43 protein-coding genes are annotated in these 57,671 nt (G+C 47.0%); 29 read left to right on the forward strand and 14 right to left on the reverse strand.

Going from position 1 to position 57,671, the window contains the following annotated elements; all coding sequences use genetic code 11:
• Window positions 1-243 precede the first annotated feature (243 nt).
• The 3 genes from BACPLE_RS18685 (at window position 244) to BACPLE_RS01220 (ending at window position 2,979) form a co-directional block, all read left to right on the forward strand.
• Window positions 244-759, forward strand: coding sequence for a DDE-type integrase/transposase/recombinase (locus BACPLE_RS18685; RefSeq protein ID WP_081458088.1), 516 nt, complete (start codon window positions 244-246; stop codon window positions 757-759).
• A gap of 38 nt (window positions 760-797) precedes the next feature.
• Window positions 798-1,043, forward strand: a complete 246-nt coding sequence (locus BACPLE_RS18690; protein ID WP_262501077.1) for an integrase core domain-containing protein — start codon at window positions 798-800, stop codon at window positions 1,041-1,043.
• 430 nt (window positions 1,044-1,473) lie between these two features.
• The gene (locus BACPLE_RS01220; protein ID WP_007558135.1) at window positions 1,474-2,979 is read left to right on the forward strand and encodes a TrkH family potassium uptake protein; all 1,506 of its coding nucleotides are present in this window, start codon (window positions 1,474-1,476) and stop codon (window positions 2,977-2,979) included.
• A gap of 67 nt (window positions 2,980-3,046) precedes the next feature.
• Here the strand turns inward: BACPLE_RS01220 and BACPLE_RS01225 are convergent, their stop codons facing one another.
• Genes BACPLE_RS01225 through BACPLE_RS01235 form a run of 3 tightly spaced genes read right to left on the reverse strand, consistent with a single transcriptional unit; the run spans window position 3,047 to window position 9,546 of the window.
• Window positions 3,047-3,934 carry a carbon-nitrogen hydrolase gene (locus BACPLE_RS01225; protein ID WP_007558137.1) on the reverse strand — a complete coding sequence of 296 codons (888 nt, stop codon included), beginning with the start codon at window positions 3,932-3,934 and terminating at the stop codon, window positions 3,047-3,049.
• A complete protein-coding gene (locus BACPLE_RS01230; protein WP_007558138.1) occupies window positions 3,931-4,968 on the reverse strand; it encodes an agmatine deiminase family protein in 1,038 nt (345 codons plus the stop codon). Before BACPLE_RS01230 ends, BACPLE_RS01225 begins: the two co-directional genes overlap by 4 nt.
• 12 nt (window positions 4,969-4,980) lie before the next feature.
• Window positions 4,981-9,546 (reverse strand): translocation/assembly module TamB domain-containing protein, encoded by a 4,566-nt coding sequence (locus BACPLE_RS01235; RefSeq protein WP_007558140.1) that lies wholly within the window; start codon window positions 9,544-9,546, stop codon window positions 4,981-4,983.
• Window positions 9,547-9,803: 257 nt separating this feature from the next.
• Here BACPLE_RS01235 and BACPLE_RS01240 point away from each other — a divergent pair, with 257 nt between their 5' ends.
• From BACPLE_RS01240 to BACPLE_RS01295, 12 genes are all read left to right on the forward strand, one after another.
• Window positions 9,804-11,249 carry a Na+/H+ antiporter NhaC family protein gene (locus tag BACPLE_RS01240; protein WP_007558142.1) on the forward strand — a complete coding sequence of 482 codons (1,446 nt, stop codon included), beginning with the start codon at window positions 9,804-9,806 and terminating at the stop codon, window positions 11,247-11,249.
• A 29-nt stretch (window positions 11,250-11,278) separates the two neighbouring features.
• Entirely contained in the window at window positions 11,279-12,673 is a 1,395-nt protein-coding gene (locus tag BACPLE_RS01245) for a C1 family peptidase (protein ID WP_007558143.1), read from the forward strand.
• A gap of 195 nt (window positions 12,674-12,868) precedes the next feature.
• Entirely contained in the window at window positions 12,869-15,562 is a 2,694-nt protein-coding gene (locus BACPLE_RS01250; RefSeq protein ID WP_050792046.1) for a SusC/RagA family TonB-linked outer membrane protein, read from the forward strand.
• A gap of 10 nt (window positions 15,563-15,572) precedes the next feature.
• Window positions 15,573-17,204 (forward strand): RagB/SusD family nutrient uptake outer membrane protein, encoded by a 1,632-nt coding sequence (locus BACPLE_RS01255; RefSeq protein ID WP_007558147.1) that lies wholly within the window; start codon window positions 15,573-15,575, stop codon window positions 17,202-17,204.
• A 173-nt stretch (window positions 17,205-17,377) separates the two neighbouring features.
• A complete protein-coding gene (locus BACPLE_RS01260; protein ID WP_007558149.1) occupies window positions 17,378-18,730 on the forward strand; it encodes a Na(+)-translocating NADH-quinone reductase subunit A in 1,353 nt (450 codons plus the stop codon).
• Between the two features lie 25 nt (window positions 18,731-18,755).
• On the forward strand, window positions 18,756-19,931 hold the full coding sequence (locus tag BACPLE_RS01265; RefSeq protein ID WP_007558151.1) for an NADH:ubiquinone reductase (Na(+)-transporting) subunit B: 1,176 nt from the start codon (window positions 18,756-18,758) through the stop codon (window positions 19,929-19,931).
• 14 nt (window positions 19,932-19,945) lie between these two features.
• A complete protein-coding gene (locus BACPLE_RS01270) occupies window positions 19,946-20,626 on the forward strand; it encodes a Na(+)-translocating NADH-quinone reductase subunit C (protein WP_007558153.1) in 681 nt (226 codons plus the stop codon).
• A gap of 14 nt (window positions 20,627-20,640) precedes the next feature.
• The gene (locus BACPLE_RS01275; protein ID WP_007558155.1) at window positions 20,641-21,279 is read left to right on the forward strand and encodes an NADH:ubiquinone reductase (Na(+)-transporting) subunit D; all 639 of its coding nucleotides are present in this window, start codon (window positions 20,641-20,643) and stop codon (window positions 21,277-21,279) included.
• Window positions 21,280-21,315: 36 nt separating this feature from the next.
• On the forward strand, window positions 21,316-21,939 hold the full coding sequence (gene nqrE / locus BACPLE_RS01280) for an NADH:ubiquinone reductase (Na(+)-transporting) subunit E (RefSeq protein ID WP_007558157.1): 624 nt from the start codon (window positions 21,316-21,318) through the stop codon (window positions 21,937-21,939).
• Between the two features lie 18 nt (window positions 21,940-21,957).
• Window positions 21,958-23,226 (forward strand): NADH:ubiquinone reductase (Na(+)-transporting) subunit F, encoded by a 1,269-nt coding sequence (gene nqrF / locus BACPLE_RS01285; RefSeq protein WP_007558158.1) that lies wholly within the window; start codon window positions 21,958-21,960, stop codon window positions 23,224-23,226.
• Between the two features lie 325 nt (window positions 23,227-23,551).
• Complete coding sequence (locus BACPLE_RS01290) at window positions 23,552-23,917, forward strand: hypothetical protein (RefSeq protein WP_007558159.1); 366 nt, start codon at window positions 23,552-23,554, stop codon at window positions 23,915-23,917.
• 394 nt (window positions 23,918-24,311) lie between these two features.
• Window positions 24,312-25,223, forward strand: coding sequence for a D-isomer specific 2-hydroxyacid dehydrogenase family protein (locus tag BACPLE_RS01295; RefSeq protein WP_040312354.1), 912 nt, complete (start codon window positions 24,312-24,314; stop codon window positions 25,221-25,223).
• Here BACPLE_RS01295 and uvrB read toward each other — a convergent pair.
• Complete coding sequence (gene uvrB, locus BACPLE_RS01300; protein WP_007558161.1) at window positions 25,189-27,231, reverse strand: excinuclease ABC subunit UvrB; 2,043 nt, start codon at window positions 27,229-27,231, stop codon at window positions 25,189-25,191. The two genes, BACPLE_RS01295 and uvrB, sit on opposite strands and share 35 nt — an antisense overlap.
• A gap of 153 nt (window positions 27,232-27,384) precedes the next feature.
• Between uvrB and BACPLE_RS01305 the strand changes: the two genes are divergently transcribed.
• The 3 genes from BACPLE_RS01305 to BACPLE_RS01315 all read left to right on the forward strand — a co-directional run bounded on the left by BACPLE_RS01305 (window position 27,385) and on the right by BACPLE_RS01315 (window position 29,166).
• Window positions 27,385-28,221, forward strand: a complete 837-nt coding sequence (locus BACPLE_RS01305) for an outer membrane protein assembly factor BamD (RefSeq protein WP_007558162.1) — start codon at window positions 27,385-27,387, stop codon at window positions 28,219-28,221.
• Between the two features lie 28 nt (window positions 28,222-28,249).
• Entirely contained in the window at window positions 28,250-28,585 is a 336-nt protein-coding gene (locus BACPLE_RS01310; RefSeq protein ID WP_007558163.1) for a DNA-directed RNA polymerase subunit omega, read from the forward strand.
• Window positions 28,586-28,710: 125 nt separating this feature from the next.
• Complete coding sequence (locus BACPLE_RS01315; protein ID WP_040312316.1) at window positions 28,711-29,166, forward strand: DUF4293 domain-containing protein; 456 nt, start codon at window positions 28,711-28,713, stop codon at window positions 29,164-29,166.
• Between the two features lie 84 nt (window positions 29,167-29,250).
• Here the strand turns inward: BACPLE_RS01315 and BACPLE_RS01320 are convergent, their stop codons facing one another.
• Complete coding sequence (locus tag BACPLE_RS01320; protein WP_007558167.1) at window positions 29,251-30,057, reverse strand: MBL fold metallo-hydrolase; 807 nt, start codon at window positions 30,055-30,057, stop codon at window positions 29,251-29,253.
• 238 nt (window positions 30,058-30,295) lie between these two features.
• Window positions 30,296-31,702, reverse strand: a complete 1,407-nt coding sequence (gene uxaC, locus BACPLE_RS01330) for a glucuronate isomerase (protein WP_007558171.1) — start codon at window positions 31,700-31,702, stop codon at window positions 30,296-30,298.
• A 312-nt stretch (window positions 31,703-32,014) separates the two neighbouring features.
• Here uxaC and BACPLE_RS01335 point away from each other — a divergent pair, with 312 nt between their 5' ends.
• Both BACPLE_RS01335 and BACPLE_RS01340 read left to right on the forward strand, forming a co-directional pair.
• Window positions 32,015-33,454 (forward strand): tagaturonate reductase, encoded by a 1,440-nt coding sequence (locus tag BACPLE_RS01335; RefSeq protein WP_007558172.1) that lies wholly within the window; start codon window positions 32,015-32,017, stop codon window positions 33,452-33,454.
• A 135-nt stretch (window positions 33,455-33,589) separates the two neighbouring features.
• A complete protein-coding gene (locus tag BACPLE_RS01340) occupies window positions 33,590-34,378 on the forward strand; it encodes an exodeoxyribonuclease X C-terminal domain-containing protein (RefSeq protein ID WP_007558173.1) in 789 nt (262 codons plus the stop codon).
• Here the strand turns inward: BACPLE_RS01340 and BACPLE_RS01345 are convergent.
• From BACPLE_RS01345 to BACPLE_RS01355, 3 genes are all read right to left on the reverse strand, one after another.
• Complete coding sequence (locus BACPLE_RS01345; RefSeq protein ID WP_040312317.1) at window positions 34,360-34,752, reverse strand: 2-amino-4-hydroxy-6-hydroxymethyldihydropteridine diphosphokinase; 393 nt, start codon at window positions 34,750-34,752, stop codon at window positions 34,360-34,362. The two genes, BACPLE_RS01340 and BACPLE_RS01345, sit on opposite strands and share 19 nt — an antisense overlap.
• Window positions 34,745-35,572, reverse strand: a complete 828-nt coding sequence (lgt, locus tag BACPLE_RS01350; protein WP_007558175.1) for a prolipoprotein diacylglyceryl transferase — start codon at window positions 35,570-35,572, stop codon at window positions 34,745-34,747. The genes BACPLE_RS01345 and lgt overlap by 8 nt, the downstream gene beginning before the upstream one ends.
• A gap of 126 nt (window positions 35,573-35,698) precedes the next feature.
• Window positions 35,699-36,640: a DMT family transporter gene (locus BACPLE_RS01355; RefSeq protein ID WP_040312318.1), complete on the reverse strand. Its 942-nt coding sequence runs from the start codon at window positions 36,638-36,640 to the stop codon at window positions 35,699-35,701.
• An 84-nt stretch (window positions 36,641-36,724) separates the two neighbouring features.
• On the opposite strand from BACPLE_RS01355, the gene BACPLE_RS01360 reads away from it, so the two are divergent.
• The gene (locus BACPLE_RS01360; protein ID WP_007558180.1) at window positions 36,725-37,573 is read left to right on the forward strand and encodes a helix-turn-helix domain-containing protein; all 849 of its coding nucleotides are present in this window, start codon (window positions 36,725-36,727) and stop codon (window positions 37,571-37,573) included.
• 390 nt (window positions 37,574-37,963) lie between these two features.
• The gene (locus BACPLE_RS01365) at window positions 37,964-40,189 is read left to right on the forward strand and encodes a TlpA family protein disulfide reductase (protein ID WP_007558182.1); all 2,226 of its coding nucleotides are present in this window, start codon (window positions 37,964-37,966) and stop codon (window positions 40,187-40,189) included.
• A 144-nt stretch (window positions 40,190-40,333) separates the two neighbouring features.
• Here BACPLE_RS01365 and BACPLE_RS01370 read toward each other — a convergent pair whose 3' ends face one another.
• The 4 genes from BACPLE_RS01370 to BACPLE_RS01385 form a co-directional block, all read right to left on the reverse strand.
• The gene (locus BACPLE_RS01370) at window positions 40,334-41,608 is read right to left on the reverse strand and encodes a DEAD/DEAH box helicase (protein WP_007558184.1); all 1,275 of its coding nucleotides are present in this window, start codon (window positions 41,606-41,608) and stop codon (window positions 40,334-40,336) included.
• 20 nt (window positions 41,609-41,628) lie between these two features.
• Entirely contained in the window at window positions 41,629-42,861 is a 1,233-nt protein-coding gene (serB, locus tag BACPLE_RS01375; RefSeq protein WP_040312320.1) for a phosphoserine phosphatase SerB, read from the reverse strand.
• Between the two features lie 125 nt (window positions 42,862-42,986).
• Window positions 42,987-45,038 carry a molecular chaperone HtpG gene (htpG, locus tag BACPLE_RS01380; RefSeq protein WP_007558188.1) on the reverse strand — a complete coding sequence of 684 codons (2,052 nt, stop codon included), beginning with the start codon at window positions 45,036-45,038 and terminating at the stop codon, window positions 42,987-42,989.
• A gap of 119 nt (window positions 45,039-45,157) precedes the next feature.
• The gene (locus BACPLE_RS01385) at window positions 45,158-47,695 is read right to left on the reverse strand and encodes an ATP-dependent Clp protease ATP-binding subunit (protein WP_040312356.1); all 2,538 of its coding nucleotides are present in this window, start codon (window positions 47,693-47,695) and stop codon (window positions 45,158-45,160) included.
• 245 nt (window positions 47,696-47,940) lie between these two features.
• Here BACPLE_RS01385 and gyrA point away from each other — a divergent pair, with 245 nt between their 5' ends.
• The 4 genes from gyrA (at window position 47,941) to BACPLE_RS01410 (ending at window position 54,178) form a co-directional block, all read left to right on the forward strand.
• Complete coding sequence (gene gyrA / locus BACPLE_RS01395) at window positions 47,941-50,487, forward strand: DNA gyrase subunit A (RefSeq protein WP_007558201.1); 2,547 nt, start codon at window positions 47,941-47,943, stop codon at window positions 50,485-50,487.
• Between the two features lie 48 nt (window positions 50,488-50,535).
• Window positions 50,536-51,753, forward strand: coding sequence for a tetratricopeptide repeat protein (locus BACPLE_RS01400; protein WP_007558203.1), 1,218 nt, complete (start codon window positions 50,536-50,538; stop codon window positions 51,751-51,753).
• A 430-nt stretch (window positions 51,754-52,183) separates the two neighbouring features.
• On the forward strand, window positions 52,184-53,011 hold the full coding sequence (locus BACPLE_RS01405) for a helix-turn-helix domain-containing protein (RefSeq protein ID WP_007558204.1): 828 nt from the start codon (window positions 52,184-52,186) through the stop codon (window positions 53,009-53,011).
• A 93-nt stretch (window positions 53,012-53,104) separates the two neighbouring features.
• Window positions 53,105-54,178, forward strand: a complete 1,074-nt coding sequence (locus BACPLE_RS01410) for an alpha/beta hydrolase (RefSeq protein ID WP_007558206.1) — start codon at window positions 53,105-53,107, stop codon at window positions 54,176-54,178.
• Window positions 54,179-54,222: 44 nt separating this feature from the next.
• Here the strand turns inward: BACPLE_RS01410 and BACPLE_RS01415 are convergent, their stop codons facing one another.
• Window positions 54,223-55,134, reverse strand: a complete 912-nt coding sequence (locus BACPLE_RS01415; protein ID WP_040312321.1) for a helix-turn-helix domain-containing protein — start codon at window positions 55,132-55,134, stop codon at window positions 54,223-54,225.
• A gap of 170 nt (window positions 55,135-55,304) precedes the next feature.
• Here BACPLE_RS01415 and BACPLE_RS01420 point away from each other — a divergent pair, with 170 nt between their 5' ends.
• From BACPLE_RS01420 to BACPLE_RS01430, 3 genes are read left to right on the forward strand one after another with little or no spacing between them, the layout of a single operon-like run.
• Entirely contained in the window at window positions 55,305-55,520 is a 216-nt protein-coding gene (locus BACPLE_RS01420) for a hypothetical protein (RefSeq protein WP_007558211.1), read from the forward strand.
• 13 nt (window positions 55,521-55,533) lie between these two features.
• A complete protein-coding gene (locus tag BACPLE_RS01425) occupies window positions 55,534-56,640 on the forward strand; it encodes an aldo/keto reductase (RefSeq protein ID WP_040312357.1) in 1,107 nt (368 codons plus the stop codon).
• Window positions 56,641-56,659: 19 nt separating this feature from the next.
• Window positions 56,660-57,655: a flavin reductase gene (locus BACPLE_RS01430; protein ID WP_040312358.1), complete on the forward strand. Its 996-nt coding sequence runs from the start codon at window positions 56,660-56,662 to the stop codon at window positions 57,653-57,655.
• Window positions 57,656-57,671 lie beyond the last annotated feature (16 nt).

Raw genomic sequence — 57,671 nt, forward strand, 5'->3', positions numbered from 1 at the left:
TGAGCTCGAGGCGGAAATCAAGTTCCTGGAAGTAGAGTTGAAGCAGTCCACAATGACACCGGACAGCCTACCGCTGCATGATTGACCTTGCGGAAAAGGACTATAACATTCAGGTAAGAAAAACTCCGTTACAAGTAATCCTAGTCCTATCTCAAGGCGGACGCCGTTGCCGCGTGCGTCCGCTTTGCAGATTGCTTGGCATATCAGCACAGGGATACTACAAGCATGACTATGCATCAAACGATGACTGACATACTCTCTGCCAGCACTGTATTGTACGGCCTGTACGTCCGGCAGAAGGAATGTCTTCCCAAGGCGGGCTGTCGGGAACTCTACACACTCTGCCGTGAATACTTCAGGGAAAAGTTCTCCATAGGACGGGACAGGTTTTACAATGTGATCCGTTTCAACTCGCTCATGCTCAGGCGGACAAGGTACCGTCCTCGTACCACGGACTCCAGACACGGTTACCGTCTTTACAGCGATCTTGTAAACACTTCTCCCAAGTGCACGCCTGTGGGCAATGGCCGGCTTGTGGTGGCGGACATCACCTATATCTATACCAGAGAAGGTTTTGCCTATCTTTCAATGGTGACTGACGCCTACAGCAGATACATAGTCGGATACTGCCTGAGCAGGAGTCTGGATGCGGAGGGACCGCTGAAAGCCATGTACATGGCTCTGGAGACCGACCGTGCATACGGAATCAGTACGGAAGGCATGATACACCACTCTGACCGTGGCGTGCAGTATGCCTAGAAGCAGAACACGAACCTGCTGCTTTCCAAGGCATCAGAATCAGCATGACCCAGACGGGAGACCCGCTTCACAATGCCCTGGCCGAGAGGATGAACAACACCCTGAAGAACGGGTGGCTCTTCAATGAAGGTGATATGGACTTCAGACAGGCAGAGGAAGCCGTAAGTAAATCCGTAGCGATGTACAACAATGCCAGACCACACAGGGCACTGGGTATGAAGACCCCTATGGAAGTCTTTTCAGGCAGAGGAGGAAACCCTCTTATGGAATATCGGTATAACTGAAAGATGTGCTCGTCGGGACGGGTGCTCCCGCCCCTTGCCGCACGGCGCTCCCCGAGCGATGAGTTTTTAGAGAGAAAATATACGGATATTGAGTTTTTGTTGTAGTTTTGCAGAACTGACAACCTTTTTAGGAATATAATGTTTAACCTGTCAACTTAGTCAGGAATTAATCTTCAAACTGACAACTATTTTTAGTACACTTCAAACTCTTTGACGTTTTACTTAAAATGCACTTGCGTTTGGAACAAAACTCTTTGGTGTTTTGGATAAAACGTAAGTACGTTTTTAGATGTCTTTTAAGTTGTTGAAAATCAGTGCTGAATTATTCCATGGTGTGTGATAACTCACAACCTTCGTACACTTTTCTATGACACAAATGTGAAAAACACAGAATTTTATGTAAGTTTGCAAGATAAACACATAAAGATACATGGAAGATTTTTTATCGACGGCGGTCAATGTAACTGCTACGCGAGGCAACAGCTTGATTAACAGAAAGATGATACTCCGAATCCTGGGCATCCTGCTCTTTATGGAGGCAATGATGTTTCTGGCATGTGCAGGCGTTTCCTTGTGCTATGGGGAAGAAGACTATATTTATTTTATTTACACGACATTGATTAATATGGCTGTGGGGAGTGGGCTGATTCTGCTAGGGAGAGGAGCCGAAAACCGGGTGACACGGCGCGATGGATATTGTATCGTGGCGTTTACGTGGCTGCTTTTCACAGGATTCGGAATGCTGCCTTTTTATATAAGCGGAAGTATCCCGTCGGTGGCAGACGCATTCTTTGAGACCATGTCGGGTTTTACAACTACAGGGGCAACCATCCTGGATGATATTGAATCGCTTTCGCACGGTATGTTGTTCTGGCGAAGCTTTTCGCAATGGATTGGAGGATTGGGTATTGTGTTCTTTACGATTGCTGTGTTGCCTATCTTTGGGGTAGGTAATCAGGTCCTTTTTTCGGCAGAAGCTACGGGGGTGACACATGATAAGATTCATCCGAAAATCAGTGTCATGGCCAAATGGCTATGGACAGTATATCTCATGCTGACCTTAGCGGAGATGGTGCTGTTGTTGATAGGAGGAATGGACTTGTTTGATGCTGCATGTCATGCTTTTTCCACGACTGCTACTGGAGGATATTCTACCAAGCAGGCCAGTGTGGCTTATTGGAATTCTCCTTTTATAGAATATGTAATTGCCATCTTTATGATTCTTTCGGGTATTAACTTCTCGCTTTATTTCATGTGCATGAAGGGGCGTTGCGGACAGTTGTTCAAGGATGGTGAGCTCCGGTTGTATCTTATCTCCATTGGGGCGGTGACGCTGATAATTACCGGGGCCTTATACTGGCATAATAATTATGGGTTGGAGGAAGCTTTCCGGAAATCGCTTTTCCAGGTAGCGTCTATTCATACTTCGTGTGGTTTTGCTACGGACGATTATAATATGTGGCCTCCTTTCACATGGTTGCTGCTCATTTATACAATGATTGCAGGAGGTTGTGCCGGTTCTACGGCGGGCGGGGTTAAGAATGTGCGTCTGCTGATTCTGTTGCGCAACGTAAAGAATGAGTTCCACCGGCTGATGCATCCCAGGGCTGTACTTCCGGTAAAGGTGAACCGGATGGCGGTTTCACAGCGTACCATTGCTACGGTGATGACGTTCGTAGTATTTTATTTTGTCTGCATCTTCTTATGCTGGCTGGCATTGATGTGTATGGGCATTGGATTGGAAGAGGCATTCGGACTGTCTGTATCGAGTATAGGAAACGTGGGACCGGGGCTAGGAGCATTTGGTCCGGCCTTTTCGTGGAGTGCGCTTCCCGACCTGGCAAAATGGCTGTTGTCATTCATGATGCTGATAGGGCGTCTGGAGTTGTTCGGGGTACTTCTGCTGCTGACTCCCAGTTTCTGGGATAGACGATAAGAAAAAATAAGAGCCACTACATTGAAGTCGTGGCTCTTATTTTTATAATTAATAGAGAAGTTGCTTATTAATCGATAAACCGGCGTGTGAGCTGTTCGAACTCATCGATGCGGCGGTCGCGCAGGAAGGGCCACCAGCGGCGGACGTTTTCACTGCGGTTCATGTCAATTTCTACTACCATGTTTTCTTCTTTCAGGTTGCTGGCCTGGGCGATGATTTCGCCTTGTGGACCGGCTACAAAGCTGTTGCCCCAGAACTGGATGCCGTTGGTCTGGCCGGAAGGGTCGGGTTCAAGACCTACACGGTTTACGGCAATGACGGGCAGACCGTTGGCTACGGCGTGACCGCGCTGTACAGTTACCCATGCCCCCAGCTGGCGCATCTTTTCTTCCTGAGTGTCGGTACTTTCCCAACCGATGGCAGTAGGGTAAATCAACAGTTCAGCACCTTTCAGGGCCATGATGCGCGCACCTTCCGGATACCACTGGTCCCAGCATACTTGTACGCCGAGTTTACCGATAGAGGTCTGGATGGGTTCGAATCCTAAGTCGCCGGGAGTGAAATAGAATTTCTCGTAGTAGGCAGGATCATCGGGAATGTGCATCTTGCGATACTTGCCGGCAATGCTTCCGTCGGTGTCGAATACTACGGCGGTGTTGTGATACAGTCCAGCAGCACGGCGTTCGAACAGCGAAGTGACCAGCACGATGTGGTAGGCAGCGGCTATCTCACTGTAGAAACCGGTGGAAGGGCCGGGAATGGGTTCGGCCAGGTCGAACAGGTTGGTATCTTCTGTCTGGCAGAAATAAGGGGTGTTATGGAGTTCCTGAAGAACTACTAACTGCGCACCGGCTTGTGCCACGGAGGCAATGTTGCGGTGCAGCTTTTCAAGATTCAGTTTGAGGTCGTTCGTACAAGCCTGCTGTACGATGCCGACACGGATAGTTCGTTTCATTGTGCTATTTGGTTTTTTATAGATTCAGGATATTGCATGGTGACGCAGTGGAGAGAACCATGCTGCTTGATAAGGGCACGGCAGTCCACGCCTACGATTTCACGTCCGGGGAAAGCCTCAGCCAGTACCTGAGCGGCACGGGCGTCGTTTTCAGGCTGGGCGTAGGTGGGGTAGAGTACTGCCTCGTTCATAATCAGGAAGTTGGCGTAAGTGGCCGGAAGGCGTTCGCCGTCTTCGTCATAGATGGCTTCGGGCATGGGGAGCGGAAGCAGGCGGTAAGGGTCTCCGTCGAGGGTACGGAAGGTCTTGAGCTGGTCTTCCATGGAGCGGAGGGCACCGTAGTGCTCGTCATCCTTGTCCACGCACTGCACGTAAGTAATGGTGTGGTCGGGGCAGAGACGGGCCAGGGTGTCTACGTGGCTGTCGGTGTCGTCACCAGCCAGATAGCCGTAGTCCAGCCAGAGCACCTGACGCAGGTTGAAGCGTTCCATCAGGTAGGCTTCGATGTCTTTGCGTGAGAGTGTGTCATTGCGGTTGGGAGCCAACAGGCAGGGCGAAGTCGTGAGTAGGGTGCCTTCTCCGTCGCTTTCAATGGAACCTCCTTCGAGTACGAAATTGCGGCAGTTGATGTAATCGCCGTTAAGTACGCCGGTCTTGAACAGATGACTGTTGATGAGATTATCCTTATGGGCAGCAAACTTCATCCCCCAGCCGTTGAAGCAGAAGTCGAGCAACTGTGGGTCAGAGTGTTTCTCCAATAAAGTGATGAAAGCATGGTCGCGGGCCCAGGTGTCATTCGTAGGACATTTCACAAAAGTAATTTGGTCGCGATAGGGGAAGTCGGCCAGGGCTGCCGGAAATTCGGGAGCCACGAGCAGCAGGGGCTGGCGGCTGGCTATTTCGGTAGCGAGGCGGACAAAGCAGGCTTCTACTTCATCGAGCATATAGGCCCAGTCGGTATCGGCATGAGGCCAGGTAAGCTGTATGTAGCTTTGTTTGTGCCATTCGGCGGGCAGGTAATAGGTCTTTTCCATATTCTTGTATAATTATTTTTCGTTTGATTCTCTTTTTTCTCTTGCGGCAGGGAGGGCTTCCTGTGGAAGGTATTTCTGGTCTTCTTTTTCTTTCTGCTTGCTGCTGCGGTTTTTACGGCGGCGGAGGAACCAGTCAACGAGTTCTTGCCAGTTCATGAAGTCTTTTTTGTACATGATACCGATACCCTGGGTGGTAAGGGTGGACTTCGTGAAGTAACGGTCGTTGGTCTGGTTGTATCCGCGCAGACGGAATTCCCCGTTCTTGGTGAGCAGCCAGATAGCTTCGAAGTCACCTACAAAGTTGGTGTTACGCATGGTATTTTCGCGGTAGCCGAAGTTACCGTTGATTATCAGTCGGTTGTTCAGCAGACGGCCGGACAGGATGGCTTCGGCTTCTACATCGCTCCAGCCTTTTTCTCCGGTAGTAAGGTTGGTACCTACGTTCCAGTTCTGGTTGTCGATGACTTGCGAAAGCATATTGTTCAACTGGCCCGACAGAGTGCTGAAGGCCAGCGAGCTGGTAGCATCGGTCTGACCGGTATTATTGGCATAGTCGTAGGTGTAGAATTTGCCGACTCCCAGCAAGTAAATAATCTGGGTGTTCATCTGTTCTTCGGTGCTGGTGAGACTACGTACCAGTTCGCGGTCTTCTTCACTTACTGTGGGCAGTTCGAGGCCAAACGTCAGGTTGGGTGAAGTGAGGCTGCCGCTCAAGTTCAACAAACAGTTTACGCGGACATTTCCACGTGAAGAGGAAGCGTCGGCTATCAGGTCATTCAGTGAAGCAGAGTTTACCGTGTAGACTGCCTGTACGTTCAGGTTAGCAGCTTTGGGGTCGCCATTGAAGGATACCACACCTCCTGGTTGCAGGGTAAAGTCTTTTCGGATGACGTTTTGCATGCTCATCTTGTAGATACCTTCGCTGATGTTATAGTTACCGAACATCTGGAAGTTGCCCTGATTGAAGAAGTTGATACGCAGGTTTCCGGTTCCGTAAGCAGATATGTAATCTCCGGCCGAGGGATCCATGATGATTTTCATATTGGCACGTTCGGCTGGTTCTATCTGTAGATTAATGTGGATGGCGGTGGGTGTATCATCGTCTTCCTGCTTGTCGGGCTGGTTGAGCGGGTGGTACACTTCGGCCTTTACGGCTTCCTGCTTACGGCGGGGAGTACGGTCTACGAAGGTGATAAAGCCAGAGTTGGTGGCCTCGGCTGCCGTACCCAGTACGTAAACAAACTCTGTCTGGTTGTCGGCACGTACTTCTCCGTCGACGTTCAGTTGTCCGTCGCCTCCTCGAAGAAATACATTTCCGGTAGCATAGATGTGGCCATAGAAAGGAAATTCAGGAGTTTCTTTTTCTGAATGGAATACCAGCATGCGGTTTGTATTGAAGCGGAACTGATAGCTCAGATTCTTTAACTTGGTGTGCCGTAATTCTCCGTCGGCAAGTCCTGTGTGCCCTTCAGTATCTTGTAAACGTACATTCTGGAAACGGAACAAGCCGGAAGCGATGTGTACGGAATCGGCCGAGGCCCGGAAGGTGGTGTTCAGGATGTTGACCTTCATTTGCATCTGCGCTTTGACATTTCCTTCCAGGTCAAGTTGAGAGAAAGGCCCGAACAGACGCACGTCCCCATGTACGTTTCCGTTGACATTGCTGAAGATGTTTTCTACAAAAGGTTGCAGGAAAGAGAGTGGAGTTCCTCCGGCTTGGATTTGAAGATCAAGTCCTTTCATCTTAGGAGAAACATAGCCGGTTACCCGAGTGGTGCAGGTACTGTCGCGACGGATGTCGGCATCCAGGCGCACACCTCCCAGTTCTTTATCCCATGACCCAAGAATGTCGGCTCTTCCCAGCAAGGCATGGTTAAGAGAAAAATCTTTTACATCGAGACGCGTTTCCATCACCGGGTCTTGAAGCACATGGCGCAGGTGGACCTTTCCACTGATGCCTCCGTCAAAACGTACGGCATGGAACTGAATCATATCCATGATGTAGAGCAGGTTGATGTTTTTCAGGTCTACCAGGCAGGAGTCTGCTTCCGTTTTTCCCAGTCGTCCATTGATTTTCAGGTGCTGGTCGCGGTGTTCAAACAAGAAGTCGTGTATTTCGATGCTGTCTTTTGCGATGTCTACAGTAGCAGGATGTATGTTCCAGGTAGTATCATTTAAGATGACTTGGCTGGGCTGTATGTCTACACGGGTGTGCAACTCTCTTTTTGAACTATCCTGACGGAAAGAGGCGATGGCATCAATCTTGCCGCTATAGGTAAGCTGGGTGTTATTTCCCCAGTAGAGTGTGCTGTGCAGCTTGTCATTTTTGGCACGGGTGAGGAGGGAGAGGTTGAACATGGCTCCCTTTTTCATTAAAGTACCGGCACGAACCTGGCATCGTAATTCATCGGGACGGCTTTCACATAGCAGGGTGCCCGACTCATAATATTTCCCGTTGTATGTGAACTGAGGAAATGAGCCGTTGATACGCATTTGTGAAAGGCTGTCGTTGAGCTGTCCTGAGAAAGTGGCTGGCATCTGCAAGTCAAACGGTATATTCAAGACTTTTGAGAAGAATTCACTGTTCTCCATGCGGAACTGAAAGTGGAACTGGTTATTCAGTTCTGCGGGTTTCTTTTTCCCTTTTTTCTGTTTTTCTTCGGGAAATAATGACGGGATATGCTTTCGAATTACTTTCTCCATGCTCTTTAGCAGAGTATGGTAAGTATATTTCCCTTGGATACTTCCGGTCAGGAATGGAGAGTCAATACGAATCTCTTTCACCTCAGCATGTTGTGTGAGTTGAGTCGCATCAATTTGCAGGCGAGGAAGAAAGTAATTCCCGGCCTCATCAGGTGTATGCACAAAAAGACTGTCGAGGTTGATTTTCCCCTGAATATCGTCAATGGAATGTCCGGAGAAATCGGCTGTCAGGTTAAGGGATACGTCAGTATCTTCGTATTTTTTTGTCAGTTGAAGCTTGTTGGGACGAAAATCTCTTACTTTTACCCGCAGGTTGAAATCGGGTACAGCTTGCTGGGTAACAAAACTTCCATCTATGCTGATTTTTCCGTTTTCATCGTCGAGTGATAAGTGTCCGTTGAAACCACCCGGCTTGAAGTTTCCGTTTAGCGCGATGTGCTGATACTGATAATGGTTGTATTCCAAAGAAGAGATTTCTCCTTTGACATGTGATTCTGGTTGATGGTTTCGGTATTGCAGACCGTTCAGTTCCAGGTCAAAAGAAGTCTTTCCGAGTTCTTTCTTCGCCAATAATTTTCCAAGTTCAAAATTATTGGTGGAGATTCTACCGGAATAACTTTTTTGCAAGGTTGTGGTGTCGGTGTGCATCGTCATGTTGGCATTGAGCTGTCCTGGAAGGCTTTGCAGGATACCGTGTGCGGTGATTTGTGACGGATAGCCTGATACATCTCCTCGAAATTTGAGGAAGCCCAGGCGGCGTACAATGTCAGGCACAGTTGCGGTGGAGCCTTTTAGATTATGTATAAGCCAGGAAATGGCATTTTCGTCAACATCAGCCTGAGTAATCTCACCAAAGAAATAGGGTGGCTGCGAAGGATTGCTGTGGTCAAGCATTCCTTCGGCATGCACTTCTAATGCTTTGTGAGGACTTGCCAGATAAAAATTGCTGCATCGGGCTTGTTTTCCTCTTCCATGAAAGGCCATATCAATGTGCACAGAGTCTTGAAAATGTTGCAAGGCTGGTACGAAACAAGCTATGTCGGCAGGAGTGACGGAAGCGCTCAGTCGCCCCATATAAGTGGTCTGTGTATCCGAAAGAAAATCAGGCTCAGTAAAGTTTCCTGCTACCGTGAATGTGTCGATGCTGACGATTGTACCTGGCAGGGTAAGGTTCAAATCGTGCAGGTAGATACCTCTGGAATTGGCTGTGGCTCTCAAGGCAAATTTCTTCAATTGAAGTCCGCTTTGCTCATTAAAGTTCATACGACGGATTTGTGCATTGAGCGAATCGGTTTGTAGGGCTTTCAAAGAGATGGTTGCAGAAAGTTCGCTGATACCGATGTGATGAGGGTTGAACCGGCGGGGCGTGTTGGATTCCGACAGTACATCGTAGTGTATTTGTCCGCGACGGATAAGTACGGAATTGATACGCAGGTCAATTGACTTCTCGCTCTTTGTCGTGTCTTTTGAAGCAAAAGTATCAATCAGAAACTGGCAATTCAGGGGAGCCTTGGGGTGGGCACGGTTCAGGCGGGCGTCCAGTCCGAATAACTGGACACTGCTGATACGGATTTTTCCACGGAAAAGGGAGGGTATGTCAATCTTGACGGAAAAGCGTGATATGCCGAGCATGTCTTTCTTCTGTCGGTCCTTTATCTGCACGTTCTGGATGACAACGCGGTTCAGAAGCCCTAGGTCTACATTGCCAATGCTTACTTCGGCCTGGGTAAGACGGGTAAGCTCACGGGCAGCATACGTACTGATGCGGTGTTGGACAACCGGAAGGTTCAGCAGAGCAATCAGACCGAAATAAAATACCAGTGTTGAAATGACTGTGATACGTATGGCTTGTTTTATGCGCGTGGCTTTACTCATTCTCTATTTATACAAATAACAGACAAATGTACAAATAACCCTTGAAGAAAAGGGCCTTTGAGAGTGTTATTAGTAGTTTTTAAGTTTTGAGTGAAAGGTTTTCGTGATTGGTATAGATGAATTAGAAATCTATTTTTATTCATTTCTATGGTATAAAATGTAAATATATATGGATTTTATATGGAAAATTGGAAAAATATTCGGAAATTTGCACCCGTTATTGGTTTAGTAATAAAATTGGATTTAAACGGATAAAAATGACGCAAAAAATGAAGATTCCTTCTCCGCTGGTGTCTTTGCTGCCTGTGGCGGTATTGGTGGTATTACTTTTCTTTACGATTCGTCTGTTGGGAGCTGACGCATTAGGTGGCGGAAGCCAGATTTGTTTGTTGCTGACTACGGCTTTGTGCGCGGCTTTGGGTATGAGTCGGTATGGGGTGAGCTGGAAGGATATTGAACATGCCATTATCAACAATATTGCAGGTGTGAGTTCGGCTTTGATTATCCTGTTGATTATCGGGGCACTTTCTGCAGCCTGGATGTTAGGGGGAGTGGTACCTACGCTGATTTACTATGGGGTACAGATTATTCATCCGAAATTTTTCCTCGTGTCGTGCTGTGTGATTTGTGCTGTGGTATCGGTCATGACAGGTAGCTCGTGGACCACCATTGCGACCATCGGTATTGCTTTGATGGGTATTGGTAAGGCACAGGGCTTTGAGGAAGGATGGATTGCCGGAGCCATCATTTCGGGGGCATATTTCGGCGATAAGGTTTCTCCGCTTTCGGATACCACTATCCTGGCTTCTTCGGTGACAGACACACCACTGTTTACGCATATTCGCTATATGATGTACACCACGGTGCCTTCGGTGGTTATTTCACTGGTTATTTTTACAATAGCCGGATTTTCGCATGAGGCATCAGACAGTTCGCAGATTGCTGTGTTTACTACCGGACTGGCGGAACGTTTTCATATTACTTTCTGGGTGTTGCTGGTGCCGGTGGTGACAGGAATATTAATTGCCCGTAAGGTGTCTTCCATTATTACTTTGTTTGTATCGACTGCCTTGGCGGTAATATGCATGCTGGTTTTCCAGACGGATGTACTTCGTGAAGTGGCCGGTGACGGAGTGAACGGAGGTGAGGCCTTATATAAAGGAGTTTTGTTGGCTCTGTCGGGAAGTACGTCGTTGCAGACTTCCACTCCTGCACTAACCGAATTGATTGCCACCCGTGGAATGGGAGGTATGATGGACACGGTATGGCTAATTCTCTGTGCCATGTGCTTGGGGGGCGCCATGACAGCTTGTGGTATGCTGGGAAGCATTACGCGTATGTTTGTACGTTTTACGCATAAGCTGGCAAGTACGGTAGCGGCAACTGTAGCTTCGGGGTTGTTCTTGAATTTAGCTACTGCCGATCAGTATATTTCGATTATTCTGACTGGAAACATGTTTAAGGATATCTATAAAAAGAACGGGTATGAGTCGCGTCTGTTAAGCCGAACTACGGAAGATGCTGTCACGGTGACCAGTCCGCTGATTCCCTGGAATACATGCGGTATGACGCAGGCTACGATTTTGAATGTGCCTACGATGGTGTATTTGCCGTATAGTTTCTTTAACTTGCTGAGTCCGTTGATGAGTATCTTCGTGGCGTGCATCGGCTTTAAGATTGTACGTTCGGTAAAAAAGGATTAAGAAACAATTTTCATTAAAACTATAAAAGAATGAACCAGAAACACGTAACATTGGCTGCTTGTCTGTTGGCTTTCGGGCTGGCGGCACAAGCGCAGAACGGAGGTATTTCTCCGGATATGTTGAAAAAAATTCAGAGTAGTTATCAGAATACGGCTGCCGACAAGGCATTGCGGAATGCTATGGGAGGTACCAGTATCAAGGAACTGGCATTGAACCAGGAAAATCAGAAGGCACTGAATACGGATTTCTCCATTAAGGTGGAATCAAAGGGAATCACCGACCAGCAGTCGTCTGGCCGTTGCTGGCTGTTTACGGGATTGAACGTGATGCGTGCCAAGGCCATTGCACGCTATGACTTGCCGGGGCTGGAGTTCTCGCAGGTATATTCTTTCTTCTGGGATCAGCTGGAAAAATCTAATCTGTTCTTACAGGGAGTTATTGAAACGGCTGGCAAACCTATGAACGATCAGACCGTAGAGTGGTTGTTCAAGCATCCACTGAGTGACGGAGGTACATTTACGGGAGTGGCCGATATCGTGTCAAAATACGGTCTTGTGCCTAAAGAAGCTATGCCGGAAACATACAGCAGTGAACATACTTCGTACATGTCTTCTTTGATTGGCCTGAAGCTGAAGGAATTCGGTCTGGAACTGAGAGAAATGGCTGCTAAAGGAGAGAAGGCTGCAACGATTGAAAACCGTAAGGAAGAGATGCTGGGTACGGTGTATCGCATGTTAGTGCTGACTTTAGGAGTGCCGCCAACAGAGTTTGACTATGTACGTAAGGACAGCAAAGGAAATGTGGTGGCTACAGAGCATCACACGCCGATGTCGTTCCTGGAAAAATACGGTGATACGAATCTGCTGACCAACTATGTGATGGTGATGAACGATCCTTCACGTGAATATTATAAATGTTACGAAATTGCATACGACCGTCACCGTTACGATGGAAAGAACTGGACGTATGTGAATTTGCCGGTAGAGGAAATCAAGGAAATGGCTATTGCGTCATTGAAGGACAGCACACGGATGTATTTCTCAAGCGACGTGACACAGCTGGACAGCAAGCGTGGGCTGCTGGATGTAAACAATTATGATTTCGGTTCGTTGATGGGTACGACTTTCGGAATGGATAAGAAAGAACGTATTCAGACGTTTGCCAGCATGTCGGCACATGCCATGACACTGATGGCGGTAGATTTGGATGCGAACGGAAAGCCGAAAAAATGGATGGTGGAAAATAGCTGGGGAGCTGCATCAGGCTATCAGGGACACCTGATTATGACGGATGAATGGTTCAATGAGTATATGTTCCGTCTGGTACTGGAAACGAAATATGTGCCGAAGAAGGTGCTAGACATCTTCAAGCAGAAGCCGATACAGCTTCCGGCATGGGATCCGATGTTTGCGGAAGAAAAATGATGACTGGGCAGAAATAACATGGCTCAGGACTTGCTTTATCGGTAGAAATATCTTTTCTTTGTGAAAAGAAGGAACTGATTATACGGGGCGTGGAGGTTTTGGTATCTTCACGCCCTTTTGACCTTAAATAAGTATGCTATGGATAAAATGCAGCCAATATCTCAGGCTTTGTACAGCTTGTTGTTCTTAGGGTGTATGGGAGCCGGATTCCCGCTTTATGTACAAGGACAGAATGTGGATGAATTGCCTCCCGATTCAATTTATAACATCGGTTATGCCCGTGGTAGTCTGAAGAATATTTCCGGTTCGGTGGAACAGATTACGGAAAAGCAGATGAACCGTGAGCTGATAACCAATCCGCTGGAGGCCATTCAGGGACGTGTGCCGGGACTTACCATCTTGAAGAGTAACAATGGAATGGCGGCGCTGGAGTCGGTCCGCTTGCGTGGTACGACTTCCTTGACCAGTGGAAATGATCCGCTGATTATTGTGGATGGTGTGTTGGGTGACTTAACGATGCTGACTTCGGTATATCCCACCGACATAGAGTCTTTTACGATTTTGAAGGATGCGTCGGAAACGGCCCAGTACGGTTCACGTGGAGCATCGGGAGTCATTAATATTGTCACCAAGAAAGGCCGGGCAGGGAAGACGCGCGTGAATTACAACGGTAGTTTTGGTGTGTCACACGCTTATCGCCGGTTGGATATGCTTTCGGGAACAGAATACCGCAAGCTGGCGGCTGAACGAGGATGGAGTATCCTGGATAAAGGGTATGACACGGATTTCCAGAAGGCGATTGAACAAACGGGCTTGCAGCAGAATCATAACATTGCGTTTTATGGGGGTGGTGAGGCTTCTAATTACAGGGTGTCGTTAGGCTTTCAGAATCGTGAAGGAGTGATTCAGAATGAGGGCATGAAACTATTTACGGCCAATATGAATATGTCGCAGAAGATGCTTGACGGACTGATTGACTGTGAATTGGGATTATTCGGTTCGATGAAGCGCGACCGTACGCTGTTTGATTTACAGAAGACTTTTTATTCGGCAGCTGCTTTTAATCCTACTTTTCCTGATTTCCCGGATCCGGAAACCGGGAGCTGGGACCAGATTACGACGGCCAGTCAGATTACAAATCCATTGGCCTGGATGGACGTGGACAACCGTGAGGAGACTTCTTATTTCAGTTCGCATGCCCGTCTGACTTTTCATTTGCTGAAGGATTTGAAGATGGTGCTTTTCGGCTCTTATACCTATAGCACAACAGAGAACGCTCAGTTCCTGCCGACGACGGTATGGGCCAACGGGCAGGCTTACCGGGGAAACCGGAAGTCGGAGGCCTTATTAGGAAATCTGATGCTGACGTATCAGAAGCAGTTGGGGGCTCACTTCCTGGATGTGCTGGCTTTAGGGGAGGTGGAAAAGAATCGTTTTCATGGCTTTTATACGACCACGACTAATTTTTCTTCCAATGAGTTGGGGTATCACAGCCTGCAGGGTGGGGCATTGCGTCCTTGGGAAGGTACAGGCTCTTATTATGAGGAGCCGCATCTAGTGTCATTCTTGGGCCGTGTGAATTATACGTACGACGACCGCTACGTACTGACGGTGAACCTGCGTACGGATGCTTCTTCCAAATTTGGGCGGAATCATAAATGGGGTGTATTCCCTTCTGTTTCTGCTGCCTGGAATATAACCCGTGAGAAGTTTATGAGACGTTTTCACCTGGTTGATAACCTGAAACTGCGATTAGGATACGGATTGGCAGGAAATCAGGGAGGAATTGATTCGTATACCACTATGGCGCTGGTACGTCCGAACGGGGTAACTCCGGTGGGAAATTCACCTTTGGTGACGTATGAGAGCTTGAAAAATGTCAATCCGGATTTGAAATGGGAAGTCAAGTCGACCTTCAATGCAGGGGTGGACATGGGATTCTACGGAAACCGCTTGTTGCTGTCGGTGAATTATTATCTCTCCAAAACAAGGGATATGCTGTATATGTATGATGTCAGTGTTCCTCCGTTTGCTTATAACAAACTCTTGGCTAATCTGGGCTCCATGCGGAACAGTGGAACGGAACTTTCCATTGGTATCACTCCTTTGCGAACTAAAGATATGGAACTGAATATCAACGCAAACGTAACTTTCCAGCGGAACAAATTGCTGTCGCTGAGCGGTATGTATGAAGGAGAATACATCAGTGCGGCACAATATACGGCTTTGGCCGGACTGAACGGTGCGGGACTGCATGGGGGATACAATAATATCGTGTATCAGATCGTAGGACAGCCGTTGGGTGTTTTCTATCTGCCGCATTGTGAAGGACTGGTTTCGGACGGGAACGGAGGATATACCTATCAGATTGCTGATTTGAATGGAGGAGGTGTGAACCTGGAAGATGGGGAAGACCGTTACGTGGCCGGACAGGCTACTCCTAAGACTTTGTTAGGTTCCAATATCAGCTTCCGTTACAAGCGTTTTGATGTGTCGTTGCAGATAAACGGAGCATTCGGGCATAAGATTTACAATGGTACGGCACTGAGTTACATGAATATGAACAGCTTGCCGGACTACAACGTGTTGGCTGAGGCTCCGGCACGGAATATACATGACCTGACGGCAACGGATTACTGGCTGGAAAGCGGCAATTATGTGAACTTTGATTACCTGACTGTGGGTTGGAACGTGCCTATCAAAAAACAGCGTTTCTTGCACGGGGCACGCCTGGCACTGACCATTAATAACTTGGGTACAATCTCCGGTTATTCAGGGCTGACTCCGCTGATTAATTCTACCTTGGTGGACAATACTTTCGGGGTGGACGACAAGCGTACATACCCTCTTTCAAGAACTTATATGATTAGTTTAGGTCTTAACTTTTAATCTGCTTATTATGAAAAGAATATACTCAATATTATTTGCATCGTTTTCTCTTCTGTCATGGACTTCTTGCAGCAGTTATCTGGAAGAAAATCCGAAGGACCGTCTGGATGAAGAAACGGCATATTCTACCTTGTCGGATGTGCAGAAAAATGGGGTGCTTTCATTGTATAATTACGTGGGCGGATATGTCGATAGTCAGGGTCTTCAAGGGACAGGTCGAGGTATCTATGATTTGAATACATTTACTACCGATGAGGCCATCATGCCCACACGTGGAGGGGACTGGTACGACGGCGGATTCTGGCAGGGATTATATCTGCATCGCTGGGGAGTGAACAATGAGGCGATTTATGCCACTTGGGAATACCTGTATCGTACGGTGATTTTGTGTAATGGTTCTTTGGAAAGAATACAGGATTTTGCTGAAAAACATCCCGAGGAAAATGTAGCAGATTGTGTGGCTGAGGTACGGGCATTGAGAGCCATGTTTTATTATTATATCATGGACTTGTTCGGGAGTGTTCCACTGATTGAAAAGAGTGATCCGGCAGTTGAAGATATTGTTCAGGAAAAGCGCTCTAAAGTGTTTAATTTCATTGTAAAAGACCTTACAGAATCTTCCTCTCTTTTGAGTGAAGAACGGAGCAATCAGCCGGGCGTGTATTACGGGCGAATGACACAGCCAGTGGTGTGGTTTTTGCTCGCTAAGTTAGCCTTGAATGCGGAAGTTTATACCGATGATGATTGGACAGACGGAAGCCGTCCGGACGGGAAATCCATCTTTTTCGAAGTGGAGGGACAACGTCTGAATGCCTGGCAAACGGTGAACTATTATTGTGAGAAGATTACAGCAGCAGGATATACCCTGGAAAAGGATTATAAAGCCAACTTTGCCGTATTCAATGAGTCCTCGGAGGAAAATATTTTTGTCATCCCCATGAGCAAGACCTTATACACCAACCAGTTTATCTACTTGTTCCGTTCGCGGCATTACAACCATGCCAAGGCGTATGGGCTGAGTGGAGAAAATGGCTCATCAGCGACAAAAGAGGTACTGGAAACCTTCGGTTACGATACGCCACAGGTGGATGCCCGTTTTGATTACTGTTATTTTGCCGGGCCGGTAAAAGATTTGGAGGGAAATCAGATTTTGCTGGATGACGGGGTTACTCCATTGGTGTATGAACCTTGGAACGTAGCGCTGGATGTGTCGGGAAAGCCGTACGAGAAAACAGCCGGAGCCCGAATGAAAAAATACGAAATTGATAAGACGGGGCTTAAGGATGGAAAATTGCTGGACAATGATATCGTGTTGTTCCGCTATGCCGACGTGTTGCTCATGCAAAGTGAGGCCAAGGTGCGGAATGGGGAAGATGGTGATGTAGAACTGAATTTAGTGAGAAGTAGGGTCGGTATGGCTCCGAGAGCTGCTACATTGGAAAATTTGCTGGATGAGCGAATGATGGAACTGGCCTGGGAGGGCTGGAGACGGCAGGATATGATTCGTTTCGGGGTTTTTACCCGTTCATACAGTTGTCGTCCGCAGCTTCCGGGGGAGGAAAACGGCTATACTACCGTCTTCCCGATTCCGGAAAAAGTGATTGACATGAACCCTCAGCTGTACCAGCACAAGGGATATTAAGTGTATTTTTGCTCTCTCTATATGGCAGAATAGCCTCTTTTGTCATCGTTATTTAATATTTGCCTTTCGATATAAAGAAATATTTCTCTAATTCGATGGGCAAATATTCTTTTTTCACCTCTTTTTTATTTAATTTTGCACGCAAAATACAAAACCATTTTTTATAACCTAACATGGCAAATTTAATTAAGTTGCGTAAAGGCTTGGACATAAACCTGAAAGGTAAGGCGGCTGCGGAGGTAGTAGCTGTGAAAGAGCCGGGATTCTATACTCTGTGTCCCGATGATTTTACAGGCGTGACTCCGAAAGTGGTCGTTAAGGAACAGGAATATGTGATGGCCGGAGGACCCTTGTTTGTAGACAAGAATCATCCAGAAGTGAAATTTGTTTCGCCGGTAAGCGGCGTAGTGACAAGCGTGGAACGTGGGGCAAGACGTAAGGTGATGAGTATCACCGTACAGGCTGCTACGGAACAGGACTTTGAAGAATTCGGTAAGAAGAGCGTAGCTGCACTTGATGGTGCTGCTGTAAAAGAAATGCTGCTGAATGCCGGTTTGTTCGCGTTTATCCGTCAGCGTCCGTATGACGTAGTGGCTGATCCGACTGTAGCACCTCGTGCTATCTTCGTTTCTGCATTCGACACAAACCCGCTGGCTCCAGAATTCGAACTGGCGCTCTCAGGCGAAGAAGCAAACTTCCAGACTGGATTGGATGCGTTGGCTAAGATAGCCAAGACATACCTGAGTATCAGTGTAAATCAGAAATCACCGGCTTTGACGCAGGCGAAGAACGTGGAAGTAACTGTATTTGACGGACCGCATCCTGCTGGTAACGTTGGTGTACAGATTAACCACATCGCTCCTGTAAACAAGGGTGAAACAGTATGGACTATCGATCCGCAGGCTGTTATCTTCATCGGCCGTCTGTTCAATACGGGTCATGTAGACTTTACCCGCACGGTAGCAGTGACAGGTTCTGAAGTACTTAAACCTGCATACGTGAAATTGAAAGTAGGTGCACTGCTGACAGGTGTATTCGAAAACAACGTAACAAAAGACAAAGCTTTGCGCTACATCAGCGGTAACGTGCTGACCGGTAAGCAGATTTCTGCCAACGGTTATCTGGGAGCTTTCCACAGCCAGTTGACCGTAATTCCGGAAGGAAGCGACGTTCACGAAATGCTGGGTTGGATCATGCCGCGTTTCAATGATTTCAGTACCAGCCGTTCTTATTTCAGCTGGATGATGGGTAAGAAGAAAGAATATGTGTTGGATGCACGTGTGAAGGGTGGTGAACGCCACATGATCATGTCGAATGAATACGACCATGTTCTTCCGATGGACATTCTGCCGGAATACCTGATTAAGGCAATCATCGCGGGCGATATTGACCGTATGGAAGCACTGGGTATTTACGAGGTAGCTCCAGAAGACTTTGCCTTGTGTGAATTTGTCTGCTCTTCAAAGATGGAATTGCAGCGTATTGTTCGTGACGGACTCGACATGCTCCGCCGTGAAATGTGTTAATGCTAACTAAAACGATTATTAATAAATGAACGCGTTAAGAAATTATCTCGATAAGATAAAGCCTAACTTTGAAGAGGGAGGCAAATTTCATGCTTTTCGTTCTGTGTTCGACGGGTTTGAAACATTCCTGTTTGTTCCGAATACTACTTCGAAGACAGGTACGCACATCCACGATGCGATAGACAGCAAACGTATCATGTCGTTCGTGGTGATCGCGCTGATACCGGCCTTGCTGTTCGGTATGTATAATGTGGGTTACCAGCATTTCCATGCTGCAAATGTAGAAGGCAGCTTCATTGAAATGTTCGGTTATGGTTTCCTGGCTGTGCTGCCGAAAATCATTGTATCATATGTAGTGGGTCTGGGTATCGAATTTGTGGTAGCTCAGTGGAAGAAGGAAGAAATTCAGGAAGGTTTCCTGGTTTCAGGTATGCTGATTCCGATGATTGTGCCGGTTGACTGTCCGTTGTGGATGCTGGCTGTAGCTACTGCTTTCTCTGTAATTTTTGCAAAAGAAGTATTCGGTGGTACAGGTATGAACATCTTTAACCCTGCATTGATTACTCGTGCATTCTTGTTCTTTGCTTATCCGACCAAAATGTCTGGTGATACTGTATGGGTATCTAGCGACAGCATCTTTGGCTTGGGAAGCAATGTAGACGGTCTGACTGCTGCTACAGCACTGGGACAGGCTTCTACTGCAACTGATGCGATGGCATATCCTGCTTTCTCTTGGGATATGGTAACTGGTTTGATTCCGGGTTCTATCGGTGAAACCAGCGTAATCGCTATTGCTATCGGTGCGGTTATCCTGTTGTGGTCAGGTGTGGCAAGCTGGAAGACAATGTTGTCAGTATTTGTAGGTGGTGCGGTAATGGGATGGATTTTCAATACCATCGGTCCGGACACTGCAATGGCTAAGATGCCTTGGTATGAACACTTGTGCTTGGGTGGTTTCTGCTTCGGTGCTGTGTTTATGGCTACAGACCCTGTAACTTCTTCACGTACTGAAAACGGTAAGTTTGTATATGGTTTCCTGATTGGTGCCATGGCAATCATTATCCGTGTATTGAATCCGGGTTATCCTGAAGGTATGATGTTGGCTATCCTGCTGATGAACATCTTCGCTCCGCTGATTGACTACGTAGTAGTTCAGAATAACATTTCTCGCCGTGCAAAACGTGCTATGTCTAACAAATAAAAACCGAAAATACAATGAATACTAATAGTAACTCTTATACTATCATTTATGCTTCGGTAATGGTTGTTATCGTAGCATTCTTGCTGGCTTTCGTGAACTCTTCTTTGCGTGACTTGCAGGGAAAGAACGTAGAGCTGGATACAAAGAAGCAGATTCTTTCTTCACTGGGCATCAAAGGTGTGCAGGATGCAGAAGCTGAATTTGCTAAAGTAGTGAAATCGGATATGGTGGTAGCTGAAGACGGCACACTGACTCCGTATGAAGGCGCTTTCGTGACTTCTTACGAAAAAGATTTCAAGGAAAACGGTCGTGCTCACATCTTCGTATGTGAAATCGAAGGACAGACTAAATATGTAATTCCGGTATATGGTGCTGGTCTTTGGGGTGCTATCTGGGGATATGTTGCCTTGAACGAAGATAAGAATACAGTATACGGAACTTACTTCTCTCATGCGTCTGAAACTCCGGGTTTGGGAGCCGAAATCGCATCAGAACATTTCCAGAGTGAATTTAAGGACAAGCATGTAATGGACGGTGAAGCCGTTGCACTGGGAGTTGTAAAGAACGGAAAAGTTGAAAATCCGGAATTCCAGGTAGACGGTATCTCTGGTGGTACAATCACTTCAGTTGGTGTAGACGCCATGTTGAAAGGATGTATGACACATTACGCTAAATTTTTAACATCTAAAGAATAAGGAGGAGAACGAAAATGGGAAGTTTATTTTCAGCTAAAAACAGAGAAGTATTTTCTACTCCTATAGGCATGAACAACCCGGTAACCGTACAGGTGTTGGGTATCTGTTCTGCATTGGCTGTAACCTCCAAGCTGGAGCCGGCCATCGTGATGGGTCTTTCTGTAACCATTATTACTGCTTTTTCTAACGTAGTGATTTCTTTGTTGCGTAAGACAGTGCCTAACCGTATTCGTATCATTGTACAGCTGGTAGTTGTAGCTGCTTTGGTAACTATCGTAAGTGAGTTACTGAAAGCTTTTGCTTACGACGTGAGCGTACAGTTGTCTGTATACGTAGGTTTGATCATTACCAACTGTATCCTGATGGGACGTCTGGAAGCATTTGCTATGTCAAACGGTCCGTGGGAATCATGCCTTGACGGTATTGGTAACGGTCTGGGTTATGCCAAGATTCTGGTAATCGTTGCATTCTTCCGTGAATTGCTGGGTTCAGGAACACTGTTGGGCTTCAACATCCTGAACTATGAGGCTGTAAAGAATGCCGGTTATGTAAACAACGGTTTGATGTTGATGCCGCCGATGGCTTTGATCATCGTAGCTTGCCTGATCTGGTATCAGCGTGCAAAACACAAAGAGTTGCAAGAAAAAGAATAATTATTAACCAACAACGGAAATTAAAAATCCAGAATTATGGAACATTTTTTTAGTTTATTGGTCCGCTCAATCTTTGTGGACAATATGATATTTGCGTTCTTCCTGGGTATGTGTTCATACTTGGCGGTATCGAAGAACGTGAAGACTGCCCTCGGTCTGGGTATCGCCGTAACTTTCGTGCTGGTGGTTACCTTGCCGGTGAACTACCTTCTGCAGACGAAGGTACTGGCTGCCGACGGCATTCTGGGAATTGACCTGAGCTTCCTGAGCTTCATTCTTTTCATTGCCGTAATTGCGGCTATCGTTCAGCTGGTAGAAATGATTGTAGAACGCTTCAGTCCTTCACTGTATGCGTCACTGGGTATCTTCCTGCCGTTGATTGCTGTAAACTGTGCCATCATGGGTGCTTCTCTGTTCATGCAGCAGCGTATCACTCTGAGCCCGTCTGATGCTAAATACATCGGTGACATCTGGGATTCTATCTCTTACGCACTGGGTTCAGGTATCGGCTGGTTGCTGGCTATCGTAGGTTTGGCTGCTATCCGTGAAAAAATGGCTTACTCTGACGTGCCTGCTCCGCTGAAAGGCTTAGGCATCACATTCATCACTGTAGGTCTGATGGCAATGGCATTTATGTGTTTCTCTGGTTTGAACATCTAATAGGAAAGGAATAAGACAATGGATATGAATTTTATTTTAGCAAGCATTGGAGTATTCCTCGTGACTATTCTGGTGCTGGTAGTCATCCTGCTGGTTGCAAAGAATTTCCTCGTTGCTTCCGGTAATGTGAAACTGACTATCAACGGCGATAAGGATATGGAAGTAGAGTCTGGCTCTACATTGCTGAACACATTGGCCGTAAACGGAGTGTTCTTACCTTCAGCTTGTGGTGGTAAGGGTTCTTGCGGACAGTGTAAATGTCAGGTAGTAGAAGGTGGTGGTGAAATCCTGCCTTCTGAAGTGAGCCACTTCAGCCGTAAACAGCAGAAAGACCACTGGCGTCTGGGCTGTCAGGTGAAAGTGAAGGGAGATATGGCTATCAAGGTTCCTGAATCTGTAATGGGTGTAAAGGAATACGAATGTACAGTTATCTCCAACAAGAACGTGGCTACCTTTATCAAAGAGTTCAAGGTGCAGCTGCCTAAGGGTGCGCACATGGACTTTATTCCGGGTTCATACGCACAGATTAAGATTCCTAAATTCGAAATGGATTACAACAAGGATATCGACAAAGATCTTATCGGTGCTGAATACTTGCCTGCATGGGAAAAATTCGGTTTGTTCGGCTTGAAATGTAAGAACGAAGAAGAAACTATCCGTGCTTACTCTATGGCTAACTACCCTGCAGAAGGTGACGTGTTCATGTTGACAGTTCGTATCGCAACTCCTCCGTTCAAGCCAGACCGCAGCGGATTCATGGATGTAAATCCGGGTATCGCTTCTTCTTATATCTTTACCCTGAAACCGGGTGATAAGGTATTGATGAGTGGTCCTTACGGAGACTTCCACCCGATTTTCGATTCTAAGAAAGAAATGATCTGGGTAGGTGGTGGTGCCGGTATGGCTCCGCTTCGTGCACAGATTATGCACATGACTCGTACATTGCATACTACTGACCGTGAATTGCATTACTTCTACGGTGCGCGTGCATTGAACGAAGTGTTCTATCTGGACGACTTCTTGAAACTGGAAAAAGACTTCCCGAACTTCCACTTCCATCTGGCTTTGGACCGTCCGGACCCTGCAGCCGATGCAGCTGGCGTGAAGTATACAGCAGGATTCGTTCATCAGGTAATGTTGAACACTTACTTGAAAGACCACGAAGCTCCGGAAGACATCGAATACTACATGTGTGGTCCTGGTCCGATGTCGAAGGCAGTTGTCGCTATGCTGGATAGCCTCGGCGTAGAAGAATCTTCTATCATGTATGATAACTTCGGTGGATAATCCGCAGAATTTATGACATAATGAAGCAAAAGGCTTTCAGGAAATTTCCTGAAAGCCTTTTTTGTGTAGATACGGTTCAAAGGGTAATAAATTAGGTGTGAAAAGAAGCTTTATATTACAAAATGGTTAAGAAATTGTTCATTTTGCTATACCTTTCTTGATATACGTCAATAAATGATAGGGGTGGAGCGATTTTCTTTGTGGTTTGTTTTTATGTTATCCAACATATTCTTATCTTTGTATCGGTAAAAGGAAAAAAGCTCGAGCTAAGCTAGATTTTAAATTATTTAGGTAACAAAGTTTTTAGGTAAAAGATTTTAAAGGTATGAAAAGATTAGGATTAACATTAGCAGCCGCATTGGTATTTTCAGTTTCTATGTTTGCAGAAGGTGTACAGGACAACAATGCACAGAAATGGAATGGTTCAATCAACAAGTCAAAGCTGACTAAATATTTGAATCTTTCATCTAACCAGCACGAAAAGGTTGCTGACATCTGCGACTACTTTGAACAGGAAATGACTCGTGCAAATTCTTCAAAGACAGAAAACAAAGAAAAAGTTCGTAAAGCTGTTTACGGAAACTTGAAATTGATGAAGCAGACGCTGGACGACAAGCAGTATTCTAGCTATGTTCGTCTGATGGCCATGACACTGCGCAACAAAGGCATCGACTTGAACGAAGCAAAATAATAAAGAGAGATTGATAAATAGGAGAGCCCCGAAGACTTGTAGTGAGTCTTTCGGGGCTCTTTGTTTGTTGGTAATTGGGATAGACTTGTGTAAATTGCTGTATATTAGATGCTTATTTAGTCTCCTATGACGGCGTAAAAAAGGCAAGTACGTTTTAATCAAAACGCTTAGATATTTGCCCTGAAATGTACTTGTGTTTTGTTTTAAATGCACTTGTGTTTGAAATGAAATGTACTTACGTTTTATGGCAAATACAAGTACGTTTGAAAGAATATTTACGAGGAAGTGATTCCAATAGGTTTGCTATCTTTTTTTTCATAAAACTCTGCAGATTTTGCTTGCTGTATTATCGGGTTTTATGTACTTTCGAATGAATAATTTACATAAAGAAGATATGAATTTCAAGAAAATAGTAGCCGTAGACGAGACGTTGCTGAATGAAGCGGCGCTCGAACAATTGAAAACAATAGGGGAAGAAGTGGTTGTATATCATGACTTTCCCACTGAAGAAGAGGAAGTTATCCGCCGTATTGGCAATGCCGACTGTCTGCTGGTATCTTTCCGTACGCCTATTCGTCGGCGTGTGCTGGATGCTTGTCCGAACATCCGTTATATAGGCATGTGCTGTACGCTCTATAATCCGGAAAGCTCGAATGTTGATGTGATTGAGGCCCGCAAAAGAGGAATTACGGTGTTAGGGGTGAAAGATTACGGCGATGAAGGTGTGGTGGAATATGTGGTCAGCGAACTGGTGCGTCTGCTCCATGGTTTTGGCAATGTGCGCTGGCTGGAGGAAAGCACGGAACTGACAGGGCGTAAGGTGGGAATCATCGGCCTGGGGAAGACCGGAGGAATGGTTGCCGAAGCCATGCGGTTTTTCGGTGCCGAGGTGCTTTACTACAGCCGTACCCGTAAACCGGAAGCCGAAGCAAAAGGCATTGCCTACCGTCCGTTGGCCGATTTGCTGACGGAAGCGGAAATCATCTGTACCTGCTTGCCGCGCAACAATTACCTGCTGGGTGAGCCGGAGTTTGCATTGATGGGCGACCGTAAGATACTGGTAAATACGTCTGTAGGACCTACTTTCGAAGTAGATGCCCTGAAGAAATGGCTGGGAACATGCAAACACAGCTATTACTTGTGTGATGCGACCGGAATGGGCGTGGCTCGTGATGCTCTGAAGGATATTCCGAATGTGCTGTATACACCTTATATATCCGGAAAATCCATTCAAAGCGTAGAGCGTTTGTCGCAGAAAGCCCTGGCCAATATCAGGACTTTTCTTTCAGAAGCTCCTCAAGTTTAAGCAACTCGTCGCGGTATTGTGCCGCTTCGATAAAGTCCAGCTTCTTGGCGGCTTCCTGCATCAGCTTGCGGGTCTGTTCGATGCTCTTTTGCAACTGGCCCTTTGTCATATACTGTACCACAGGGTCTGCGGCTGCATGAAGCTGGGCTTCAGTCTCGGTATAAGCCCGTGGTTCTTTGGGCTTGCTGCTGTTTTCCTGAGACGACTGTTTTTCGATGTCGAGCAGGGCATTGGTGCGTGAACGGGTAATCTGTTTCGGCGTGATGCCGTGTGCTTCGTTGTAAGCCAGCTGTTTCTCCCGTCGGCGGTTGGTTTCGTCGATGGTCTGTCGCATACTGTCCGTAATGCGGTCGGCATACATGATGACCTTTCCGTTCACGTTGCGGGCAGCACGTCCGGCCGTCTGGGTGAGCGAGCGGTGCGAACGCAGGAAACCTTCCTTGTCTGCATCCAGAATCGCTACGAGCGACACCTCTGGCAAGTCCAGTCCCTCACGCAGCAGGTTGACACCCACCAGCACGTCGTAGATACCCTCTCGCAGTTCGTCCATGATTTTGATACGTTCCAGTGTCTCCACGTCACTATGGATATAAGCGCAGCGGATACCGTTGTTGAGCAGGTATTCCGTCAGTTCTTCTGCCATGCGTTTGGTCAGGGTAGTGACAAGCACACGCTCCTCCCTTTCGATGCGTTGCTGAATCTCTTCCATCAGGTCGTCTATCTGGTTCAGGCTGGGACGCACGTCAATCACCGGGTCCAGCAGTCCCGTAGGACGAATCACCTGTTCCACTACGATACCTTCACTCTGTTGCAGTTCGTATTCTGCCGGAGTGGCACTCACGTAAATCACCTGCTTAGCCATCTGCTGGAACTCTTCGAATGTAAGCGGACGATTGTCCATGGCGGCCGGCAGACGGAATCCGTATTCCACCAGGTTTGTCTTGCGGGCACGGTCGCCGCCGTACATGGCCCTGATTTGCGGTACGCTGACATGGCTTTCGTCGATGACAATCAGAAAATCCTCGGGGAAGAAATCAAGCAGGCAGTAGGGGCGGGTGCCCGGTTCGCGTCCGTCGAAGTAACGTGAATAGTTTTCAATCCCTGAGCAATGTCCCAGCTCGCGCAGCATTTCCATATCGTAGGTCACACGCTCGTACAGACGTTTGGCTTCGTAGGGTTTACCGATTTCTTCAAAGTAGGCTACCTGCTTGGTCAGATCGTCTTCAATCTGATGAATGGCGCGGAGCGTACTTTCCTTGGTCGTCATGAACAGGTTGGCCGGATAAATCTTGTATTCTTCGAACGTACCGATACGGTGTCCTGAAACCGGGTCTATCTCTTCAATACCGTCAATTTCATCGTCCCAGAACATGACCCGCAGCACACTGTCGGTATAAGCCAGGAAAATGTCCACCGTATCACCTTTTACACGGAAGTTGCCACGGTTCAGCTCGATGTCATTCCGAACGTACAGACTGTCCACCAGCCGGCGGAGGAATACGTTGCGGTCCAGCAACTTTCCTTTTTTGATTTCAATCACGTTGTTATAGAAATCTGCCGGGTTTCCCATACCGTAGATACACGACACGGACGACACTACAATGACGTCCTTCCGTCCGGAAAGGAGGGAAGAAGTCGCAGCCAGACGAAGTTTGTCGATTTCTTCGTTGATGGCCAGGTCTTTTTCAATATAAGTATCGGTCGACGGAATGTATGCTTCCGGCTGATAATAGTCGTAGTAAGACACGTAATATTCCACCGCGTTGTGAGGGAAAAAGTTCTTGAACTCCCCGTAAAGCTGGGCAGCCAGTGTCTTGTTGTGACTCAGAATCAGTGTCGGTTTGTTGATGTTCTTGATGACATTGGCAATGGTAAAAGTCTTTCCAGAGCCGGTTACTCCCAGCAGCGTCTGTGCAGGTACATGCTGCCGGATACCTTCAGTCAGTTGGGCGATGGCCTCCGGCTGGTCGCCGGTAGGCTGATAGTCGGATATCAGTTCAAAATTCATTGCATCTGAATATTGGTGAATGAAAACGGTTGTAAAATTACATATATATTTTATACCATACTTTGCACATCCTGAAAAATTACATTAAAAAATGGCCTGGAGTTGCATTATTCGCTGGAAAAGAGTAATTTTGCGCAACTATATCAATTATATATGAAAAAATACATCGCAATGGTCCTCCTTTCTGCTGGAGTTTTATCTTCATGCGGAGAGTACAATAAAGTGCTGAAAAGCACTGACTATGAATACAAATACGAAGCGGCGAAAAGCTATTTTGCCAAAGGACAGAATTCACGTGCGGCAACCATTCTGGAGGAGCTGATTCCTATCCTGAAAGGTACAGCCAACGGAGAAGAGTCTTTGTATATGCTGGGAATGACTTATTACAACCAGGGTGATTTTGTGACTGCTTCACATTATTTCAATACCTATTATACGACTTATCCGCGCGGTACTTATACGGAACTGGCGCGTTTTCATAGCGGAAAGGCTTTGTATCTTGATACTCCGGAACCACGTCTGGACCAGAGTAGCACATATAAGGCTATTCAGGAATTGCAGATGTTTATGGAATATTTCCCGACAAGTCAGCGAAAGGATATTGCCCAGAACATGATTTTTGAATTGCAGGACAAGCTGGTAGAAAAGGAATACCTTTCTTCCAAACTTTATTATGACCTGGGGTCTTATTCCGGAAATGCTTCTTATAGCAGTACGGGTAATAACTATCTGGCTGCCATTGTCACCGCACAGAATGTGTTGAAAGAATATCCTTACACCAAATTGCGTGAGGAACTTTCTATTCTGATTCTCCGTGCCAAGTATCACATGGCAAAGGAAAGTGTGCTCGACAAGCGAGAAGACCGTATGCGTGAAACGGTGGATGAATATTATGCTTTCAAGAATGAATTCCCGGAAAGCAAATACATGAAAGAAGTGGAAGGCATTTACGCCGATGTGAGCAAGTACATTTCTACAGACGAAGAATAATATAAACGTTTATAATTATAAATAAGTTATGGATTACAAAAAAACAAACGCTCCTACAAATACGGTTACACGTAATTTGATGGAACTCTGTGAGGACACAGGCAATATTTATGAAACAGTATCTATCATCGGCAAGCGTGCCAACCAGATTGCTGCCGAAATGAAGAATGACCTTTCCAAGAAACTGCAGGAGTTTGCTTCTTATAACGATAACCTTGAAGAGGTGTTTGAAAACAGAGAACAGATTGAAATCTCTCGTTATTATGAAAAACTCCCGAAACCGACGTTGATCGCGACTCAGGAGTACATAGAAGGAAAGGTTTATTACAGAAACCCGGCAAAGGAAAAGGAAAAATTGCAGTAATCCTCCTATAGGTAAAGATTTTAGTGAATGCGCATGCGCATTTGGGCTTGTCATTCTGAGTGTAGACGGCAAGAACCGTCGCCCTCAGAATGACATTTGTTTTGGAAACCTTAATACGATTGATTATGATACAGAGAATACAGACCGTTTATTTGCTCGTAGTAGCTATCTTGATGGTAGTAATGATGTCTGTCCCCGTGGGCAGTTTCTATACCGATAAAAATATTTGTGAGATGACAAACCTTTCATACCAGCTTCCGGACGGGGCGGTGAACTACACGCCGTGGGCTTTGTTTGCGATTCTGGTAGTAGTGGCTGTAATGGCCTTGGTGACTATTTTCCTTTACCGGAAACGCATGTTACAGATTCGTCTGACCATCTTCAATACGATTGTACTGATTGGTTACTATCTGGTACTGGCTTATTTTGTCGTAAATCCGGACAAGGCATTCGATGATTACAGCTTCATGCCTTCATGGACAGTTTGTCTTCCATTGGTCAGCATCATCTTGAACTGGCTGGCTATCCGTGCTATCGGCAAAGATGAAATGCTGGTAAAGGCATACGAAAGATTGCGCTGATTCGCAATTTGCAATATAAAAAGCCATCGGGGCGTTTCTTCATTTCAGAGGAAACGCCCCGATGGCTTTTGTTGTTTTCTTTTGTTATTCCAGAATATACATTTCAGAAGGAGTAGTTCGTCTCAATGGAGTTACTTCCACGTCTTTTCCTACAATGATGTTTTCCTGCCGGAATGCCAGTTCCACTGTCTTGAAAGCCAGCTCCGGATGGTTGTTGTCCTTGCTCAGGTGGCAGAGCCATAAGTGTTTCAAATGCTGGGGAAAATGATGGCTCAGGTAGTCAGCCATTTCATGGTTGCTCATGTGTCCGTTCGGGCCGGCAATACGTTCTTTCAGATGCTGTGGATAAGGTCCCATCTGGAGCATGCTGTCGTCGTAGTTGGCTTCCAGTATCAGGTAATCAGCCTGCTGTATGAAGCGTGCGGCTGTGGGAGTGATATGCCCGATGTCCGTCAGGAAGGAGAATGTCTTATCGCCTGCGGTGATACAATAGCCCACGTTGTCAGTTCCGTCGTGAGGCACTTCGAAGCAGGTAATAGTGAAATCGCCTACATTGAATGTTTCTTCTTTTTGGATAAAACGGGTACGTTCAGGTTTTAACCGCTCTGTCATGCAGTAGCTGTGTTTCATACCTTCATGTATTTCAGGAGTGGTATACACCGGAATCCCATGCTTCTCGCCCAAATGTCCTACAGCCTTGATGTGGTCGGCATGGTCATGAGTGACCAGTACAGCCTGTATCTCTTCAAGGTTGAGCATACGTTCCTTAAATACTTTCTTGATGGTGCGGATACCGATACCGGCATCAACCAATATAGCGGTGCTGTCAGTAGCCAGGTAGTAACAGTTTCCGCTGCTGCCGCTGGCCAGACTCATAAATTTTACAGTCATCTTCTCTCTCTTTTTTGCTAAAGGAACGCAAAGATAGTGAAAGGTGAGAGGAGAGACAAACGAAAAACAAAGTTTTTCAGGTTTGGCTATCCCGAACCGTATCCTGTCTTATGAAAAGATAGTGAAAGGTGAGAGGAGAGACAAACGAAAAAGTAAGGTAAAAATAAAACAAGGCTGTTCCGAAAAGGAACAGCCTTGTAAACGGGTTGTATCTGTTTTTTAGCTATACCGGAAGTTCTTAGAACTGGAAGAAATTCTTAGCGTTGTTGTAGCAGATGTCTTCCACCATCTGTTGTACGCGCGCCATTTCGCATTCAGGAATTTCCCCGTTTTCTACATCTCTTCCCAGCAGGTTACAGAGTGTACGGCGGAAGTATTCATGACGCGGATAAGAAAGGAAGGAACGTGAGTCGGTAAGCATACCTACAAAACGACTCAGCAATCCCAGCAGAGAAAGTGCGTTCATCTGTTTTTCCATACCGTCTTTCTGGTCGAGGAACCACCAGCCTGAACCGAACTGGATTTTTCCCGGAACAGAACCGTCCTGGAAGTTACCCAGCATGGTAGCGATTACTTCGTTGGCGCAAGGATTCAGGTTGTAGAGAATGGTTTTTGTAAGTTTTCCTTCTGAGTTCAGGCGATCCAGATATTTGGCCATAGATTTGGCTGTGGTGAATTCACCGATAGAGTCAAAACCTGTGTCAGGTCCCAGCAGCTTGAACATTTTGGTATTGTTGTTGCGGATGGCACCATAGTGGAATTGTTGTGTCCAGCCTGTTTCCCAGTCCATTTCGCCGAATACTACCAGCATAGCTGATTTGAACTTCAGGATTTCTTCGTGTGTCAATTCTGTACCGCCATATACTTTGTTGAAGATGGTGCGGATTTCTGCGTCGGTATAATCTTCTGCATAAAACTCTTCGATACCATGGTCGGACAATTTACAGCCTTGTTCTGCAAAGAAAGCGTGACGTTTGCGCAGCGCTTCAATCATGTCGTCAAAGTTGGAGATGCTGACACCGCTTACTTCTGCCAGTTTTTCTACGTAGGCACGGAAGTCAGCCGGTACTTCTACTGCCATTGCCTTGTCCGGACGCCAGGTAGGCAGCATCTTGATTTCAAAACCGCTTTCACGGGTAGCGATGTGATATTCCAGTGAATCTACCGGATCGTCCGTCGTGCAGACGGTTTCCACATGGTAGCGGCGCATCAGGTTACGGGCTGAATATTCCGGAGTTGCCAGTTTGGCATTACATTCGTCGAATATTTCGCGGGCGGTAGACGGATTCAGAATCTTGTCGATGCCAAAAGCGGTTTTCAGTTCCAAGTGTGTCCAGTGATACAATGGGTTACGGAATGTATAAGGAACAGTTTCAGCCCATTTTTCGAATTTTTCCCAGTCGGTAGTATCTTTTCCGGTACAGTAACGTTCTTCTACTCCGTTGCTTCGCATGGCACGCCATTTATAATGGTCACCTCCCAGCCAGATTTCAGTAATGGATTTGAATTGATAATCGTCGGCTACCATTTTCGGAATCAGGTGACAGTGATAGTCGATAATCGGCATTTTAGCCGCATGGTTGTGATATAGCTCCTGTGCCGTTTCTGTTTGCAACAGGAAGTTTTCATCCATAAATTTCTTCATGATAAAATGTATTTTTAAGTTTCGTTGTTGTTCGCAAATTATATGTTTTTGAATAAGTAACTTACAATTTATTTATGTTGGGCAACATAAAATATCGAATACCTATCCGTTATCGAACACGAAAGTAGAAATTTTATTTGGAATAACAAAATATTTATTACCTTTGCAACACTCATTTATGAAAATTAAATTCATGAATAGATAGGCAAGTGCATGAAAAACAATGGGTTAAATTTGATTCTTCTGATTTTTGAAGGGTTAAATGAGACCAAAAGGCCGAAATGACAACAATTTTGTTATTAAAGATATAATATGAAAGCATTAAACAAAGAGACCGCAAAGAAAACGGTCCGTCCGGAAAGAATTATTCAGTTTGGCGAAGGTAATTTCCTTCGTGCGTTTGTAGACTGGATTATCTACAACATGAACGAAAAGGCTGATTTCAACAGCAGTGTAGTGGTGGTTCAACCCATCGAAAAAGGAATGATTGACATGCTGAATGCGCAGGATTGTCTGTATCACGTCAATCTGCAGGGTTTGGATAAAGGGGAAACGGTGAACAGTCTGACCATGATTGATGTAATCAGTCGTGCGCTGAATCCTTACAGCCAGTTTGAAGAGTTCATGAAGCTGGCCGAACAGCCGGAAATGCGTTTCGTGATTTCCAATACAACCGAAGCTGGTATTGCTTTTGACTCTTCCTGCAAGCTGGAAGATGCGCCGGCTTCTTCTTATCCGGGAAAACTGACACAGCTTTTGTATCATCGCTATAAAACCTTCCAGGGAGATATGTCAAAGGGATTGATTATCTTCCCGTGTGAGCTGATTTTCCTGAACGGACATAAGTTGAAAGAAACCATCTATCAGTATATTGAACTCTGGAATCTGGGAGATGATTTCAAACAGTGGTTTGAGAAGGCTTGTGGCGTATATGCTACGCTGGTAGACCGTATTGTGCCGGGATTCCCGCGCAAGGATATTGCGGCTATCAAGGAAAAGTTGCAATACGATGACAACATGGTGGTTCAGGCCGAAATTTTCCATTTGTGGGTGATTGAAGCACCGCAGGAGGTAGCTGCCGAGTTCCCTGCCGACAAGGCCGGACTGAATGTGCTCTTTGTGCCGTCGGAAGCACCGTATCACGAACGGAAAGTGACTTTGCTGAACGGACCGCACACCGTGCTTTCTCCGGTAGCTTACTTGTCGGGTATCAACATCGTGCGCGATGCCTGCCAGCATCCGGTAGTGGGCAAGTTTATCCATAAGGTGATGTTCGAGGAACTGATGGAAACCCTGAACTTGCCGAAAGCAGAACTGGAGAAATTTGCACATGACGTGCTGGAACGCTTCAACAATCCGTTTGTAGACCACCAGGTGACTTCCATCATGCTGAATTCCTTCCCAAAATACCAGACACGTGACCTGCCGGGCCTGAAGACTTACCTGGAACGCAAGGGCAAGCTGCCTGAAGGACTGGTATTGGGACTGGCTGCTATCATTACTTATTACAAAGGTGGTGTACGTGCCGACGGCGCAGAAATTGTGCCTAATGACGCACAGGAAATCATGGACTTGCTGAAACAGTTGTGGGCTACGGGCGACACAGCTAAGGTAACCGAAGGCGTATTGGGCGCAACCTTTATCTGGGGCGAGGACCTAAACCTGATACCGGGACTGGCAGAAGCCGTGAAGAAGAATCTGGACAGCATTCAGGAAAAAGGTATGCTGGAAACCGTGAAGGCCATATTGTAACGTTTAATTGTTAGAATTCCATATTTATAAGCGGGAGGAGAAGCCTGTTTCAGGTCTTTTCCTCCCGTTTTGTATGTATAAACTTGCATTTTTGATACTTTTTGTTTATCTTGCCTTTCAAAGCAGGAGGCAGGTATGGAAATCACCGCACAAGTACAAAAGGAACTGGAACTGTTTAATCGTGGACGTACGCGCGACAAGGGTGTCTATCTTATCAGTATGGCCACAGAGTATCGGCCGTATTATGCCTTGTGGCGTGAGTTTCCTTCTCCCCATTCTTATCTGTTTGTCCGTACATTAGGAGTGACGCTGGATGCGGCTTCTGCTCGTGCTTTTTCCATGCTGCAGAACTGCAACGTACGGTTGGAGACCGCTGATAACGCACAGTTTGAATCTTATTACGGGGCATTGGACGATTTGATGCCTTTCGGAAAATACAAAGGAAAGCATCTGGCTGAAATCTATTATGTGGATCCTTCTTACATGCTCTGGCTGGCTAATAAGTTTGAACCTACCAACCCTCGGTACGAACGGGTGGTGGAGCTGGCCAAACGTTTTGCCGTAGTACATTTTGAACTGACCGTACGCAAGCCGCGCATTGCTTCGGTAAGCCATTTTGTGGGGGCGGTGGGAGAGACGTTGAAGGACTTGCAGGTCACGGTATTGAATGTACGGCTTCAGGTAGATACGTACAAACCCGATTTCTTTGTCGACCAGAATGTCCTGGTGGCCGACCGTGACGGTAATCGTTTTACCTTCCTGGTCAAAGCTCGCGCCCGTAGTCTGACACCGAATACCTTGAGTTGCCGCAGTCGTCAGATACAGCAGCAGGAGTTCCTGCATCTGCTTTCGGCCAAAGTCATGTCACAATATGAGTCGCATGGAGTGCGCTATACCCGTCTGGGTTATGTGAAACTGGCGTGACGAAAAGCCAGACGCACATATTCTTTCTGCCAGTCCTCCGGTTTGAGTACCTGCTGGTCGTAGGAAAGCAAGTCGATATCAAGCGGGATGCGTCCTTCCTTCTTGCTTTCCGGAGTTCGTCCGTTTGTCTGCTCAATTTGCTTCAGAATGCTTCGCACCTCCGTCATGGGCAGTGAGGTACGGAAGCGTGCGGCACGGTTCAGAAACGGTTGCGGGTTTTCCATTTTCTCCGGTACGGTTTCTACGATTCCTCCCCATTCAATATCCGGAAAGAGATGTTGCAGGGCCTCTTCCGCATTCTTCAGGTGCAGAAGGGCATCCAGGTTGGAACCCATGCAGAGTAGGCAGGTATGTGAGGTCACTGTATCACACATGAGCGGAATGATTTTTACGGAATACGAAATACAATCCTACTACGATAAAAGGAATGCTCAGAATCTGTCCCATGTCTATCGGGAGCGCATTCTCAAAGTCCACTTGTCTTTCTTTCAGGAACTCCACGAAGAAGCGGAAGGTGAAAATCAGGGTGATACACAAACCGAAATAGAAGCCTTTCCGTACGTTTTCTTTCTTCTTCCGGAAGATGACTATCATTACCAGGAAGAACAGGAAGTAGGCCAGTGCTTCGTAGAGCTGCGCCGGATGACGGGGCTGCATGTCCACCCGTTCGAAGATAAACGCCCAGGGCACGTCCGACGGCATACCGATGATTTCCGAGTTCATCAAGTTGGCCAGTCGGATAAATCCGGCAGCTACGGGAGCAGCCACTCCCATCATATCCAGAATATCGAGAAAATGAATCTTTGTTTTTCGGCAGAAAAGTACTAGTGCCAGAATCAGTCCCAGCGTACCTCCGTGGCTGGCCAGGCCGGCATATCCAGTAAATACCCATCCGCCCTGTGGTAGAAAATGTACCGGCAATATGATTTCCAGCGGATGATTCAGGAAATACTGCGGGTCATAGAACAGACAGTGTCCCAAGCGTGCCCCGGCAAAGATACCGATAAAGCTATAGGTAAACAGCGTCTGGAAAGTATCCAGCGGAAGTCCCTTTTGCTTGTACAAATGGTAGACTACCTGACTGCCGGTCAGAATGGCAATCATCCACAGCACGCTGTACCATCGGAGGGTAAAACCGCCGAGGTGGAATAATGCCGGGTCTGGGTTCCAGTGTATGTAAAGAAATTCCATCATTTTTCCTTCGTTTAAAGTCAGCGGCAAAGGTAGTGAAAGGTGAGAGGAGAGCCAAGCGAAAAACGTAGTTTTTCAGCCGGGCTTTCCCGAACCGCATCCTATCTTATCCAAAGGTTGTGAAAGGTTTTATTCTCGTTTCGTTTGTTTGTAAGCCTCCATTTCTTTCCGGCTACGGCTGGAAGTCACCAGATATACTCCACCGAAAATAAGTACCACGGCAATGATTTTGGTCGTGTTGAAGGAATCCATTCCCCAGCATACGGCTACGATACAGGCCACAAGCGGCTGGATATAGTTGTACATACCAGCTACCGTAGGACGGAGATTCTTTTGTCCCACCACAATCAGCATGTAACTGACGAAGGTAGCACCTACCACGATAAAGGTCAGACTGCCAATTTCCACCGTCTTCAGCCCGCCCCAGTCTGCGTTCATCAAATCGCTGGCAGAGAAGGGAATCGTGCAGATAAAAGAGTAGGTAAACATCCACTTCATGATGGTGATGAGCGAATATTTGTTGACAAAATCCTTGAAGCGTACAATGTAGAACGCATAGCAGAATTGTGCGAACAAGACCAGCAAATCGCCCCATATTGCCGTATGGCTGGCAGACGAGGCGGCCGGCTGGTTCTGGCTGCTTCCAAGGATGAGCAACAAGGCACCGCCCGCCCCACAGGCAATGCCCAGCACTTTCTTGCCGGTAATCGGTTCTTTCAGAATAAAAGCCGCCAGCAGCATGGCCCATAGCGGCATACTCGTGGTGATGATGGAAGCATCGGCCGGTGAACTCAGGCTCACGCCGAAGATGAAGCATCCCTGATTGAACACGATGGCAAAGAGAGAGGCAAAGAACAGCGTAATCAGGTCTTTATGGTTGACGTGCTCCGGCTTCTGAAAGAAAGAAGCAATCCAGAACAACACCATGGCTCCTCCAATGCGGAGGTCTGTAACCACCAGCGGAGTAACGGCTCCTCCGGCCATAAGTAATTTAGAGAGAGGAGACATCAGTCCCCACATTGTATTTGCTCCCAGCATGGAAGCATGTCCTTTCCAGCAAAATTTTTCCATATATTCTTCGATTGATGATTTTCAAAAAGCGCTGCAAAGTTAGAAAGGTCTGAAGGAGAAAAATTGTATTTTTGTGCTATAATCATGAAGAATACGACTATGTGGAAGGAAAATCTGTATCAGCAGGTGGAGATTCTCTTGAGAGAGCACGATGAGTTTCCGATAGGGGAACATCAGCATTCGTTCTTTGAGATGACATATATCCTGGAAGGAAGCGGTGACTTCTGTGCGCACACGATGGGGAGCGAGCGTGAATGGCATACCTATGAGGCGGGAGACCTTTTTCTGGTACCTCCCAACCGGATACATTTGTACACCATCCGTACGCATAGTCGCTATGTCTTTATCCGGTTTACGGAGAATTATGTACTTGACTGTATCGGCCGCTACATAGGGCATGCCCTCGAAATACAGTCAGGTTTCCGGATGGAACTTTCGTCGCCCGATAAGGAAGCCGTTCGTCAGCTGGTGGGACTGCTGGTCGGGGAGGTTTCACATAAGCGTTCATTGTCGGAGATGTTGTGGTCGAATTATGTGGACAGTCTTATCCTACTGGCTGCCAGGGGACTTCATTTGCCCGACACTGGGATTGCGCCGGAAGAAGATAAGGCACAGCATCTGCTGCTTTATATAGAACAGCATATTGACCAGCCGGAACAATTGCGCTTGAGCGTGCTGGCTGCGAAATTCCGTTTGTCACCTACCTACATAGGACGTTTTTTCAAACGTAATTTTGGGGAAGATTTCAGGCTCTATGTATCCAAGAGCCGTTTGAAGCGGGTAGAGGAACTGTTGATAGGCAGCCGTATGAGCGTCAAGGAGATAGCCAGTCGGATGGGGTATATAGACTCCTGCTATTTGAACAAGCTTTTCCGGCAGCATCATGGGGTAACTCCTATGCAGTATCGGAAGATTCATGCATCTGAAAAATAAATCATTTATCAACCTTTGTATTACTCCCAGAGTGTCGTAAATATTGCTTGTTTCAACTAAAAGGGCATAATACTTTCAAGCATCAGAAGATTGACTGGAAAACCTTTTGGAAACTTCTATGTTTTTCGTAGCGGAACTCTATGTTTTCTATCTGAGAACCCTACATCTCTGAAACGGAAAACGTAGGTTTTACGTTCGGGAGACGTAGAAAACTCTTATTCTTTTCTCGTTCCTGATTACCAGGCTTTCTTTTCTTTGACAGAAAAGTTATTTTAAAACTATATTCTTTAGTTGTTTTAACTATAAAAATTAGTTTTCAAACTAAATGTTTTAGTTATTTGCGGTAGCTAATTGAAACGGACCGCAACATCTGTTAATATAATATACTATATGAAAACATTGTTATTTTGTTTCTTGTTCTTCTTGTCGGGATTGCTGACAGCACAAACAATTGATAGTCCTGCATTCAAGGCCCGTAATGGGAGTATCCGTAATATTACCCGTATTGAACGTACATCCAAGTGTACTAAGGTTTATATTCATGTTATCTTTCGTCCGCACTGGTGGATTATGGAAGATGGTGACAGTTATCTGGAAGATGCTGCCACGGGCAAGCGTTACTCACAGATAGGTGCTGAGGGTATTGAATTGAAGAAGAAAATTTTCATGCCTGATTCAGGGTCAACTGATTTTGTTCTGTTGTTCGAACCACTTCCTGAAGAAGTTCAGACCATTCACCTCATTGCTCCTGATAGTAACGAAAGCAACACCTATGACATTTCGTTAGTTCCGGCCAAGAAGAAAGACCAGTCTCTCCTGAAAGCGGTAGAAGGAAATTGGTTTGCCGACAATACACAAGGCCACTGGGTGTATGGTATTCATGATTCTATCGTTATCATGGATAACCGTTTGTACGACTTGACTGAATGTCGAAAGAAAGGAAAGCGGTTGATACTGAATGCGCTGGGCCGTAGCGATGGCTCCGCTGTCACGTTGCAGTTGACGCCTCGTAAAGATGGCTCCTGCCTTATCGCTCTCGACCATGGGGAGGCGCAGCGTTATGTCCGTACTCGTCCGGAAATACCCGCTGTGGAAGCCGATAATGGCTATGGTACGGATTTCTTTCGTAATGACAGCGTTTGTTTGCAAGGTTATCTGGACGGTTATGACATGCGACTGGGTTTTGATAGTGGCATCCTCTACTTGGCTAATGAAATCATTGGTAAAGATTATCCCACGGTAGTTCCCATTAACTCCGACGGTAGTTTTCAGTGCAAGTTTGTTCTGTCGCATCCAGTCTGCCAGAATCTGACGATAAACAATGCCTGGATTCCTTTCTACGCCGAACCGGGAGATACAATCACTCTTTATCTTGATTGGGAGGACCTTATGGCCCGCAGTCGGGCGCGTGACCATAACTATCCACTTGTTCACACTGCCTACATGGGGAAGAATGTGGGTTTGTCATACCTTGCCATGATGCTGGGCGGGCACTTCAATTATTCCTATGACAAACTGGCTCAGGCGCAGAAAACACTGACGCCGGCCCAATTTCAAGAGCAACTGACGCCTGTTGTCACTCAATGGCAGCAGCAGGCCGACTCGCTCAGTTGTCTCTATGCTCCCTCACAGAAAGCAGTTTCATTGATACATAACCAGGTGAATTTGCAGGCGGGATATACGTATCTGGAGTTCCAGTTAGCCCGCAACTACTATGCTCAGAAAGATAGCACCAATCAGGTTCTGAAAGTGCAGCCTGATGCCTCCTATTATAAGTTCCTGAAGGAAATGCCCTTGAACGAGCAGTCTGCACTGGTTAATGCCAATGTGAAATCTTTCATCAATCGGTTTGAATTCATGGACCCGCTCACACCTGCTTACAGAATTCAGATAGAATTACAGAACGATGAAGAATTCAAAGCGTTGTCTGAAGATAAAAAGAAGTTACGCTTGCAACTCAAAATGAGTGAGGTAAAGGATAGTATCGTCAACAGTTTGTGTGGTGCTTCTTCGTCTTTGTTTTGGCAGATAGCCTGTGTGCGTAACTTGCGTTATGTCTTGTCTGAAGTGCTGAAGCAGCCCCAGAATGCTGAAATATTTGTCAGTCAACTGGAAAAGACCATAAGTCACCCTTATCTGCAAGCTACGGTCCGTGAGATGCAGAAAACGTTATATCCTGTAACGAAGCAAACTTCGTATAAGTTGCCTGAAGTAAAAGCTACCGACATCTTCCGCCGTATCATCGCACCCTATGCGGGCAAGGTACTGTTTGTGGATTTCTGGGCTACTACTTGTGCTCCCTGTCGGCAGGGTATACAAGCCACGGCAAAGTTGCGCGAGCAATATCGCAATCATCCCGGATTTCAGTTTGTTTACATCACGAGCGAAGCAGAATCTCCTGAGAAAGCTTATGCGGAATATGTAGAAAAGCATTTGAAAGGTGAAGCTTGTTTCCGTCTCACGGATACGGAATACAAGTATATGCGAGAGCTCTTCCAGTTTAACGGTATCCCTCATTATGTGGTGGTAGAGAAAGACGGGAGTATTTCAACGGGGCAGGTTGGAACTTATAATCTGGCAGACTTTCTGAAGACGCGTTTTGGGGACTCACATTAAGAAATTCCGCTAATAACACGGTATAGAAGAGTGGGTTTTTCCAGGGCGGTTGCAGAATCCTCTTATAAGAAAAGCCCGTACAAGTTCTTGAACTTTCACAGAACTTGTACGGGCTTCTTTTATGCTGTCAGAGAAATGTGGTAATCAGTTCTTAACCGTTCTTTCTCCCTGTTTTTTTGCTTGGTTTCCCCCTTTCTTTTTCCATCCGCCTTTTTTGTTGCGGGAGAAATTCTTCACCTGTTTGCCTCCTTCTTTTCTGGAGGTGCGGGGAGCATATACCGGACCTTCGCCCAGTTCTTCAGGCACGGGGAGTTTGTAAATATCTTTTCCTAAGAATGTTTCGATTTGCTTGAAACGGGTCTGCTCGGTTTCACTTACAAAAGTGATGGCACATCCGTCGTTATTGGCACGGGCTGTACGTCCGATGCGGTGTACGTAGTCCTCGCTGTCATGCGGCACGTCGTAGTTGATGACCAGGCGGATGTCGTCGATGTCGATACCACGGGCCACGATGTCGGTAGCTACCAGGATGTCGATGCGGCGGTTGCGGAACTCGTGCATGATTTCCTCACGCTGGCTCTGCTCCAGGTCAGAGTGCATTTCGCCTACGTTCAGCTTCATGCGCTTCAGGGCCTTGGTTACTTCTTTTACCTTCAGCTTGGAAGAGGCAAAGATGATAACACGCTCCGGTTGCTGGGACTGGAACAGCGACTGGATGATGCCCAGTTTCTGTGCCTCGTAGCAGATGTAAGCGGCCTGAATGATTTTTTCCGCCGGCTTGGATACGGCCAGTTTCACTTCCACCGGGTCGTGAAGAATGGTCTTGGCCAGTTGCTGGATTTTGGTCGGCATAGTGGCAGAGAACATGATGGTCTGCCGTTCTTTCGGAAGATATTTGACAATCTGCATGATGTCGTCCGAGAATCCCATATCGAGCATGCGGTCTGCTTCGTCGAGGATGAAGAAGGATACTTTCGACAGGTCCACATAACCTAAGCTTAAGTGGCTGATCAGACGTCCCGGAGTAGCGATTACCACATCCGCTCCCAAAGTCAGTCCTTTCTTTTCCTGCTCAAAACGGATACCGTCGTTTCCTCCGTACACTGCTACGCTTGACACCGGCATGAAATAGGAGAAACCCTCCATCTGCTGGTCAATCTGCATGGCCAGCTCACGGGTGGGCGACATGATGATGCAATTGATGGCATCCTCCGGATAACCTCCCTTGCTCAACTGGTTCAACACCGGAAGCAGGTAGGCCGCCGTTTTTCCCGTACCTGTCTGGGCCACGCCAATCAGGTCTTTTCCTTCCAGGATGACAGGGATGGTGTGTTCCTGCACGGGCGTACATTCCTGGAAATTCATTGCGTCCAAGGCATCGAGGACGCTATCTTCTAAGTTCAGTTCCGAAAACTTCATATAGTAATGTTATCTTGTCATTATAATTTGCCGCGCTCGTCCAGATAGGAATCCTTGAATCCTAAGAAATACAACACGCCATCCAGTCCGATGGTATTGATGGCCTGTTGCGCATTGGCCACCACCTTCGGTTTGGCATGAAAGGCGATTCCCAGTCCTGCCGTAGAAAGCATGGGCAGGTCGTTGGCTCCATCGCCCACGGCAATCGTCTGTGCGATGTCCACGTTTTCTACCTGTGCCAGCAGACGAAGCAGTTCAGCCTTTCGTTTTCCGTCTACGATGTCACCTAAATAGCGGCCGGTCAGCTTGCCGTCCACGATTTCCAGCTGGTTGGCGTACACATAGTCAATGCCGAATTTCTCTTTCAGGTAGTTGCCGAAATAGGTGAAACCTCCCGACAGAATGGCAATCTTGTATCCGTAGCGCTTGAGGACGAACATCAGGCGTTCCACCCCTTCGGTAATCGGGAGATGTTCGGCAATGTCGCGCATCACGCTCTCATCCAATCCCTTGAGCAGGGCCACACGTTCCTTGAAACTTTCGCAGAAGTCGATTTCGCCGCGCATGGCTCTTTCTGTGATGGCTTTCACCTGGTCGCCCACACCGGCCCGTATGGCCAGTTCGTCGATGACCTCTGTTTCAATAAGCGTGGAATCCATATCAAAGCAAATCAGACGGCGCATACGGCGGTACATATTGTCTTGCTGGAACGAGAAGTCCATGCCCAGTGAAGCACTGAGCTGCATGAGCTGGCTTTGTAACTCTTCACGGTCTTTGGGAGTACCCCTCACCGAAAATTCGATGCAGGCTCTCACGTTTGCCTTTTTCTCGTCCAGGGGAATACGTCCGGTCAGACGCCGGATACCGTCGATGTTCAGTTGTTGCTCTGCTAAAAGCTTGGTAGCACCGGCAATCTGTTGTGCCGTAAGTTTTCTGCCCAATAGCGTCAGAATGTAGCGGTTCTTTCCTTGCAGGTTGACCCACGTTTCATACTCTTCGTCGCTGATAGGATAGAAGCGGATATTGATACCCAAGTCAGAAGCCTTGAAAAGCAATTCCTTCATGATATTTCCGGAATCCTGGTCGGAACATTTGAAAAGAATACCCAGTGACAAGGTGCTATGAATGTCAGCTTGTCCGATGTCCATAATGTCTACCTGATATTTAGACAAGATGGCAGTTACCGATGCGGTCAGTCCCGGTCGGTCCACTCCGCTGATGCGGATTAATATCAATTCGGTTTTGTTTCCCATGGTTGTTTGCTTGCGTGTTTCTGGGCAAAAGTACAAATTATCTTCTATCCACGGGCATAAAAAGCACAAAAAAAGCCATTCCTGCATACCTGCAAGAATGGCTTTCCTTATTTTACAGGGGAAAATCAGATCATTTCCACACTTCGTTTTACAAAGTTGGTCAGGGCTTCACCCTTCAGCATGTTGTTTTGCAACAAGGCCAGGTCGATAAGCTGGTGAACCACTTTGTTGCCGGCGGCATAACCGTTCAGAATGTTTTCCTTTTCAGTCTTTTGAGCTTCAATCTTCTTTTCTACATCGTTCAGTTCGTCTTTTTCGGCAGTCGGGATTTCTTCATCCTTCTTTCCTTCCTGCGCTTTCTGGAGCTCGTTACGACGGAGTGTCAGCATGGCGATTTCAGACTCTACCGGTACGAGTTTTTCCGCACAAGCCGTTTCGGCATCGCTCAATACCTGCTTAATCAGGCGGTGGTCGCTATTCAATACCAGATTGAACATGTCGGGCATTTCACCATAGAAACTCATACCCGGCTGGATGCTGGCCATGTCTTTCATACGGCGCATGTATTCGGCCTGTGTGATGACAATCGGCGCATTGTTTTCGCCCAGTGCGTGTGCTTCTACGTGGAATTCCGTTTTCTTTACCTTCGGCATCTGTCCCTTGAACAGAGAACTGAGCACTTCCTGCTTGTCGTGAGGAAGTTCTTCGCCCTTTTGGTCTTCTTTCACAATCAGGCGGTCTACGATGTCGCTATCCACACGGGTGAAGTGACTCTTTTCGAACTTCTGTTCCAGCATGTTGATCATCGGTACGTCCAGCTGGCCGTCCATGAGCAATACGTTGTAGCCTTTGTTCTTGGCAGCATCGATGTAAGTGTACTGTTCGTCCAGGTTGTTGGCATAGAGGTAAATCAGGCTGCCGTTCTTGTCGGTCTGATTATCCTTAATCAATGTCTGGTATTCTTCGAAGGTGTAATACTTGTTATCTGTATCCTTGAACAAAGCAAACTTGGAAGCCTTTTCATAGAAATCTTCCTGAGTCAGCATACCATAGTTGATGAAAATCTTCAGGTCGTCCCATTTCTCTTCAAATTCCTTACGGTCGTTCTTGAAGATAGATTGCAAGCGGTCGGATACCTTCTTCGTGATGTAAGTAGAAATCTTCTTCACGTTCGAATCGCTCTGCAAGTAAGAACGAGAAACGTTCAACGGAATGTCCGGAGAATCGATGACACCGTGAAGCAGGGTCAGGAAGTCGGGCACGATACCTTCTACTGAGTCGGTCACATATACCTGGTTGCAATACAACTGAATCTTGTTACGCTGCAAATCGATGTTGCTCTTGATTTTCGGGAAGTAGAGCACACCGGTCAGGTTGAACGGATAGTCTACATTCAGGTGAATCCAGAACAACGGTTCGTCGGCCATCGGATACAGGTCGCGGTAGAATTTCTTGTAATCCTCTTCCTTCAAGTCCGACGGTTTCTTGGTCCAGATAGGACAAGTGTCGTTAATCAGGTTGTCTTCTTCTGTTTCTACCTGCTTGCCGTCTTTCCATTCTTTCTTTTTGCCAAAGGCTACCGGTACGGCCAGGAAGTGACAATACTTGGTGAGCAGGCCCTGCAAGCGAGATTCTTCCAGGAATTCCTTGCAATCTTCATCCACGTGCAGGATGATGTCGGTTCCACGGTCGCTACGTTCTGTTTCTTCAAGGGTAAACTCAGGACTTCCATCACAGCTCCATTTCACGGCCTTGGCACCTTCCTTATAAGAAAGAGTTACGATGTCTACTGTCTTAGCTACCATGAAGGCTGAGTAGAATCCCAGACCGAAGTGACCGATGATGGCATTGGCATCGTCCTTGTATTTTTCCAGGAAGTCATTAGCTCCTGAGAAGGCAATCTGGTTGATGTACTTGTCGATTTCTTCGGCCGTCATACCCAGACCACGGTCGCTGATAGTGATGGTACCGTTTTCCTTGTCCACCTTTACACGTACCGTCAAATCGCCCAGTTCACCTTTAAAATCGCCCGTAGCGGCCAGAGTCTTCAATTTCTGAGTTGCATCCACCGCATTGGAAACCAGTTCACGGAGGAAAATTTCATGGTCGCTATACAAGAACTTCTTTATGATGGGGAATATGTTTTCTGTTGTAACCCCGATATTACCTTTTTGCATATCTCTTTGTTTTTTATGATTGTTCGAATAAAATTTTTTCCAGTTCTTACACAAAAAAAATGCCAGATACGTTTGTACCTGACATTTTGTCTGTATGCCGAAATTCTGTCAGAATTCCGTTAAGCTTTTTCTACTTTCATTTCCACTCCGTCGCCTTGGGCGTTCATGTACACATGCAAGGTATCGCCCGTCTGCGGTTCTTCGTTGATAATCAGCTCTGCCAGTCCGTCTTCCAGATGGTTCTGGATAGAACGTTTCAACGGGCGGGCACCGAACTGTACGTCGTAGCCCTTTTCTGCCACGAAACGCTTAGCCTCCTGGTCGAGCAGAAGATGGTAGCCACAACCTTCGATACGCTTGTAGAGTCCCGCCAGCTCGATGTCAATGATTTTCTCCAGTGACGCGATGTCCAGCTGGTCGAAGGTCACGATTTCATCCAGACGGTTGATGAATTCGGGAGCGAATGATTTGTTCAAGGCCTTGCGGATCACGCTGTTGGCATGCTCTTTTTCGTTTTCTCCAGTCTGTGCTGTGAAGCCGATGCCTTTGCCGAATTCCTTCAACTGGCGCGTACCAATGTTGGACGTCATGATGATAATGGTATTCTTGAAATCCACGGTCCGTCCCAGGCTATCCGTCAACCGGCCTTCGTCCATCACCTGCAACAACATGTTGAACACGTCGGAGTGAGCCTTCTCGATTTCATCCAGCAACACGATAGAGTAGGGATGACGGCGCACCTTCTCTGTCAGTTGTCCGCCTTCTTCGTAGCCCACGTATCCCGGAGGAGCTCCGACCAGACGTGACACGGTGAATTTCTCCATGTATTCGCTCATGTCGATACGGATAATGGCATCGGTAGTGCCGAACATGTTCTTGGCCAGCTCTTTTGCCAGGTGCGTCTTTCCTACACCCGTCGGTCCTAAGAAAAGGAACGTACCGATAGGCTTGTTCGGGTCCTTCAGTCCCACACGGCTCCGCTGGATACTTCTTACCAGTGTCTCTACCGCTTTGTCTTGTCCGATGACCTTCGAAAGTAATGCCTGCTTCATGCCTTTCAACCGTACACCTTCCGCTTGCGCCATGCGTTGTACGGGCACACCCGAAATCATGGAAACCACTTCCTCTATCTGTGGCGCGTCTACAGTTTCCCGGTTGTCTTTCAACTTCTCTTTCCATTCATTTTTCAGGCGTTCCAATTGTTCCGTATATTGGTTCTCACGGTCACGGAAGCTGGCGGCCAGCTCGAAGTTCTGCAAGCGAATGGCCTCATTCTTATGTTGTTGTGCTTCCTCAATCAGTCGTTCCTGCTCCTCAATTTCCCGAGGTACGGAGATGTGGGTGAGGTGGATGCGAGAACCCGCTTCGTCCATGGCATCGATGGCCTTGTCGGGGAAATAGCGGTCGGTCACATAACGGTCGGTCAGGCGTACGCAAGCCTCCAGCGCCTTGTCCGTGTAAGTTACGTTATGATGCTCCTCGTATTTATCCTTGATGTTCCGGAGAATCTGCAAAGTCTCTTCCGGTGAGGTCGGTTCCACCAGCACCTTTTGGAAGCGGCGTTCCAGTGCCCCGTCTTTTTCGATGTTCTTGCGGTACTCATCGAGGGTGGTGGCTCCGATGCATTGGATTTCTCCACGTGCCAGTGCCGGCTTCAACATGTTGGCCGCATCCATGGAACCAGCTGCCGAGCCGGCTCCCACGATGGTATGTATCTCATCAATGAACAGAATGACATCAGGATGTTTCTTTACTTCTGTCAGAATGGCACGAATGCGTTCTTCAAATTGCCCTCGATATTTGGTTCCGGCCACTACAGCCGTCATGTCGAGCGAAACGATGCGCTTGCCGAACAAGGCACGCGAAACCCGTTTTTCCACGATGCGGAGTGCCAGACCTTCGGCGATGGCCGATTTTCCCACGCCCGGTTCACCAATCAGAATCGGGTTGTTCTTCTTGCGGCGGCTCAGAATCTGTGCGATACGCTCAATTTCCTTCTCACGGCCTACCACGGGGTCGAGTTTTCCACTTTCGGCCGCCTTGGTCAGGTCGATGCCGTAATTATCGAGGTAGGGGGTGCCTCCCTCTGCTTGTTTCTGTTCGGTTTGAGTGGTCTGGCGGTTAGCGGAAGAGCCGAAGCCATCGTTGCTCTTGTCTGCGTTTCCGCGGCGTCCGATGCCTTCCTCTTCTTCGTCGTCATTGAAATCCAGTCCGTCAAAAGGAGCTTCCTCCTGCTTCAGACGGTCTATTATCTTTTCGTAAGTTACGTCGTTCTTATCCAATATCTTATATGCGTTATTCTGGTTGTCTCTCATAATGGCTAATAAAATATGAGGGGTGTCTACTTTCTCGTTATTCATCAGCTTGGCTTCCAGTTTGCTTAGTGTCAGTATCTTGGATGCTTCCTCGCTGAATGTGATGTCTTGTGAATAGTTTTCCTGTATGGATTTCTCCCGTAATTGTATTTCCAGTTCGTTCTTGATACCTTTCAAGTCCAGGTAGAACGATTTCAATATTTCGGCGGCTTTACACTCTCCATCGCGCAAGATGCCCAATAGCAGATGTTCCGGTTCGATATGGTCGTTCTGAAGGCGGTTGGCCTCCTCTTTCCCGTAAACGACGATGTCGGACACTTGTTGTGTAAATTCGTTGCTCATCAAATTCATATCTTCTCCAATCGTTTATATTCAAAATAGGCTTGCAAATATACATTATTATAAAGACTCTTCATCAAGTCTTTCTTTCTATTTAACAAAATGCGTGCCACATTTCCTATAAGTGTCTCCAAATGCAGTCTTATACGTATTTTTTGGTGGAAAAGTTTTTGTATATCCGCTAAAAGTCGTACTTTAGCATGGTTTTTCACAAGCCTTGAAAGGAAGTATAATTAATAATGTATTAAATGCAAGAACAAGACAGAATTATAAAAATCAACATCGAAGAGGAAATGAAGTCGTCGTACATTGATTACTCTATGTCTGTAATCGTGGCACGCGCCCTCCCTGATGTAAGAGACGGATTCAAGCCCGTTCACCGCCGTATTCTTTACGGAATGATGGAACTGGGAAACACATCCGACAAACCGTATAAAAAAGCAGCCAGAATCGTAGGTGAAGTATTGGGTAAGTATCACCCTCACGGCGACTCGTCTGTATATGGTGCCCTGGTGCGTATGGCACAGGACTGGGCGATGCGTTATCCGCTGGTCGACGGTCAGGGTAACTTCGGTTCTATCGACGGAGATAGTGCCGCTGCCATGCGATATACGGAGGCTCGTCTGAAGAAGATTGGTGAGGAGATGATGCAGGACCTTTACAAGGAGACCGTAGACTTTACCAACAACTTTGACGATACGTTGCAGGAACCTACCGTTATGCCGACCCGCATCCCGAACCTGCTGGTGAACGGTGCTTCGGGTATCGCCGTAGGTATGGCTACCAATATGCCGACACACAACCTGCGTGAAGTCATTGACGCTTGCGTGGCATACATCGATAACAATGAAATCGACGTAGACGGCTTGATGCAGTACATTAAGGCGCCTGACTTCCCGACCGGAGGATATATTTATGGTATCAGCGGTGTGCGCGATGCCTACGAAACCGGACGTGGACGTGTGGTAATGCGTGCCAAGGCCGAAATCGAATCGCATCCTACACACGACAAGATTGTTGTGACTGAGATTCCGTACGGTGTGAACAAGGCTGAGTTGATCAAGAGCATTGCTGATTTGTCAAACGATAAGAAAATCGAAGGCATTTCAAATGTGAACGACGAAACCGACCGCGAAGGTATGCGTATCGTCATCGACATCAAGCGTGACGCCAACGCCAGCGTAGTGCTCAACAAGCTTTACAAGATGACCATGCTTCAGACTTCTTTCGGTGTGAACAACGTGGCCCTGGTTCATGGCCGTCCGCGTCTGCTCAACCTGAAGGAACTGATCAAATATTTCGTGGAACACCGTCACGAAGTGGTAATCCGTCGTACACGTTACGACTTGCGCAAGGCCAAGGAACGTGCGCATATCCTGGAAGGATTGATTATCGCTTCAGACAATATTGACGAGGTAATCCGCATTATCCGTGCTGCTAAGACTCCGAACGAAGCTATCACGAACCTGATGGCCCGCTTCAACCTGAGCGAAATCCAGGCACGTGCTATCGTAGAAATGCGCTTGCGTCAGCTCACCGGCCTGATGCAGGATCAGCTCCATGCCGAATACGAAGACCTGATGAAGCAAATCGCTTATTTCGAAGAAATTCTGAGTAACGAGGAACTCTGCAAGAAGGTCATCAAGGACGAGCTGCTTGAAGTGAAAGAAAAATACGGCGACAACCGTCGTTCGGAAATCGTATATGCTTCGGAAGAGTTCAATCCGGAAGATTTCTATGCCGATGACGAAATGGTCATCACCATCTCGCACATGGGATACATCAAGCGTACACCGCTTTCTGAGTTCCGTGCGCAGAACCGTGGCGGCGTAGGCTCGAAGGGAAGTGAAACCCGTAACGAAGACTTCATTGAACATATCTATCCGGCTACTATGCACAATACGCTTCTGTTCTTCACGCAGAAGGGTAAGTGCTACTGGCTCAAAGTATATGAAATTCCGGAAGGCAACAAGACTTCGAAGGGACGTGCCATCCAGAACCTGCTGAACATTGAGGCAGACGATGTGGTAACGGCTTACTTGCGTGTGAAGAACCTGAACGACACGGAATTCATCAATAGTCACTATGTACTTTTCTGTACGAAGAACGGTGTCATCAAGAAAACGTTGCTCGAACAGTATTCTCGTCCGCGTCAGAATGGTGTGAACGCCATCACTATCCGCGAAGATGACCGTGTGATTGAAGTACGTATGACTAACGGAAACAATGAAATCGTGATTGCCAACCGTAACGGTCGTGCCATCCGTTTCCATGAAAGCGCGGTACGCGAAATGGGACGTACGGCTACCGGTGTACGCGGTATCACACTCGATGAAGACGGTCAGGATGAAGTAATCGGAATGATTTGTATCAAAGACCCTGAAACGGAAACCATTATGGTGGTGTCTGAAAATGGTTACGGCAAGCGTTCGGATATTGAAGACTACCGTAAGACTAACCGTGGCGGAAAGGGTGTGAAGACACTGAACATTACGGATAAGACCGGAAGCCTGGTAGCTATCAAGTCTGTAACCGATGAAAACGACCTGATGATTATCAACAAGTCGGGTATCACTATCCGTTTGAAGGTAGCTGATGTGCGCATCATGGGACGTGCTACACAGGGTGTGCGCCTGATTGACCTTGAAAAGCGTAACGACCAGATTGGTTCCGTATGTAAGGTAGCTTCTGAAAACGAAGAAGAAGTTCAGCAAGAAGAAGAAACTCCGGCAACGGATATCCAGCCCGCCGACGGAGAAACCATTCAGCCCGCTACGGACGAACCGAATGAATAATCCGGACAAAAACTAACTTGAATATTTGTATTACTAAATTTAAACCTTATGAAAAAAGTATTATTCTCAGCCGCTTTGTTCTTTACCGCATGCGCTGTTTCTGCTCAGGAAAGCGTGGTAAAGGAAGCTAAATCTGCCAAGAGCGATCCCGTGAAGGCAGCACAAATCATCGAACCTGCTTTGACAGATCCTTCTACTGCCAATGATCCTGAAACATGGAAGCTGGCTGGTGATTTCCAGAAGTCTATCTATGACGATGAAAACATGAAATTGTATTTGCCGGGTGGTCAGGCTGATACCGCTAAATTGTATAACAGCTTGGCTAAAATGTTCGAATATTACACAAAATGTGACGAAGTAGAACAGGCTAAGGTAAAGAGCGGTGAACTGAAAAAACCGAAACTGAGAAAGAAACTGGCTAAGGCTCTGGTTACTGTACGTCCTCAGTTGACTAACGCCGGTTCTGACGCTTACAATGCAGGTAACTATGCCAACGCATTGAAATTCTTCGGTCTGTATGTAGACGCTCCGCAGAACCCGTTGTTCGCTGACGAAGATGCTGTGAAGAACGACACGCTGACTCCGTTGATTGCCAACTATGCTGCTCTTGCCGCTAATTCATTGAAAGATAATGCAGCCGTAATTAAATACGCTACTATCGGTAAGGAACACAAAGAAGAAGGTTACCGTTCACTGATGTGCTTGGCAGAAGCTTACGGAAAAGGTGAAACTCCTGACTCAGCAAAATGGTTGACTACTATCCAGGAAGGTGTAGAAAAATTCCCGTCACAGGAATACTTCATCGGTAACCTGATGGACTATTACATTCAGAAAGGTAAGATTGACGAAGGTCTGGCTCAGATGGATGCCGTATTGGCTAAGAATTCTACTCCGTACTTCATGTACGTGAAGGGTGTGCTTCAGTATGAAAAGAAAGACTACGAAGGTGCCATCGCTACATTCAACCAGATTATTGCAGAAGGTAAGGATTTCGTAGCTGAAGCTTATTCTAAGATTGGTGACTGCTCATTCTTCCCGGCTCAGGAAATCGTAGAAGAAAACTCTAAGCTTTCTATGGACGATCCGAAGTATGCAGCTAACGAAGCTAAGATTAAGGAACTGTACGAAAAAGCACTTCCTTTCTATGAAAAAGCAAAAGAAGCTAAACCAGACAACCGTCAGTTGTGGGGTCAGTACTTGCTGAACATCTACTGGAAGCTTGACAAGGAAAAATACAACGCTCTTGAAAAAGAACTGGGTTACTAATATATAATAAGGTGTACAGACTGCCCGTCTGAGACGAGTGGTTTGTAGACTTTTGATACCCTGAAAAGACTCCTTTGTGTTTTGGATGAAACGCCTTGACGTTTTGCTCAAAACGCAAAGGAGTTTTTCTTTAAACGCCTTTGCGTTTGTTTTCAAATGCACTTGTGTTTTTGAGGATAGATTTTGGGCTTTAGAAATGTGCCGAAAATTATAATAGATTGAGAAAATCATATCTCTTAATCCGTTGAATAATAGGATGAAAGAAACGGGATTAGCTTTTTATTCGTATCTTTGCGATATATTCGATTTTTCCCATTAGGGATAGAGTTCATTTATTACGTGCATGGAACTCTACTAGAAAGAGAATTTCTGTATCGCTAAAACTAAAAATAAGATGACAGCAGAACCTACGACCTCATGCCATAACCCCATGAAAGTCATATTCAATTACCAGAATGTGTTCTTCAGCTTTTTCTATGATGATGCCGATGCGTGCGTGCACCGTTCCAGAGAATACGCCATGAACTATGTCTTGTCGGGCGAGATGGTGCTCGACGATGGGCACCGACAGATACACGTGGGAAAAGGAGAGTGCGTGTTCATTCCGCGCGACCATCGTGTGACCATGTACAAGAAAGCCTCGGGCGGGGAGCAGTATTGCGGGATTTATATGTGCTTTACCCGTTCTTTCCTTCGGGAAATGTACGGAAAGTATGCCCGCCACACGGACAAGGCAGAGCCTGTGGAGAGGTTCGTGCCCGGCGTGATGAAACTTCCTCCTTCGGCTGAGATTGAGAGCCTGTTTGCTTCAATGACTCCTTACTTCAATCCGGAAGTGAAACCGCAGGATGACGTGATGCAACTGAAGTTGCAGGAAGGATTGTTGGCCCTGCTTCATACTGACAAGCGCTTCATGACCGCGTTGTTCGACTTCAGTACACCGTGGAAGATGGACATTCTTGACTTCATGAACGAGAACTACATGTACGAGTTCACCTTAGAGGAGCTGGCGCATTACACGGGACGTAGCCTGGCCACCTTCAAGCGTGACTTCAAGAAGGTGAGCGAGCTGACACCCGAGAAATGGCTGATTCGCAAGCGCCTGGAAGTGGCCTATCACCTGCTGAAGGAAGAACGGCGGAAGGTGGTCGACGTCTATGCGGAGGTGGGCTTCAAGAACCCCTCGCACTTCTCTACGGCCTTCAAGAAACGCTACGGCATCCCGCCCACGGCATTGGGTGCCCCTTCGTGCATTTGAACTTTTCAGAAACGATATTTGAGCCTCACGGAAATGTCTCTGTGGGGCTTTTGTGTTATTTTTGCCTTCGTAGAATAATAGAGTGATAACTATATGGAAATATTGTGGAAGACGTTGTGCGCGGCATCGGCGGTCTGGCTTCTGACTACGGGTAGCCTGCTTGCCACAACGGACGGTTTAAAATCGGAGATGAAGATGGAAAAGAGTTTGAATTTGACACATGAATGGGACAAGGTGTTCCCGTTGAGCAACAAGGTGAACCACCGGAAAGTGACTTTTACCAACCGCTATGGCATTACGCTGGCGGCCGACATGTACGTGCCCAAGCAGGCCGAGGGAAAACTTCCGGCCATTGCCGTGAGCGGACCTTTCGGAGCGGTGAAGGAACAATCGTCGGGCCTGTATGCCATGACACTGGCCGAACGCGGATTTCTGACCATTGCCTTCGACCCTTCGTACACCGGTGAGAGTGGGGGTGAACCCCGTTATGTGGCGTCTCCGGACATCAATACGGAGGACTTCTGTGCGGCGGTGGACTTCCTTTCTACCTGCGCGCAGGTGGATGCCGACTGTATCGGGATACTGGGCATCTGCGGATGGGGAGGCATGGCACTGAATGCGGCGGCCATCGACACGCGCATCAAGGCTACCGTCACCGCAACGATGTACGACATGAGTCGGGTGAATGCCAACGGTTATTTCGATGCCATGGATGCCGATGCGCGCTATGAGCTTCGCAAGCAGCTCAACGCCCAGCGTACGGAAGACTACCGCAAGGGCACGTATGCGCTGGCCGGTGGGGTGGTAGACCCGCTTCCCGACGATGCTCCCCAGTTTGTGAAAGACTATTACGGATATTACAAGACCCCGCGCGGTTATCACAAGCGTTCGCTGAACTCCAACAACGGGTGGAACAAGACTTCTTCCTTGTCGTTCATGAACATGCCCATCCTGTCGTATAGCGATGAGATACGTAGTGCCGTGCTCATGATTCACGGAGAGAAAGCTCATTCGCGCTACTTCAGTGAAGATGCCTTCAAGAAGCTGAAGGGTGACAACAAGGAGTTGCTGATTATTCCGGGAGCCAACCACGTTGACCTGTACGACCAGCTGGATGTGATTCCTTTTGACAAGATTACGCACTTCTTCCAGACGTACCTGAAATGATGTGTCATGTGTACAGAGACGGGAGAGCCCGGTTGCCGAAACAATCAGCAGCCGGGCTTTTTCTGTATCTGTCTGAGGTAGTCGGTCGGGGTATATCCGCAGAACTTCTTGAACATACGGCTCAGGTGCTGGGGGTATTCAAAGCCTAATTCGTAGGCCACTTGTGAGATGTTTGCCCCGCTGGCGAGTTCGTTTTTTACTCGCTGGATGAGGTCCTGGCGGATGTAGTTGCTGGCCGTGTCTCCGGTCATCTTCTTGATAAGGTCGCCGAAATAGTTGGCCGACATGCATAGCTTGTCGGCACAGTATTGCACGGTGGGCATGCCCGAGGTAAGCTGGATTTTCTCTTCGTAGTAATCGCGCAGCAGCTGGTCGAACTTCATGAGCATGTCCGAATTGACCAGCTTGCGGGTGATGAACTGGCGGTTGTAGAAACGCTGGCAGAAGTTCAGCATCAGTTCGATGTAGCCCACGAGGATGGCATCCTGAAGCGCATCGTGCTTTTTCTGTAGCTCATCTTTTATCTGGCGCATCAGCGACACGAGGATGTCGTGCTCCTCGTCGGTCATGTGCAGGGCTTCGTTCACGCGGTAGTCAAAAAATGAATACTCCCTGATGTGCTTCTCCAGTGCCGTGCCCTGCAACAAATCGGGATGGAAGAGCAAGGCCCATCCCGTCAGGTTGACCAGTTCGCCGTTGTCTTCCTTTCCTCCTATCTGTCCGGGAGCCACACAAATGACGGTTCCTTCCTTGTAGTCGTATTTTCCGCAACCGTAGGCCAGGTCGATGTTCGCCTCGTCGTGAAAGAAGATGCCATACACGCTATAGTTGTTCAGGCAATGGCGCACGGGAGACACTTCTGCATAGTCGATGACGCTGACCAGCGGATGCGTGTCCGTGTGTCCCACCCACTGGCTATAGTCGCCTACATTCCTTATTTTCAAAATCTTGCTCATAACCATTCTTTTGTTTTCGTCGGGATGTCCCTTCACAAAAATACATTATCTCAGCCAATTGGCCGCATGTGAGCAGGTAAAATCCGTAAAAACGGTACGACCTTCCGTGGTATTGTTACGGCCTTCTGCCCGTGTCGGGGTAATTTTGCCGTATCAAGAAAACAAGAAAGATGGATAAAGCAATGGACATTCCCGCCAATTTATACGAGGATGAAGTGGTTTGCTTCATGGCAGACCGTTATCACACGACTACGGAAAGAGTGATGCAGTGCTTTTTAGTGCAGGAAGCCGAGGTTCCCGCGCCTGAAAAGGAAAGCTTCCCTTTCCGCCTCACGGATAACGAAATGGAAATATTACGAGAGTTGTTGAGCCGTAGTGGCTCGTAAAAAAAATCAGATTATGGATAGAAGAGATTTTTTGAAGATGTCGTCTGTAGCCGCCTTCTCCGCGGTATGTGCGTGGACTGGTGTATCGAAGGTTTTCTCCCAGTCATCGGATGGTAAGGAGCAGTCTTTACGTGGAGATATGGAACATCGCAATCTGGGCGGACTGGATGTATCGGCTATCGGGCTGGGCTGTCTTCCCATGGTAGGCTACTATGGTGGACGGTATGAAAAGAAGGATATGATTGCCTTGATTCGTCGGGCTTATGATCAGGGAGTTACTTTTTTCGATACGGCAGAGGTGTACGGCCCTTATACCAGTGAGGAGTGGGTAGGCGAGGCACTTGCTCCTTTTCGTGACAAAGTAAAAATCGGTACGAAGTTTGGTTTCGGGGTGGAAGAGAAGCAACCCACAGCCTTGAATAGCCGGCCTGACCATATTCGCCGGGCAGTGGAAGGTTCATTGCGACGCTTGCGTACGGATCACATAGACTTGCTTTATCAGCACCGTGTGGACCCGAAGGTGCCGATGGAGGAGGTAGCAGACACGGTAAAGAAGCTGATGCAGGAAGGAAAAGTCTTGCACTGGGGATTATCGGAAGCCAGTGCGCGTTCTATTCGTCGGGCGCATGCCGTTTGTCCGCTTTCGGCCGTACAGAGCGAGTATGCCATCTGGTGGCGCGAACCGGAGACCAAAATATTCCCTACGCTGGAAGAACTGGGTATTGGTTTTGTACCTTATTGTCCGTTGGGACGGGCCTTTCTTACAGGAGTGATTCATGAAGAAAGTCGTTTTAATAAACCCGACCGGCGGGCCACATTGCCACAATTCACTCCTGAAGCCTTGAAACATAATATGCCGCTTGTGTCACTTGTACGTAAATGGGCAGAGCGAAAGAATATTACTCCTGCCCAGTTTGCCTTGGTGTGGATGCTTTCGCGTAAGTCATGGATTGCTCCCATCCCCGGCACAACGAATCCGAACCACCTCGATGATTTCCTGGGAGCAGCTCATGTGCGACTTACGGTTTACGAGATGGAGGAATTTGACAGGGAATATTCACAAATAGACCTTATGGGACATCGTGCCGATCCGTTTACCGAGAGTCAGATTGATAAGTAACAGAAATAATAAGAATGCTATGCTAAAATTTATTCAGTATGTATGTTTGTTGTTCCTTGTGTGCTCCTGTAGCACGAGGAATGAAGAAAGTGTGATATTGCAAAATGAAACGGATATGGAAAAGAAAAATTTAGGTTCGGTACTGGCGCTTTATCCCAAACCGATGACGGTGGTTGGGGCGGTAGTCAATGGAAAAGTAAACTGGCTTGTAGTGGGACATACTGGAATTATTGGGCATGACCGTATTCTTCTGAGTATGAGTAAACATCATTATACCAATCAGGGAATAAGGAGGTCAAAGAAATTGTCTGTAAACCTTGTGAGCCGTGAAATGTTGCCTGCGGCTAATTATGTGGGAAGTGTAAGTGGAAATTCGGTGGATAAATCGACGGTGTTTGACTATCATTTTGGAGAGAATGGTACTCCGGTTATTGACAAATCACCATTAACCATGGAATGTGATGTGGTGGATATTTATGAAACCGAGGGATTTGACAATTTTATTTGTTCCATAGCTAATACCTATGCAGCTCCAGAAGTGCTCGGTCAAGATGGGAAACTGGATTATACCCGATTGAAACCTGTGTTGTTTGAGTTTCCGACGTACTCGTATCTTGCTACGGGAGAAATAATCGGCAAGTGTTTGAACTTAGACAAAAATCCCGGCATGTGTGCCAAACTTCCGATGTCGCCCGATGGCATTGTGAGGTTATCGAAAATAGAAGTGTATCCGGAGTTTATAAAGGAATATATGCAATATGCGGTGGAAGTGGGTGAGATTTCATTACGTACTGAACCGGGGGTATTGACCATGTATGCCGTTGCCGAAAAGGAAAATCCGTGTAAGGTTACGATTCTTGAAACCTATGCAAGTGAGCAGGCTTATAAATCACATATTGCGTCGGAGCATTTTCAGAAATATAAAAAAGGAACAAAGCACATGATTAAAACGTTGGTCTTATCGGATCAGACTCCTCTTAATCCGCAGAGTCAGGTAAATAATTTCATTCAATAGAAGCGATTGAATCGTT

This window comes from Phocaeicola plebeius DSM 17135 (genome assembly GCF_000187895.1).
Taxonomy (GTDB): Bacteria; Bacteroidota; Bacteroidia; order Bacteroidales; family Bacteroidaceae; genus Phocaeicola; species Phocaeicola plebeius.

Excerpts from the sequence above, each read along its gene's own strand:
- BACPLE_RS01255 (WP_007558147.1), top strand. The coding sequence starts at position 15,573 with ATGAAAAGAATATACTCAATATTATTTGCATCGTTTTCTCTTCTGTCA.
- lgt (WP_007558175.1), bottom strand. The coding sequence starts at position 35,572 with ATGATGGAATTTCTTTACATACACTGGAACCCAGACCCGGCATTATTC.
- BACPLE_RS01335 (WP_007558172.1), top strand. The coding sequence starts at position 32,015 with ATGAAAGCATTAAACAAAGAGACCGCAAAGAAAACGGTCCGTCCGGAA.
- BACPLE_RS01220 (WP_007558135.1), top strand. The coding sequence starts at position 1,474 with ATGGAAGATTTTTTATCGACGGCGGTCAATGTAACTGCTACGCGAGGC.
- BACPLE_RS01275 (WP_007558155.1), top strand. The coding sequence starts at position 20,641 with ATGGGAAGTTTATTTTCAGCTAAAAACAGAGAAGTATTTTCTACTCCT.
- nqrE (WP_007558157.1), top strand. The coding sequence starts at position 21,316 with ATGGAACATTTTTTTAGTTTATTGGTCCGCTCAATCTTTGTGGACAAT.
- BACPLE_RS01310 (WP_007558163.1), top strand. The coding sequence starts at position 28,250 with ATGGATTACAAAAAAACAAACGCTCCTACAAATACGGTTACACGTAAT.
- BACPLE_RS01315 (WP_040312316.1), top strand. The coding sequence starts at position 28,711 with ATGATACAGAGAATACAGACCGTTTATTTGCTCGTAGTAGCTATCTTG.
- BACPLE_RS01295 (WP_040312354.1), top strand. The coding sequence starts at position 24,312 with ATGAATTTCAAGAAAATAGTAGCCGTAGACGAGACGTTGCTGAATGAA.
- BACPLE_RS01370 (WP_007558184.1), bottom strand. The coding sequence starts at position 41,608 with ATGAAGTTTTCGGAACTGAACTTAGAAGATAGCGTCCTCGATGCCTTG.
- BACPLE_RS01320 (WP_007558167.1), bottom strand. The coding sequence starts at position 30,057 with ATGACTGTAAAATTTATGAGTCTGGCCAGCGGCAGCAGCGGAAACTGT.
- BACPLE_RS01360 (WP_007558180.1), top strand. The coding sequence starts at position 36,725 with ATGAAGAATACGACTATGTGGAAGGAAAATCTGTATCAGCAGGTGGAG.
- BACPLE_RS01355 (WP_040312318.1), bottom strand. The coding sequence starts at position 36,640 with ATGGAAAAATTTTGCTGGAAAGGACATGCTTCCATGCTGGGAGCAAAT.
- BACPLE_RS01425 (WP_040312357.1), top strand. The coding sequence starts at position 55,534 with ATGGATAGAAGAGATTTTTTGAAGATGTCGTCTGTAGCCGCCTTCTCC.
- BACPLE_RS01410 (WP_007558206.1), top strand. The coding sequence starts at position 53,105 with ATGGAAATATTGTGGAAGACGTTGTGCGCGGCATCGGCGGTCTGGCTT.
- BACPLE_RS01345 (WP_040312317.1), bottom strand. The coding sequence starts at position 34,752 with ATGTGTGATACAGTGACCTCACATACCTGCCTACTCTGCATGGGTTCC.
- BACPLE_RS01265 (WP_007558151.1), top strand. The coding sequence starts at position 18,756 with ATGAACGCGTTAAGAAATTATCTCGATAAGATAAAGCCTAACTTTGAA.
- BACPLE_RS01245 (WP_007558143.1), top strand. The coding sequence starts at position 11,279 with ATGAACCAGAAACACGTAACATTGGCTGCTTGTCTGTTGGCTTTCGGG.
- BACPLE_RS01305 (WP_007558162.1), top strand. The coding sequence starts at position 27,385 with ATGAAAAAATACATCGCAATGGTCCTCCTTTCTGCTGGAGTTTTATCT.
- uxaC (WP_007558171.1), bottom strand. The coding sequence starts at position 31,702 with ATGAAGAAATTTATGGATGAAAACTTCCTGTTGCAAACAGAAACGGCA.
- BACPLE_RS01260 (WP_007558149.1), top strand. The coding sequence starts at position 17,378 with ATGGCAAATTTAATTAAGTTGCGTAAAGGCTTGGACATAAACCTGAAA.
- gyrA (WP_007558201.1), top strand. The coding sequence starts at position 47,941 with ATGCAAGAACAAGACAGAATTATAAAAATCAACATCGAAGAGGAAATG.
- BACPLE_RS01250 (WP_050792046.1), top strand. The coding sequence starts at position 12,869 with ATGGGAGCCGGATTCCCGCTTTATGTACAAGGACAGAATGTGGATGAA.
- BACPLE_RS18685 (WP_081458088.1), top strand. The coding sequence starts at position 244 with ATGACTGACATACTCTCTGCCAGCACTGTATTGTACGGCCTGTACGTC.
- BACPLE_RS01340 (WP_007558173.1), top strand. The coding sequence starts at position 33,590 with ATGGAAATCACCGCACAAGTACAAAAGGAACTGGAACTGTTTAATCGT.
- BACPLE_RS01365 (WP_007558182.1), top strand. The coding sequence starts at position 37,964 with ATGAAAACATTGTTATTTTGTTTCTTGTTCTTCTTGTCGGGATTGCTG.
- BACPLE_RS01270 (WP_007558153.1), top strand. The coding sequence starts at position 19,946 with ATGAATACTAATAGTAACTCTTATACTATCATTTATGCTTCGGTAATG.
- nqrF (WP_007558158.1), top strand. The coding sequence starts at position 21,958 with ATGGATATGAATTTTATTTTAGCAAGCATTGGAGTATTCCTCGTGACT.
- BACPLE_RS01415 (WP_040312321.1), bottom strand. The coding sequence starts at position 55,134 with ATGAGCAAGATTTTGAAAATAAGGAATGTAGGCGACTATAGCCAGTGG.
- BACPLE_RS01420 (WP_007558211.1), top strand. The coding sequence starts at position 55,305 with ATGGATAAAGCAATGGACATTCCCGCCAATTTATACGAGGATGAAGTG.
- BACPLE_RS01225 (WP_007558137.1), bottom strand. The coding sequence starts at position 3,934 with ATGAAACGAACTATCCGTGTCGGCATCGTACAGCAGGCTTGTACGAAC.
- htpG (WP_007558188.1), bottom strand. The coding sequence starts at position 45,038 with ATGCAAAAAGGTAATATCGGGGTTACAACAGAAAACATATTCCCCATC.
- BACPLE_RS01405 (WP_007558204.1), top strand. The coding sequence starts at position 52,184 with ATGAAAGTCATATTCAATTACCAGAATGTGTTCTTCAGCTTTTTCTAT.
- uvrB (WP_007558161.1), bottom strand. The coding sequence starts at position 27,231 with ATGAATTTTGAACTGATATCCGACTATCAGCCTACCGGCGACCAGCCG.
- BACPLE_RS01290 (WP_007558159.1), top strand. The coding sequence starts at position 23,552 with ATGAAAAGATTAGGATTAACATTAGCAGCCGCATTGGTATTTTCAGTT.
- BACPLE_RS01230 (WP_007558138.1), bottom strand. The coding sequence starts at position 4,968 with ATGGAAAAGACCTATTACCTGCCCGCCGAATGGCACAAACAAAGCTAC.
- serB (WP_040312320.1), bottom strand. The coding sequence starts at position 42,861 with ATGGGAAACAAAACCGAATTGATATTAATCCGCATCAGCGGAGTGGAC.
- BACPLE_RS01385 (WP_040312356.1), bottom strand. The coding sequence starts at position 47,695 with ATGAGCAACGAATTTACACAACAAGTGTCCGACATCGTCGTTTACGGG.
- BACPLE_RS01235 (WP_007558140.1), bottom strand. The coding sequence starts at position 9,546 with ATGAGTAAAGCCACGCGCATAAAACAAGCCATACGTATCACAGTCATT.
- BACPLE_RS01240 (WP_007558142.1), top strand. The coding sequence starts at position 9,804 with ATGACGCAAAAAATGAAGATTCCTTCTCCGCTGGTGTCTTTGCTGCCT.
- BACPLE_RS01400 (WP_007558203.1), top strand. The coding sequence starts at position 50,536 with ATGAAAAAAGTATTATTCTCAGCCGCTTTGTTCTTTACCGCATGCGCT.
- BACPLE_RS01430 (WP_040312358.1), top strand. The coding sequence starts at position 56,660 with ATGCTAAAATTTATTCAGTATGTATGTTTGTTGTTCCTTGTGTGCTCC.